General features: G+C 54.4%; 63 protein-coding genes and 2 tRNA genes (2 of these 65 running past the window's edge). 25 read left to right on the top strand and 40 right to left on the bottom strand.

The annotated features are described in order from the left end of the window. Together recN and B9Z42_RS06120 are read right to left on the bottom strand one after the other, a co-directional pair. Positions 1-1469: the 5' portion of a DNA repair protein RecN gene (gene recN / locus B9Z42_RS06115; protein WP_100132469.1), read on the bottom strand. It extends 208 nt beyond the left edge of the window; the window shows 1469 of its 1677 coding nt (coding positions 1-1469); it begins with the start codon at positions 1467-1469; the stop codon falls past the left edge of the window. Then, positions 1466-2362, bottom strand: coding sequence for an NAD kinase (locus tag B9Z42_RS06120; RefSeq protein ID WP_100132470.1), 897 nt, complete (start codon positions 2360-2362; stop codon positions 1466-1468). Before B9Z42_RS06120 ends, recN begins: the two co-directional genes overlap by 4 nt. A gap of 32 nt (positions 2363-2394) precedes the next feature. On the opposite strand from B9Z42_RS06120, the gene hrcA reads away from it, so the two are divergent. Together hrcA and B9Z42_RS06130 are read left to right on the top strand one after the other, a co-directional pair. After that, positions 2395-3402 (top strand): heat-inducible transcriptional repressor HrcA, encoded by a 1008-nt coding sequence (hrcA, locus tag B9Z42_RS06125; RefSeq protein WP_100132471.1) that lies wholly within the window; start codon positions 2395-2397, stop codon positions 3400-3402. Between the two features lie 163 nt (positions 3403-3565). Continuing rightward, the gene (locus B9Z42_RS06130) at positions 3566-4429 is read left to right on the top strand and encodes a metal-dependent hydrolase (protein ID WP_100132472.1); all 864 of its coding nucleotides are present in this window, start codon (positions 3566-3568) and stop codon (positions 4427-4429) included. An 8-nt stretch (positions 4430-4437) separates the two neighbouring features. On the opposite strand, the gene B9Z42_RS06135 is transcribed toward B9Z42_RS06130, so the two are convergent. Beyond that, the gene (locus B9Z42_RS06135; protein WP_199171994.1) at positions 4438-5373 is read right to left on the bottom strand and encodes a DMT family transporter; all 936 of its coding nucleotides are present in this window, start codon (positions 5371-5373) and stop codon (positions 4438-4440) included. A gap of 92 nt (positions 5374-5465) precedes the next feature. Here B9Z42_RS06135 and B9Z42_RS06140 point away from each other — a divergent pair, with 92 nt between their 5' ends. Then, positions 5466-5765 carry a DUF1330 domain-containing protein gene (locus B9Z42_RS06140; RefSeq protein WP_158235914.1) on the top strand — a complete coding sequence of 100 codons (300 nt, stop codon included), beginning with the start codon at positions 5466-5468 and terminating at the stop codon, positions 5763-5765. Positions 5766-5780: 15 nt separating this feature from the next. Here the strand turns inward: B9Z42_RS06140 and B9Z42_RS06145 are convergent, their stop codons facing one another. Continuing rightward, entirely contained in the window at positions 5781-5972 is a 192-nt protein-coding gene (locus B9Z42_RS06145) for a hypothetical protein (RefSeq protein ID WP_100132473.1), read from the bottom strand. Positions 5973-6744: 772 nt separating this feature from the next. Here B9Z42_RS06145 and B9Z42_RS06150 point away from each other — a divergent pair. Both B9Z42_RS06150 and B9Z42_RS06155 read left to right on the top strand, forming a co-directional pair. Beyond that, positions 6745-8163, top strand: a complete 1419-nt coding sequence (locus B9Z42_RS06150) for a tyrosine-type recombinase/integrase (RefSeq protein ID WP_100132474.1) — start codon at positions 6745-6747, stop codon at positions 8161-8163. Positions 8164-8255: 92 nt separating this feature from the next. Further along, a complete protein-coding gene (locus B9Z42_RS06155; protein WP_100132475.1) occupies positions 8256-8621 on the top strand; it encodes a DUF6876 family protein in 366 nt (121 codons plus the stop codon). A gap of 279 nt (positions 8622-8900) precedes the next feature. On the opposite strand, the gene B9Z42_RS06160 is transcribed toward B9Z42_RS06155, so the two are convergent. The 5 genes from B9Z42_RS06160 to B9Z42_RS06175 form a co-directional block, all read right to left on the bottom strand. After that, positions 8901-9341 carry a DUF6641 family protein gene (locus tag B9Z42_RS06160; protein ID WP_100132768.1) on the bottom strand — a complete coding sequence of 147 codons (441 nt, stop codon included), beginning with the start codon at positions 9339-9341 and terminating at the stop codon, positions 8901-8903. 144 nt (positions 9342-9485) lie between these two features. Next, entirely contained in the window at positions 9486-10049 is a 564-nt protein-coding gene (locus tag B9Z42_RS06165; RefSeq protein ID WP_100132476.1) for a hypothetical protein, read from the bottom strand. A 43-nt stretch (positions 10050-10092) separates the two neighbouring features. Further along, positions 10093-11295, bottom strand: coding sequence for a serine hydrolase (locus B9Z42_RS06170; protein ID WP_158235915.1), 1203 nt, complete (start codon positions 11293-11295; stop codon positions 10093-10095). Between the two features lie 97 nt (positions 11296-11392). Beyond that, on the bottom strand, positions 11393-11569 hold the full coding sequence (locus tag B9Z42_RS16335) for a hypothetical protein (RefSeq protein ID WP_199171995.1): 177 nt from the start codon (positions 11567-11569) through the stop codon (positions 11393-11395). Positions 11570-11579: 10 nt separating this feature from the next. Further along, positions 11580-11999 (bottom strand): hypothetical protein, encoded by a 420-nt coding sequence (locus B9Z42_RS06175; RefSeq protein WP_100132478.1) that lies wholly within the window; start codon positions 11997-11999, stop codon positions 11580-11582. A gap of 821 nt (positions 12000-12820) precedes the next feature. On the opposite strand from B9Z42_RS06175, the gene B9Z42_RS06180 reads away from it, so the two are divergent. Next, on the top strand, positions 12821-13405 hold the full coding sequence (locus tag B9Z42_RS06180; protein ID WP_143474045.1) for a hypothetical protein: 585 nt from the start codon (positions 12821-12823) through the stop codon (positions 13403-13405). 490 nt (positions 13406-13895) lie between these two features. Next, positions 13896-14468: a site-specific integrase gene (locus B9Z42_RS06185; RefSeq protein ID WP_100132480.1), complete on the top strand. Its 573-nt coding sequence runs from the start codon at positions 13896-13898 to the stop codon at positions 14466-14468. 98 nt (positions 14469-14566) lie between these two features. Here the strand turns inward: B9Z42_RS06185 and B9Z42_RS06190 are convergent, their stop codons facing one another. Next, positions 14567-14893, bottom strand: a complete 327-nt coding sequence (locus B9Z42_RS06190; RefSeq protein WP_100132481.1) for a hypothetical protein — start codon at positions 14891-14893, stop codon at positions 14567-14569. A 292-nt stretch (positions 14894-15185) separates the two neighbouring features. On the opposite strand from B9Z42_RS06190, the gene B9Z42_RS06195 reads away from it, so the two are divergent. Continuing rightward, positions 15186-15389, top strand: coding sequence for a helix-turn-helix domain-containing protein (locus B9Z42_RS06195; RefSeq protein ID WP_100132769.1), 204 nt, complete (start codon positions 15186-15188; stop codon positions 15387-15389). Beyond that, positions 15386-16135, top strand: a complete 750-nt coding sequence (locus tag B9Z42_RS06200) for a type IIL restriction-modification enzyme MmeI (protein ID WP_369806847.1) — start codon at positions 15386-15388, stop codon at positions 16133-16135. Before B9Z42_RS06195 ends, B9Z42_RS06200 begins: the two co-directional genes overlap by 4 nt. Before the next feature lie 296 nt (positions 16136-16431). Here B9Z42_RS06200 and B9Z42_RS06205 read toward each other — a convergent pair whose 3' ends face one another. From B9Z42_RS06205 to B9Z42_RS06250, 10 genes are read right to left on the bottom strand one after another with little or no spacing between them, the layout of a single operon-like run. Next, positions 16432-16626, bottom strand: coding sequence for a hypothetical protein (locus B9Z42_RS06205; RefSeq protein ID WP_100132482.1), 195 nt, complete (start codon positions 16624-16626; stop codon positions 16432-16434). 30 nt (positions 16627-16656) lie between these two features. After that, positions 16657-17604, bottom strand: coding sequence for a type II secretion system F family protein (locus B9Z42_RS06210; protein WP_100132483.1), 948 nt, complete (start codon positions 17602-17604; stop codon positions 16657-16659). A gap of 3 nt (positions 17605-17607) precedes the next feature. Continuing rightward, complete coding sequence (locus tag B9Z42_RS06215) at positions 17608-18579, bottom strand: type II secretion system F family protein (RefSeq protein WP_100132484.1); 972 nt, start codon at positions 18577-18579, stop codon at positions 17608-17610. A 3-nt stretch (positions 18580-18582) separates the two neighbouring features. Next, a complete protein-coding gene (locus B9Z42_RS06220; RefSeq protein WP_100132485.1) occupies positions 18583-19872 on the bottom strand; it encodes a CpaF family protein in 1290 nt (429 codons plus the stop codon). Then, positions 19872-21047, bottom strand: coding sequence for an AAA family ATPase (locus tag B9Z42_RS06225; protein ID WP_100132486.1), 1176 nt, complete (start codon positions 21045-21047; stop codon positions 19872-19874). The genes B9Z42_RS06220 and B9Z42_RS06225 overlap by 1 nt, the downstream gene beginning before the upstream one ends. A gap of 25 nt (positions 21048-21072) precedes the next feature. Beyond that, positions 21073-21369 (bottom strand): hypothetical protein, encoded by a 297-nt coding sequence (locus B9Z42_RS06230; RefSeq protein WP_143474046.1) that lies wholly within the window; start codon positions 21367-21369, stop codon positions 21073-21075. 11 nt (positions 21370-21380) lie between these two features. Beyond that, on the bottom strand, positions 21381-22703 hold the full coding sequence (locus tag B9Z42_RS06235) for a type II and III secretion system protein family protein (protein ID WP_100132488.1): 1323 nt from the start codon (positions 22701-22703) through the stop codon (positions 21381-21383). Positions 22704-22707: 4 nt separating this feature from the next. After that, positions 22708-23511 (bottom strand): Flp pilus assembly protein CpaB, encoded by an 804-nt coding sequence (gene cpaB / locus B9Z42_RS06240; protein ID WP_233203551.1) that lies wholly within the window; start codon positions 23509-23511, stop codon positions 22708-22710. Between the two features lie 43 nt (positions 23512-23554). Beyond that, on the bottom strand, positions 23555-24064 hold the full coding sequence (locus B9Z42_RS06245; RefSeq protein ID WP_100132490.1) for a prepilin peptidase: 510 nt from the start codon (positions 24062-24064) through the stop codon (positions 23555-23557). A gap of 11 nt (positions 24065-24075) precedes the next feature. After that, positions 24076-24264 carry a Flp family type IVb pilin gene (locus B9Z42_RS06250; RefSeq protein WP_100132491.1) on the bottom strand — a complete coding sequence of 63 codons (189 nt, stop codon included), beginning with the start codon at positions 24262-24264 and terminating at the stop codon, positions 24076-24078. 201 nt (positions 24265-24465) lie between these two features. Here B9Z42_RS06250 and B9Z42_RS06255 point away from each other — a divergent pair, with 201 nt between their 5' ends. Together B9Z42_RS06255 and B9Z42_RS06260 are read left to right on the top strand one after the other, a co-directional pair. Next, a complete protein-coding gene (locus tag B9Z42_RS06255) occupies positions 24466-25293 on the top strand; it encodes an AraC family transcriptional regulator (RefSeq protein ID WP_158235916.1) in 828 nt (275 codons plus the stop codon). Beyond that, positions 25283-25693: a TadE/TadG family type IV pilus assembly protein gene (locus B9Z42_RS06260; protein ID WP_100132493.1), complete on the top strand. Its 411-nt coding sequence runs from the start codon at positions 25283-25285 to the stop codon at positions 25691-25693. Before B9Z42_RS06255 ends, B9Z42_RS06260 begins: the two co-directional genes overlap by 11 nt. A 5-nt stretch (positions 25694-25698) precedes the next feature. On the opposite strand, the gene B9Z42_RS06265 is transcribed toward B9Z42_RS06260, so the two are convergent. Genes B9Z42_RS06265 through B9Z42_RS06280 form a run of 4 tightly spaced genes read right to left on the bottom strand, consistent with a single transcriptional unit; the run spans position 25699 to position 29261 of the window. Beyond that, positions 25699-26934 carry a pilus assembly protein TadG-related protein gene (locus B9Z42_RS06265; protein WP_100132494.1) on the bottom strand — a complete coding sequence of 412 codons (1236 nt, stop codon included), beginning with the start codon at positions 26932-26934 and terminating at the stop codon, positions 25699-25701. Beyond that, complete coding sequence (locus B9Z42_RS06270) at positions 26931-27374, bottom strand: TadE/TadG family type IV pilus assembly protein (RefSeq protein ID WP_100132495.1); 444 nt, start codon at positions 27372-27374, stop codon at positions 26931-26933. The genes B9Z42_RS06265 and B9Z42_RS06270 overlap by 4 nt, the downstream gene beginning before the upstream one ends. Next, positions 27346-28389: an HD-GYP domain-containing protein gene (locus tag B9Z42_RS06275; protein ID WP_100132496.1), complete on the bottom strand. Its 1044-nt coding sequence runs from the start codon at positions 28387-28389 to the stop codon at positions 27346-27348. Before B9Z42_RS06275 ends, B9Z42_RS06270 begins: the two co-directional genes overlap by 29 nt. Then, a complete protein-coding gene (locus B9Z42_RS06280) occupies positions 28386-29261 on the bottom strand; it encodes a diguanylate cyclase (RefSeq protein WP_100132497.1) in 876 nt (291 codons plus the stop codon). The genes B9Z42_RS06275 and B9Z42_RS06280 overlap by 4 nt, the downstream gene beginning before the upstream one ends. 105 nt (positions 29262-29366) lie before the next feature. On the opposite strand from B9Z42_RS06280, the gene B9Z42_RS06285 reads away from it, so the two are divergent. Further along, a complete protein-coding gene (locus B9Z42_RS06285) occupies positions 29367-29741 on the top strand; it encodes a BLUF domain-containing protein (RefSeq protein WP_100132498.1) in 375 nt (124 codons plus the stop codon). 27 nt (positions 29742-29768) lie between these two features. On the opposite strand, the gene B9Z42_RS06290 is transcribed toward B9Z42_RS06285, so the two are convergent. Continuing rightward, positions 29769-30488 (bottom strand): Crp/Fnr family transcriptional regulator, encoded by a 720-nt coding sequence (locus B9Z42_RS06290; protein ID WP_100132499.1) that lies wholly within the window; start codon positions 30486-30488, stop codon positions 29769-29771. 185 nt (positions 30489-30673) lie between these two features. On the opposite strand from B9Z42_RS06290, the gene B9Z42_RS06295 reads away from it, so the two are divergent. From B9Z42_RS06295 to greB, 7 genes are all read left to right on the top strand, one after another. Next, positions 30674-30750, top strand: a tRNA-Arg gene (locus B9Z42_RS06295). A 176-nt stretch (positions 30751-30926) separates the two neighbouring features. Beyond that, positions 30927-31892, top strand: coding sequence for a tripartite tricarboxylate transporter substrate binding protein (locus B9Z42_RS06300; protein WP_100132770.1), 966 nt, complete (start codon positions 30927-30929; stop codon positions 31890-31892). A gap of 5 nt (positions 31893-31897) precedes the next feature. Then, on the top strand, positions 31898-32368 hold the full coding sequence (locus B9Z42_RS06305) for a (2Fe-2S)-binding protein (RefSeq protein WP_100132771.1): 471 nt from the start codon (positions 31898-31900) through the stop codon (positions 32366-32368). After that, positions 32365-34575: a xanthine dehydrogenase family protein molybdopterin-binding subunit gene (locus B9Z42_RS06310; protein ID WP_100132500.1), complete on the top strand. Its 2211-nt coding sequence runs from the start codon at positions 32365-32367 to the stop codon at positions 34573-34575. The genes B9Z42_RS06305 and B9Z42_RS06310 overlap by 4 nt, the downstream gene beginning before the upstream one ends. A 14-nt stretch (positions 34576-34589) precedes the next feature. Beyond that, positions 34590-35291 carry a substrate-binding domain-containing protein gene (locus tag B9Z42_RS06315; protein ID WP_100132501.1) on the top strand — a complete coding sequence of 234 codons (702 nt, stop codon included), beginning with the start codon at positions 34590-34592 and terminating at the stop codon, positions 35289-35291. Positions 35292-35301: 10 nt separating this feature from the next. After that, the gene (locus tag B9Z42_RS06320) at positions 35302-35748 is read left to right on the top strand and encodes a glycine zipper family protein (protein WP_100132502.1); all 447 of its coding nucleotides are present in this window, start codon (positions 35302-35304) and stop codon (positions 35746-35748) included. Positions 35749-35762: 14 nt separating this feature from the next. Continuing rightward, the gene (greB, locus tag B9Z42_RS06325; protein WP_100132503.1) at positions 35763-36320 is read left to right on the top strand and encodes a transcription elongation factor GreB; all 558 of its coding nucleotides are present in this window, start codon (positions 35763-35765) and stop codon (positions 36318-36320) included. Between the two features lie 12 nt (positions 36321-36332). On the opposite strand, the gene B9Z42_RS06330 is transcribed toward greB, so the two are convergent. From B9Z42_RS06330 to B9Z42_RS06345, 4 genes are all read right to left on the bottom strand, one after another. After that, positions 36333-38609, bottom strand: coding sequence for a bifunctional (p)ppGpp synthetase/guanosine-3',5'-bis(diphosphate) 3'-pyrophosphohydrolase (locus B9Z42_RS06330; RefSeq protein ID WP_100132504.1), 2277 nt, complete (start codon positions 38607-38609; stop codon positions 36333-36335). 79 nt (positions 38610-38688) lie between these two features. After that, complete coding sequence (gene rpoZ, locus B9Z42_RS06335; protein ID WP_100132505.1) at positions 38689-38892, bottom strand: DNA-directed RNA polymerase subunit omega; 204 nt, start codon at positions 38890-38892, stop codon at positions 38689-38691. A gap of 16 nt (positions 38893-38908) precedes the next feature. Beyond that, a complete protein-coding gene (gene gmk / locus B9Z42_RS06340) occupies positions 38909-39532 on the bottom strand; it encodes a guanylate kinase (protein WP_100132506.1) in 624 nt (207 codons plus the stop codon). Further along, positions 39532-40455 carry a YicC/YloC family endoribonuclease gene (locus tag B9Z42_RS06345; protein WP_100132507.1) on the bottom strand — a complete coding sequence of 308 codons (924 nt, stop codon included), beginning with the start codon at positions 40453-40455 and terminating at the stop codon, positions 39532-39534. The genes gmk and B9Z42_RS06345 overlap by 1 nt, the downstream gene beginning before the upstream one ends. A gap of 128 nt (positions 40456-40583) precedes the next feature. Here B9Z42_RS06345 and rph point away from each other — a divergent pair, with 128 nt between their 5' ends. From rph to B9Z42_RS06365, 4 genes are all read left to right on the top strand, one after another. Beyond that, a complete protein-coding gene (gene rph / locus B9Z42_RS06350) occupies positions 40584-41318 on the top strand; it encodes a ribonuclease PH (RefSeq protein ID WP_100132772.1) in 735 nt (244 codons plus the stop codon). A gap of 34 nt (positions 41319-41352) precedes the next feature. After that, positions 41353-41958, top strand: a complete 606-nt coding sequence (gene rdgB / locus B9Z42_RS06355) for an RdgB/HAM1 family non-canonical purine NTP pyrophosphatase (RefSeq protein ID WP_255407984.1) — start codon at positions 41353-41355, stop codon at positions 41956-41958. Between the two features lie 10 nt (positions 41959-41968). Then, a complete protein-coding gene (gene hemW / locus B9Z42_RS06360; RefSeq protein ID WP_100132509.1) occupies positions 41969-43183 on the top strand; it encodes a radical SAM family heme chaperone HemW in 1215 nt (404 codons plus the stop codon). Between the two features lie 45 nt (positions 43184-43228). Next, positions 43229-43318: transfer RNA gene (locus B9Z42_RS06365), tRNA-Ser, on the top strand. Between the two features lie 151 nt (positions 43319-43469). On the opposite strand, the gene B9Z42_RS06370 is transcribed toward B9Z42_RS06365, so the two are convergent. The 3 genes from B9Z42_RS06370 to B9Z42_RS06380 are packed head-to-tail and all read right to left on the bottom strand — an operon-like array spanning position 43470 to position 46555. Further along, complete coding sequence (locus B9Z42_RS06370; protein ID WP_100132510.1) at positions 43470-44615, bottom strand: alpha-hydroxy acid oxidase; 1146 nt, start codon at positions 44613-44615, stop codon at positions 43470-43472. Further along, entirely contained in the window at positions 44612-45451 is an 840-nt protein-coding gene (locus tag B9Z42_RS06375; protein WP_100132511.1) for a Rossmann-like and DUF2520 domain-containing protein, read from the bottom strand. Before B9Z42_RS06375 ends, B9Z42_RS06370 begins: the two co-directional genes overlap by 4 nt. A 15-nt stretch (positions 45452-45466) precedes the next feature. Beyond that, on the bottom strand, positions 45467-46555 hold the full coding sequence (locus B9Z42_RS06380; RefSeq protein WP_100132512.1) for a TRAP transporter substrate-binding protein: 1089 nt from the start codon (positions 46553-46555) through the stop codon (positions 45467-45469). 218 nt (positions 46556-46773) lie between these two features. Between B9Z42_RS06380 and B9Z42_RS06385 the strand changes: the two genes are divergently transcribed. Both B9Z42_RS06385 and B9Z42_RS06390 read left to right on the top strand, forming a co-directional pair. Beyond that, positions 46774-47670 carry a recombination-associated protein RdgC gene (locus B9Z42_RS06385; protein WP_100132513.1) on the top strand — a complete coding sequence of 299 codons (897 nt, stop codon included), beginning with the start codon at positions 46774-46776 and terminating at the stop codon, positions 47668-47670. 13 nt (positions 47671-47683) lie between these two features. Continuing rightward, entirely contained in the window at positions 47684-48004 is a 321-nt protein-coding gene (locus B9Z42_RS06390) for a DUF5710 domain-containing protein (protein WP_100132514.1), read from the top strand. 3 nt (positions 48005-48007) lie between these two features. On the opposite strand, the gene B9Z42_RS06395 is transcribed toward B9Z42_RS06390, so the two are convergent. The 8 genes from B9Z42_RS06395 to B9Z42_RS06430 all read right to left on the bottom strand — a co-directional run. Next, positions 48008-48511: a hypothetical protein gene (locus B9Z42_RS06395; protein WP_233203552.1), complete on the bottom strand. Its 504-nt coding sequence runs from the start codon at positions 48509-48511 to the stop codon at positions 48008-48010. A gap of 13 nt (positions 48512-48524) precedes the next feature. Further along, positions 48525-49838, bottom strand: a complete 1314-nt coding sequence (locus B9Z42_RS06400) for a citrate synthase (RefSeq protein WP_100132515.1) — start codon at positions 49836-49838, stop codon at positions 48525-48527. 49 nt (positions 49839-49887) lie between these two features. Further along, positions 49888-50121, bottom strand: coding sequence for a succinate dehydrogenase assembly factor 2 (locus tag B9Z42_RS06405; RefSeq protein WP_233203566.1), 234 nt, complete (start codon positions 50119-50121; stop codon positions 49888-49890). A gap of 121 nt (positions 50122-50242) precedes the next feature. Further along, positions 50243-50947 carry a succinate dehydrogenase iron-sulfur subunit gene (locus B9Z42_RS06410; protein WP_100132517.1) on the bottom strand — a complete coding sequence of 235 codons (705 nt, stop codon included), beginning with the start codon at positions 50945-50947 and terminating at the stop codon, positions 50243-50245. Positions 50948-50960: 13 nt separating this feature from the next. Further along, on the bottom strand, positions 50961-52757 hold the full coding sequence (sdhA, locus tag B9Z42_RS06415) for a succinate dehydrogenase flavoprotein subunit (protein ID WP_100132518.1): 1797 nt from the start codon (positions 52755-52757) through the stop codon (positions 50961-50963). A gap of 3 nt (positions 52758-52760) precedes the next feature. Continuing rightward, a complete protein-coding gene (sdhD, locus tag B9Z42_RS06420; protein ID WP_100132519.1) occupies positions 52761-53126 on the bottom strand; it encodes a succinate dehydrogenase, hydrophobic membrane anchor protein in 366 nt (121 codons plus the stop codon). 17 nt (positions 53127-53143) lie between these two features. Beyond that, positions 53144-53575 carry a succinate dehydrogenase, cytochrome b556 subunit gene (sdhC, locus tag B9Z42_RS06425; protein ID WP_100132520.1) on the bottom strand — a complete coding sequence of 144 codons (432 nt, stop codon included), beginning with the start codon at positions 53573-53575 and terminating at the stop codon, positions 53144-53146. 96 nt (positions 53576-53671) lie between these two features. Next, positions 53672-54150, bottom strand: the 3' portion of a protein-coding gene (locus B9Z42_RS06430; RefSeq protein WP_100132774.1) for a GntR family transcriptional regulator. It continues 280 nt past the right edge of the window; the window shows 479 of its 759 coding nt (coding positions 281-759); the start codon falls outside the window, past its right edge; it ends in the stop codon at positions 53672-53674.

Below are 54150 nucleotides of genomic sequence, written 5' to 3' on the forward strand. Positions count from 1 at the left end.
GGCAGGTGGGTGACGGCCATGACTTGGCGATCACGCCCCAGTTGCTGCATCAAGCGGCCCACGGTTTCGGCCACGGCGCCGCCCACGCCGGAATCGACTTCGTCAAAGATCAAGGTTTGGGCGGTGCCGAGTTGGCTGGTAGTGACGGCGATCGCCAGGGCAATGCGCGACAGTTCACCGCCTGAAGCTACTTTGCCCACGGGGCGAGGTGTGCTACCGGGGTGGCCTGCCACCAAGAAGTTGACGCTCTCCAAACCACAGGCCGTGGCTTGCTCGGTGGGCTCAAGTTGCACCTCAAAGCGGCCGCCCTGCATGCCCAAACCTTGCATGGCTTGGCTGATGGCAGTGGCGAGTTTGGGGGCCGCTTGGGTGCGCGCTTTCGAAATCAGTCGCGCTTGCGATTGGTAGGCCGCAGCGGCTTTGGCCTCTGAGGCTTCGAGCGCGGCCAAGTCGGTGGCCGCGTCGAGGTGGGAGAGGCGCGCTTTCCATTCTTGGTACAGCGCGGGCAATTCTTGGGGTGTGCGCTTGAAGCGGCGGGCCAGCGACATCCACAGCGACATGCGATCGTCCAAGGCTTGCAAGCGTTCAGGGTCGAGTTCGGTGTGGCTGAGGTAGGCGTGCAGCGAGTGCGCCACATCACCGGCTTGCGCCAAGCTAGAGGCCAGCACGTCCACCCAATTGGCAAATTCGGGCGCGACGTCGGCTTGGTCTTGCAAGGCGTCTTGGGCTTTACTGAGCAAACGCAAGGCGCCTTGGTCGTCGTCTTCTAGGGCCGCAATGGCGCTTTGTGCCGCATCCATCAAGGCTTGCGCGTGTGACAGGCGGGTGTGTTGGCTGTTGATCTCTGGCCATTCGTCTGCGGCTGGCGCGAGTTTGTCGACCTCGGCCATTTGCCACACCAAACGCTCACGCTCATCTTGCAGTGTGGCCTGCGCGGTGCGCGCTTCTTGCAGGGTTTGGATGGCGCGTCGCCAGGTGGTCCATGCCGTGCTCAAGGCTTGCAGGTTCACGCTCGCGTAGGCGTCGAGCAAGCCGCGCACAGCGTCGGGGCGAGTCAAGCTTTGCCAAGCGTGTTGGCCATGAATGTCGAGCACGCGGTCGCTCAAGGCGCGAAGTTGGGTGGCAGTGGCGGGGCTGCCATTGATCCACGCGCGGCTTTTGCCTTGTGTGTCGATGGTGCGTTTGAGCAGCAAGCTGCCTTGCTCTGGCGCACCGGCAAAGCCTTCATCTTCCAGCCACGCGTGCAGGTCGGGGGTGGCGTCAAATTCCGCGCAAATTTCAGTCCGCGTTGCCCCTTCGCGCACCACACCGGCATCGGCGCGTGCGCCCATGACGAGCTGCAGTGCGTCAATCAAGATCGATTTGCCAGCACCGGTTTCGCCTGTCAGTGCGGTAAAGCCCTGAGACAAGTTCAGATCGAGCTCACGCACGATCACAAAATCACGCAAGACGATGTGTTGCAAACTCATGCCACGCCCTCGTTCCAGTGGAGTTTTTTACGCAAGGTGTCAAAGTAATTCCAGCCACGTGGGTGCAAAAACCGCGCATGGTGCTTGGATCGCGTCACCGTGATGCGGTCGCCCAGCAGCAACGAGGCCAGCGACTGCATGTCAAAGTTGGCGCTGGCGTCACGGCCCGCCACCAAATGGATCACCACCTCGCCTGTGTCGGGCAGCACGATGGGGCGGTTCGACAAGGTATGCGGCGCGATCGGCACCATCACCCACGCGGGCAAGGAAGGATGCAACAAGGGCCCGCCTGCGGACAAAGCGTAGGCGGTAGAGCCCGTGGGCGTGGCGATGATCAAGCCGTCTGCGCGCTGATTGGCCACGAAATGCCCATCGACTTCGACGCGCATCTCCACCATGCCCGAGGTGGCACCCCGGTTGACCACCACATCGTTCATGGCCAGTGCGTCAAACACGCAGTGGCCGTCGCGCCACACTTTGGCGTGCATCATGGCGCGCTTGTCTTCCTCGTAGTCGCCGTGGATCATGGCTTTGAGGGTGGTTTGAAAATCTTCCAGCGGAATGTCGGTGATGAAACCCAAGCGACCTTGGTTGATGCCAATCAAGGGCACGTTGTATTGCGCCAGTTGTCGGCCGTAGCCCAGCATGGTGCCGTCGCCGCCGACCACCAACGCCAGATCACAACTTTTGCCAATGCCCTTCACATCCATCACGGGGTAGCCGGCCAAGCCGGTGTTGGCGGCGGTGTCGTGCTCCAAAATGACTTCACAGCCTTGGGTGTGTAAAAACTGCGCCACCGTCTCCAGAATCAAGCGCGACGACGGCTTGGTGCCACCCGCGGTCGGGAGTTGGTATTTACCCAATAAGGCAATGTGACGAAACTTTGATTTCATGGGCAAATTACATCACTAAAATTTGACAACAGATGACCCATTTAGACGAACGCGCCAAGTTGTTGCTCAAAGCGCTGGTCGAGCGCTACATCGCCGACGGACAGCCCGTCGGCTCGCGCACGCTTTCTCGCGCCACAGGGATTGAGTTGTCGCCGGCCACCGTGCGCAATGTGATGTCTGATTTGGAGGCGCTAGGCCTGATCGTCAGCCCGCACACGTCGGCGGGGCGTATCCCGACGGCGCGTGGTTACCGCTTGTTTGTTGACACCATGCTCACCGCCGACCGCGGGCACTTGCATGCGCCTAGCTTGGCACCCGACCAGCCGCAAAAGGTGATCGCCAATGCGGCGCACTTGTTGTCCGATCTATCGCAATTTGTGGGCGTGGTGATTGCCCCGCGCCGCAGTTCGGTGTTCCGTCATATCGAGTTTTTGCGGCTTTCTGATCGGCGCTTGTTGGTGATCATCGTGTCGCCCGAAGGCGACGTGCAAAACCGCGTGATCTTCACCGAGGCGGACTACACGGCGTCCCAGCTCATCGAAGCGTCCAACTACTTGAACCATCATTTCGCAGGCATGGCGATTGAGCAGGTGCGCGAGAAATTGTTGGCCGAGGTCGAGTCTTTGCGCAGCGAAATTGCGACCTTGATGCAAGCGGCTGTGCAGGTCAGCACCGAGGCTTTGGCGCAAGAGCAAGACGACGTGGTGATCAGCGGTGAACGCAACTTGCTGTCGGTCAGTGACTTTTCTAGCGACATGGGCAATCTGCGCCGTGCCTTTGATTTGTTTGAGCAAAAAGCGCAGCTGGTGCGCTTGTTGGACATTTCAGCGCAAGCAGAGGGCGTTCGCATTTACATCGGTGGGGAAAGCAAAATCGTGCCGATGGAAGAGTTGTCGGTGGTCAGCGCCCCCTACGAGGTGGATGGTCAAGTGGTGGGCACTTTGGGCGTGATTGGCCCCACCCGTATGGCTTATGACCGCATGATTCACATCGTGGACATCACGTCCAAGCTGGTCAGCAACGCGTTGAGTCACAAATAATATTTTTTAGTTAACGCTCGCTTCATGCCTAAGTTGATCGTGCGTTTCTCGGGTGTCGCTCGTTTGACCTGCTTGGGCAGGTGATGTGGCAAACCCTCTTTTCACCGCCTGTTTTTTGCCTAACCATAGGCGGGTGTGATTTTTTAAACCTAAAGGAAATCTGATGAAATTAGTTGCTTGGCTCAAACTGAACTGCGCCGTGGCGCTCACGGCCGTGGCCCTGTGTGGCGGACACCTCCAGGCCCAGGCCCAAACGGCGCCTGTCGCCCCCGCCGCCAATGGCAAAACTGAAATGCTGTGGTTGGGTCAAGCCGGTTACCGCATCAAAACACCCGGTGGCAAGATCATCGTGATCGACCCTTGGCTCACTGGTGGCCCCAAAGCCCCCGCACCTTACAAAACAGATTTCGCTGCCCTCGGCAAGATCGACTTGCTGCTGGTGACGCACGCCCACGTTGACCACTTGGGCGACGCCCCAGCCTTGGCCAAGCTCAACAACACCGTGTTGTACGGCCCCGCTGACATGGTCACACCCTTAATCACCTTGGGCGTGTTGCCTGCTAACTTGGGCCACCGCTTCAACAAAACAGGCCATGTGAAGCCATTACCCGGCATCAAGGTCACAGCGGTTGCGGCAGAGCATTCATCGCTGATCGTATGGAACAACCCGGCCACTGGTAAAAACGAGTCGCACCCCGCCGGTGAAGCCGTGGGTTACATCATTGAGCTAGAAAACGGCTTCAAGATTTGGCACATGGGCGATACCGGTTTGTTTGGTGACATGAAGTTCATCAGCGAACGCTACAAGCCTGATTTGGTCTTGATGCCCATTGGCGGCAACTTCACCATGGACCCAGAAGATGCAGCCTACGCCGCTCGCAACTGGATTCAGCCCAAGATGGTCATGCCTATGCACTACAACTCTAACCCTTTGACCAAAGGCACCTTGGCTGAGTTCCAAGACGCCATGAAAGGCAGCCCCATCAAGGTGGTGCCCATGACTGAAGGTCAAACCATCGAGTTCTGAGCCGTGGTTTAAGACTTACGCACCCCGAACAAAATGCCGCAGGTCACCAGCGCGAGACCTGCGAGCAAGTTCAGGTGCATAGGCTCACCCAGCACCGCCACCGCGCCCAAGGCTGAGAGGCCGGGCACGAGGGCGGTGATCATGGTGGAGCGCACGGGGCCGTAATAGCGAATCATCACATTGAAGGTGATGCCTGAAATCACCACCGAGCCCACCCCTTGGTAAATCGCTTGGAACAACATCTCAGACACTGGCGCTGTGTCCAAGTGGCTGGCGATCAAGCCGCTTGAAACTGCCAACGCATAAATCGGCACAAAGGTGACGCACGAAAACGCCGTGATGGCGATGGTGGCGCGAACGGGGTCTAACGCGTAACGGCGCACCGTCACGCTGTAAAACGACCAGCAAAACCCAGCAGTCATGAACAGCAAGTCGCCCTTCCACACCTCGCCACCCTCAAACGCTTGGAGCAAACTGGCACCCCCCACCAGCAGGTCGCCCAAGACAATGCAGGTCAAGCCAATGGCGCGCGTGCGAGAAATGCGCTCATGCAGCAACACAATGGCCAACAGCGACGTCCACAAAGGCAAGCTACCGGGCATGAGCACGGAGGCGTGCGCGGCTGGCGCGAAAAAAAATCCTGAGTAAGCCAACATGCCGTAGAGCATGCTGCCAAAGAGGCCCGCTATCGCCGTAACGCGCAGGGGCAGGGGGGACAGTCCACCCAGTGACCCCACTTTTTCGCCCGCTGCACGCTGCTTGCGCAGTAACCACCACCCCCAAGGCAGCAGCACGCTGCCAGCGCCCAAGGTGCGCAAAAACGCGATGTCCAGCGGTAACAAGTTGTGAGAAGCGGAGGCGCGGGCGATGACGATGAAGGATGTCCAAATCAGCACCGTCACCACGGCGCAGAGTAGGCCGGCTGATCGTGGGGAAAGTTTCATGCGCGCGATGATACGACCGAGGTCGTTGCCGACACAGTCGCGTAAAGTTCGCCATGCGCACTGTGGACGCAACACACTTTCAAGGAGTCGATATGGTTAAAGCTTATTTGATCGGGCAAATTTCTGTCACCAACCCCGAGGGTTACGGGTTGTATGCCTCAAAAGTCCCGCAAACTATTGCAGACGCCGGTGGGCGTTATGTGGTCCGCGGAGGGCATGCCACTCAGGTTGAAGGCCAGAGTTTGGGCGACAGAAATGTGGTGATTGAGTTTCCCAGTCGCGATGCGGCGCAAGCTTGGTATGACGGCCCCGCCTATCAGGCCATCTTGCCGCACCGTCTTCAAAATTCAACAGGTGCCTTGGTCTTGGTTGATGGGTATGCGCCGAATTGACGCACACCTCAATCCTCAGCTGAGTAAGACGTAGCCTTTTTTGATCAAGCAGTGACGCACATCGATGATGGCGTTGTTGTTGGTGTACTTGTCGCCGTATTGCTGCAAGATTTGCTGCTGACAGACTGCCACATCGGCGTGATAGGCTTTCAGCGCTTCACCTGTCAGATTGACATGAGGCACATAGTTGCCGTGATTGATCGGCATGCTGGATGACCCTTGGCTAGCGCACCCTGAAAGCGTGATGACCAAACATGCGCTGAGTAAGTAGCTAGTTGTTGTAGAGATTTTCATAAGTCATAACTTTGTCTAATTAACAAAATTATAAGACTGACAATGAAGCCGCATCTGGCGCCGATTGATCTCAAGGCTTGAATCACAGGGCTGACACTACAATCGATAGCGTATTTGGGGCGTTAGCTCAGTTGGTTAGAGCAGAGGACTCATAATCTATTATTAAGGTTCTAACAATCGTAAATTGTCTATATAAATCAACAACTTACGTGATATTTTGGGGTGTATCAAACACTACACACCAACTACACACTTTTGACCGTTTTACACGCCTAAAAAACGAGCAAGTACAATCAGTTTTATGGGGCGTTAGCTCAGTTGGTTAGAGCAGAGGACTCATATTTTTCAAATGTGCCTTGCGCGTGGAAACTGCGTAAGGGATGGTGTCAAATTCGGTGAAACCTAAGTGTGGCAACACATACGGCAATGCCGAGCGAAGCTTAGTGCGAAAGCACTTTGAACGTGTAGAGACTTGACGGCACCCACCTAACGCGCAAGCTATGGTGAAGGCAAAGTCCAGGGAGTGGCGAAAGTCACACAAACCGGAATCCTTTGGTCGACAGTTCAAGTCTGTCACGCCCTACCAACTATGAAGAGGACTGTGTAAAAGCAGTCCTCTTTTTTTATTTCGGCACTACACACTTACTTGGTTGCTCTTTTTTTGGTTTGAAATTAAAGTCCATTGATGTCAGCCAAACTTGAAACAACGCACGTAGTCTCAGAAAACGAAATCGTCGTTTACCGGCGTGAGCGCAGTTCAATTTGGCAATGCCGCTACAAAGTTGATGGGGTTTGGCAACGAGCCTCAACTAAAGAGCGCAAGTTGAAGGATGCCAAAGAAGTAGCCAAGACTCTCAGGATTCGTGCAGAAATTCGCAAGCACGACAACCTGCCTGTCATCACACGCAAGTTTAGGGATGTTGCAAAACTTGCTATCCAGAGTATGGAGCAGAAGATTGTTAACGGTGATGGCAAAGTCTCGTTTAAAGATTACATACGCATCATCACTGAATACCTGATCCCAATTCTTGGTAACAGACTCATCACAAATATTGATAGCGCGGCCCTTGATCACTTGGATGCTGAACGCATCAAGATGATGGATAGGGCACCAAGTAAAAGCACGTTGCTCAGTCAAAACGCCGCGTTGAATTTGGTATTTGATGAAGCTGTGCTGCGTAACTTTTTAACTGAACTCAATCGGCCGAAGCTGGAAGCTAAAGGCAAGAAAAGCACCCGTCACCCAGCTTTTGAGTTGAATGAACTTCAAGCCGTGCTCAACAACTTTGAAGAATGGATTGAGCGGGCACGCAACGACCACAGCAAAGAGATGCGCCAAATAATGCGCGACTATGTAGAGATGCTGGTCGATACGGGCGCACGTCCCGGCAAAGAGCTGATGAACGTGAAATGGAAACAGATCAAATTTTCGATGGACCCCATTGAGATCGACACAGGAAAGAGCCTTGTCGTGAAGGATGGGCCAAAAGAAAAAATAGTGCTCACCGATCTCCGACGCATTGTTGAAATGACTGTTTCGGGGAAAACAGGAGCTCGTCAAATCATCGGTCGGTCACCTACGGTCAGAGTGCTGGAGAGAATTGCACGTCGCGTTTATGGCGTGAAGAATTCAGTCTCTGATCCCTTCAAAGATGTGATTACGCCGAACAATGATGACTATGTGTTGCGAACCAAGTCAAAGAAGCAAGATGTGAGTTCAGCTTTTCAACATATGTTGGAAAGGTACTTGGAAGAACATAACTTGCTTTATGACCCAATGACCGAAACGAACCGCGTGTTCTACAGTTTCAGGCATACATACGCAACGCTGGCATTGACGCACGACAAGGTGCCAATTCACACCCTTGCCAAACAGATGGGCACCAGTGTGCTGATGATCGAGCGTCATTACTCACACTTGAAAGTCATACAGGCCGTTGAGCAGTTAAGCGGTGCAGAGACTCGTAAAAGAATTGCCTCTGCGTCAACGGTTGAAGAAATATATCAATCTGCAAAAGTAAAAAATAATTCAGACTCAGAAACGAAGATGCCAGCCGCTAAAAAAGCTTTGCTCAAAAAATCTAAAAAACAAAATTTAAATTAGCCATCGGTACACCGCCAAAATGGCAGGACTTCGGTTGCTCATTTGATGTGATGAACTAATACTGTATTACACACAGTAAAGGAATACACACAATGATCACAGAAGATGAATTACTAAAGAATCTTAAACATTTCACAGGTTCAGATCATTTAGCCAGATTGACCCGAAGGGTATTGTTGACTGAGGGTACGCGATATCTAGCAGAAGCAGCAGAGTGCTTTTGGTTGCTTGATGTTTACGCATCGCATCTAGCAGCAATTGATAGCGACAAAGAAGGTTTTACTTGTTTGAAGCTTTCTAAAAAGAGTCGCTCAGCTTCGGTTTTAATTGAAGATGGAAATGGAAGGGTGCTGGCAAAGCAGAATATTGAATATACAGATTTCCCACTAAGTACCATTACTCTTTATGGGTGCTGGGCTGGTGATTTTTGGGTTTTGATGCTACCAAGCGAATACTGATCATTAAAGCCATTTATTGGCGTTCTAGAAACCTACAAAAGCGCTCCGTAGCGTAGGTTAAGAAAGTATTTAAACCGTGTCGCAAACGGAATAGAAAACGACAGCGTATAGGGGAATTTAGCTAATTTCTAAGTTTTCCTGAAATTTCCGTGGTTGTCAGTTTGGATTCGTGATCCGTTATTGCAGATGAAATAGGTAAGGTGCCAATTACCGCATAATTAATTTATACCCGTAAGAATGCTCCATCCATATTGGATGGAGCTTGGCGAAGAAATTTTGTTATTTCGTGAAGCCAGCCTTTAGCTTTTCGCTTGCTTGGCTGATGGCGTCATCCAGTTCCCCAGCCAGTACGGCAGTTTTAATAACGTCCAGTGTCGCAACGAGGTCTTTGTCGCTGGCGAGCTCTACTGCCCACTTGTTCTTTGCCAATTCCAAAACTTTAGTACCGTAGCGAACGCTGAGAGACAACTTGCCGTTTTCGCTTGTAAACCACCAACATTTGACACGCTTGGACGTTTCGACTTGCTTGCGTTCACCTGTCTCCCGGTCTGTCACTGTTCGAAATTTGATGGGAGCGAACTGGGTGCCTGCTTGATGTGCTTTTGCCAATTCCGCCTGTTCCCATAAACGCTTCACCAGTTTGTTACGGCGTTGCTGTACTTGAGAAATATTGAATGGTTTTTGAGCTGCTGTCAGCTTGAGAGTTGCTAAGGTTGTCATATGCATTGCCTTTCAGATGTTGTTAATGCATAGACAAGTATGTTGTCACCGAGTACGAAAGAGCAACCGAAGTCCGTTCAGTTTGTCGGGTCGTTCTTGAACCGTATCGAAACTACACCTGCACTAGGTAACGTAGATATGCTCTTATGCAGGCTTAGAGGGACTAGAACCTAATAATTGGATAACAGCCTGAAATAAACTGACGACGACAAAACATCCCACAAAGTCCCCAAATGCCATCGCAGCGCTTTTAGCCCATAGCTCTTGACTCGAAGTCATATTTTCGAGCATAAAAACCAAGTTATTGACTATGCCACTCAACAAACTTGCAGCAACAGAAATAACAACTATGTGCCAATACTTCAAATTACGAAGATCACTATGGACGCCTAAAAAATGCATCGCGGCAAGTATTGCTAAGGCATAAGTAATTAAATTTACAAACGCCAACAGCACCACCGAGAAAAAAGTGCTGTCAAAATAAAGCCCAGCGCCTAAATAAACGCCCGCAATCCACATTCCCATAAATGCAGGTGTACGGAGTACCAAGAGCAATAAAAGCTTAATCCCAGCCGGCAAAAAAAAGAGACTAATGTTCGAAGCGTAAGCTAACCAACTATCGAAAACTGAACTCAAGCGAAAAGCCAGAATAATGGCAATGCCGGACAGTAGTGCAGTGAAAATTTGTGTGCTGTGTATGTATTTCATAGAAGATTTAATATGGTAATTGTAAGGACTCTCATATTAAAAATTAAGGATTTGTGGATTTAATCAAACTTTGAAAGAGTCGCAACGTTCTTAAGCTTCGAATCTTATTTACTCGAATGGGGTCAGCCGTATGAATTACAAGTACTGATTTTGAATCTCGATCAACACCGACATATTGGCCGTAAGAGCCATTCATAAAATATCGTCCAGGCTGTTGTCTAAGCCAAAATTGATAGCCATAACCAGATTGAAATTCCGCCTGATTAAATTTGAACCCTTCAGGCTGACGTTCAACATTGGTAGCTTGATCTATATATTCTGAAGAAAGTACTCTGTTACCGTAAATTTCACCCATATTTGCCAACATAACACCTATCTTCGCATAATCCGTTTGCGTTGCATTGAATCCTATATACCCCAATTCATTTCCCTTGCTGTCAGTTTCCCAGCGTGCATCAAACTCTGCCCCCAGAGGCTCCCATAGTTTTTCCTGTGTGTATTGACAGATGCTCTTTCCAGTTGCACCTCGCAACATCTCGGCAAGTACAGCAGTTTCTATACTTGCATAATTGAACTTTTTACCTTCTCCAGAACTTTTACGCTGCCATTTTTTCAGCGATTCAGTAATGTCTGATCTTGAGTTATCTTCCAGCGATAATTCAAAGTCAGTTGCGTCACCTCTTGCAGTATCTGGTTCTGTATAAGGTATGCCAGACGACATACGAAGTAATGAACTAATTTTTATTTTGCTATAGCTGGAATCATTAATTCTGTTTGTATATTTCTCAACAGGGTCATCAAGGCTTTTAATAAGCCCTTCGTCAAGTGCAATTCCAATCAATATACTAATTATTGATTTGCCTGCTGAAAACGAAGTGAATAAATCATCGGCCCTTCTCTCAAAATTAAAGGTTTCATAGATAATTTTTCCGTCCCTAACAAAAGTTAGACCCATTACGGAATTTTTCTGGATATGTTCTTTTAATGTGTAATCAAAAATAGCTTCATATTTAACTGCGGATAAATCACGCGCAGCAATTGGTAAAGGCTTGGGTTTTGACGACTTAGCAATAACGCAAGTTGGTTTCACATCTTGCATATGGGTGAATAACCCCACTTGGTGGGTGGTACCCCAAACAAACGAACTCGGGATTGGGTAGCGCTTGTCTCGATCTTCGTGTTCGATGTAATGGGCGTTCGACAAATTCGCGATTAGCAGGAGCAACAAACCGAAAGATTTTTTCATACTCATTTTTTAGCTACAAGAGTTGAGTCAGTGTACGTTCTTGAGTCGACTCGCGCAACGAGTATTGATACACCCCTGTACCAAAAGTGCGAACACTTCAAGTCGCGCCAATATTGGCCAAGCTGATCTGAGCCTTCTTCAGCTTCTGCCGCTCTCGTTCCGCTTTAAGATTTTTGGCCGCCGTGTCCTTTTGTCGCTTGAGTCCGTCAATGCGTGATTGATCAGGTGTTGTCGGTGCGATAGGTTTGACACCCGTAATTTCGTTGATCTTCATACCGTCATCCTCAACCAATCAGCACGGGTAGTGCTGTGTAGTGATCGCCATCATTGCGCATCTGTACAGCAGCAACGGCTTTGATGATCATTCGTCGCACCGCTATGTTTCCTGAATTTATGTGTTGCATTCGATCAGCAATTTCTTCCGTAATTGTGATCAATGCCTGCTTTATCTCACGGCAAGGTGTGTGTGTCTGTTTGTATGTCAGCACCTCAGCTAGGTGTATGAGTGCATTTGTTGATAGGTCAAGGTTTTGCGCAATGATGCTTCCGTAATAGCCTTCACTTTTTCCGCAATACCTACTAAATCGACGTACTGTCATATCTGGAATGGCTTTTTGAGTTAGCTCATATATATCTTTTGTAGATTTCATATCTTCTCCTTTGTTTTTATAGTTAGAGTTTGCTTGCGCAAACTGCGATTTCATTTAGCTAGCGCTAAACTCATCGCATTCCTTTGTATTTAATTTATTTGAAATGTATAACAAGTTTATGTATTTATTAGATACTCATTTACTAGGAAGCGTTATGCCACGCCTAAAAAGCGTGGCCGTACATTTACTGAGGTTTTCATTTACTACATATACACAACCAGTTGTACTGGGAAGGCAGGTTTTGCGATCTCCTTTTATGTGCGTGTCTTACGCAAGCAACAGAACGCATATGTAGCGCCTTCTGTGCTTTGTGGGATTCTTGCTTAATACAAGTGTGGCTACCCACCACTTTTTGATTGAACTTCGATATATTCAATCACAACTATATAAGACATCGCAAACGGTACTGCCACAGAGGGGCGTCGTTTTATAGCATCCTGCATTAAAGCAGCAGGGTAGTGCAATGAATCGGCGTAACAAGCTACGCCTTCTTTGCCGTTACACATCAGAACGGATTTAGCAGCACAATTCAATCGGCGTGCAACCTTTTGAAATTACAGTAATGTAATTTGCATCTTGTTTTGTATAAGATATTTATGCTTATATCTATATTATGCCAATTTACAAGCTGAAAAGCAAGTTTTTCGGGGGCTGAGTAGTGCAGACTTGATGTAAGCGCTTGTAGGGCTTTTTAATGGGTTTTGCAATGCCAAATTTAATTCCTGATTTTAATATATTGAAAGATTTGGGCTTTAATATAGCATTTGCAGGCGTAATATATGATTATGCTTGATAATATGTCTGTATTTTGCTATAATATATATTGAAATCCTTGAAAAGAATTATTCTTTTTTATGGTGGTATTAAATAAATATATGAGTAAATTACAGGAGCTACAGGACATATGTCAACAAAAGGGCTATGACAAGCTATCAAGCAGGCAGGTACTTGCAGACTGGTTAGGTAAGGGCTGTACACAGCGCTTTGATATGGGTTTGACGCTGATGCCTAAAAAGGTGCATCACAAGCAGAAATCAGCTCGCTACGGGATGAAAAAAACGCAGGTACTGCGCCACTTAAACAGCAGTGAGCTTGTCAATGCAAGCAATAGGTTTGTTGAGTTGTTAAACAATATCATATATAAGCAAGCACATAAACGCTTCGGCAAGCGTTTAGAAATTGTTATGGTGACAGAGGGGGAACAGGAACTTATTGATTTGCACGTGCATTTTGCAATACTTAAGCCAGAGACGATGCCCATAAAGCAATTTGTTAGGTCTGTACATCAGGCACTTGAGCTAAGTGGTGACTTTGAAATACACAATCCAAAATATGATGCAGATGCTGAAGTTTTGGTTGATAAATACAGATATAAACTCGACTTGATTGACGAGGGTTGGATCACATACATTACAAAAAAACTTGACGGTAAAGATATGAAAAATCTTTACTTGCCGTAGTTAAGCATTCCTGTCCTAAGTGACGCTTGCGGTTGATGGTTAAAGCCATAGCAATATGCTTAATGGCGTAGCTATGTCTAAAACAATCATCAAGCAAGCAATTAAACACACAAACAGTGAAACTCTACTAAAGTAGTAGAGAAAACAGACAAACTGTGTGCAGTACACATCATATTTGAACAGCTAAAAAACTATTAAAAAGCACTAGTGCAGAACTGACACGCTAAAACAAGCTACAAGCGCTTAATCACACTCACCGAAGCATTGGATAGCTGACACAGTGAAAAACAGCGTGTAGGGCATTTAAAGCTTCTGCTCAAATACGCAAGGTTTACGTTCACAAAAAACCATATATAAGTGCAATTTCCTTTGGTTCTGCGCTAAGTCGTTGAAATTGAAGAGATGTCGGATTGAGAAAAATCGGTTGCTCAAACCGAACCAGTGAAAACATACTGTAGCTCTGTTTTTAATACATTTAGGAGTTACAGAAATGGCCAAAGCAAAAATTATTAGTTCCACAGAACTTCGCCGGGTTTTGGACTTCATCGCAACACGACCCCACGCAGTACGAAACAGAACGATGGTGCTGATGACGCATTGGGCTGGAATGCGAGTCGGCGAAGTTGCTGCACTGCGTTATTGCGATGTACTTAACAAAGACGGCACCGTAAAAGATGAAATCCATTTATCAGCGGAACAGACCAAGGGCCGCCATTCACGTACGGTTTATGTCAACACCAAGCTGCGCAAAGAACTCGCGATCTATGTTGCTGCGAAACCACCCAAGGAATCTGTGAGTGCATTGTTTTATACACAGAAGAATCCTAAGCGTGGGTTCACTGCCTCAACCTTGACCCAATATTTTGGAACTCTTTACGATCGTGTGGGCATAGAGGGTGCAAGCAGCCACAGTGGACGCCGGAGTTGCTTGACCACCCTCGCTAACAAAGGCACTGCTATTCACATTTTGAAAGTTTTGGCGGGTCACCGAAATATTTCTACAACTGCCGAGTATCTTTACGCCAGTGACACCCAACTTAAAGCCGCAGCAGAGTTAATGTAATTGCATCAATATTTTTGCGATATAGGCCTACGTTGACGTTAAATATCCAATGAAGTGCAGGGCGATTGAGTTGGTCTAGCCTATTGAAATTATGTGAATTAGTCCTTTATGTACTTATTAACGAACTTCACAAAATTGGTTTCACCATCTTTCAATGCATCCATCATAGCCATCATCTGTAGCGACTTACGAAAATATGGGTCTAACATTTTTTCAGAAGTCAATAATTTTACAATAGCTACAGTAGCCTTGGAAATGGCGTACTGCGATTGCTGAAGCTTTGCTACTGGATGATCTGAATCATCAAGCTCTTCATCTTCACTGACATATGCATCTGAGATGTCATTGAGTACATACTCAAGCGTGTCAATTTCAAGAATCAAATCCCGAATATGTTTCGCTAAGTAGTCTAGCTGATTTGACATAATAATTATGATGTTTGTTTCGTGGAATTTTTAAAGTCGCTGTCTTCTTCGCCTCGTTTGTTGCAAGCATACCCTTAAAGTCAGTGCACTTAAAGCCGTCAAGCTTCATCTTCGCCCACACGTAGAGCGCTTAACTTTCAGGGCAGATGCAGCTTCGATTCAAGCGATCTCCAGCTGCCAAGCTGGCACGTGCAAATTATTGTGCATTGTGGTGACGCCGTATATTGAAAGAACTTCAGCTTTGGCCAAATTTGCACTATGCTGACGCAACGTACAAAAATTGGCCAAAAATATGTCACTCAGTGCTGAAAGCGAAGGAATTCTGACCATCAAAGAGGTCGCTGACTACCTAAAGGTTACAGAGCGCACCATCTACAGACTCTCGCAGGCTAAGAAAATTCCTTCGTTTAAGGTCGGAGGAATGTGGCGCTACCCGCGCAAGGACATTGATGCCTGGATTGCCAGGCAGACCACGGTCACGGAGATCGCACAATGAACGCCATTGAAATTGAAGAAGCGGTCTCATCGCTTGCCTTGGCCCCTTTTGACCCTGCCGAGTTCCCTTGTGCCTTTCTAATGGCCTTTGGGAACAAAGAGACAACCATTAAGCGTCTGAAGTCCGGTACGTCAAACAAGTCTGACGTCGGCGGGGTACTCCAGACAAACAACCTGCATATTGCAGTCGCGCAGACAGGCGGCGTCACCCAATGCCTCAAGTCGCTGAAAGACAGCCCTGCGACGGCCAAGGGGAAGGTTCGTTTCATAGTCGCCACGGATGGCGCAGATTTCGAAGCTGAAGACATTGACACAGGCGAGACCATCGCCTGTGCGTTTCAAGACTTTCCTGACCACTTTGGCTTTTTCTTGCCACTTGCTGGCATCTCGACTGTTAAGCAAATTCGTGAAAGCTCCTTCGACATCAGAGCGACCAGCCGACTAAACCGGCTCTACATCGAACTGCTGAAGGACAACCCCGAATGGGGTACAGCTGAGCGCCGTCACGAGATGAACCATTTGATGGCAAGGCTGATCTTCTGCTTCTTCGCAGAAGACACGGACATTTTCAGCGGCACAAGACTGTTCACCGACACCGTGGAGAAGATGAGTGAGCGTGACTCTTCAAATACGCACCAAGTCATCAGCGAAATCTTCCGTGCAATGGACACCAAGATTGCAGAGCGTCCAAACGCTAAGTTGCCACGCTGGGCAGATGCGTTCCCTTATGTCAGTGGCAGTTATTGAGTATTGCCAGAGTGATGAATGAGAAGTTTTTTGTAGCGTAAAAGTGCTGTGAAACAAAAAAGTTTGAAGTTATTTTTAACTAAAAACGATACAGTTCACTACACACTTTGCTACACACTTTGCTACACACCTGATAAACGTCGTTGTAACGTGTTGTTTTTTAACGATATTTTTTTATTGAAACTTCTCATAATCCTTTGGTCCACAGTTCAAGTCTGTGACGCCCTACCAACGACAAAGAGGACTGTGTCAACACAGTCCTCTTTTTTTTCGCGTTGGTGAGCCCGAATGCTGACTTAGGGTTTGGTTTTGGCCGACAAGGCATCCAGCTCCTGGTGCAATTTTAAAATTTGTACTTGTGCAAGCATCGTTGAGGTGGAGGTTCGGTACAAATTCGTCAGCCCAATGACCAACGCGAGCAAAGCGATGATGAAGGTGACGGATGTCCATAAGGGCAGATTTTCGGGTTCGATGATGTGACGCTTGTCCATGGTGTTTCCTTGAGGTGCAGGGTTGAAAAATCAGGGGGGAGACAGGGTAGGCATTAACATTTGCGCGACGTTGATGACGGCAGGGCCCAATAAAACGGTCAGTAGCGCAGGGAAGACGCAAAAAATCAAAGGCATCAAAATCTTCACAGGCAATTTGGCGGCTGCTTCTTCTGCGATCAAGCGGCGTTTGGTTCGCAGTGACTCAGAATGCACCTTGAGCGACTCACCCACACTGGTCCCAAAGCGATCAGCTTGAATCAGCATAGACACCAACGCATCAATATCGTCCAAGCCAATACGCAGCGCCAAATTGCGCAGGGCGTCGGGCCTCGCCGCTCCCGCGCGCAGCTCCAGTCCCAACAGCGAAAACTCTTGGGCGAGGGCTTCGCTTTCAATTTGCATCTCGCGGCCCACCCTTTCCACCGCTGCGTCCAGCCCTAAGCCCGCCTCCACACAAACACGCAACAAATCAAGGGCATCAGGAAAAGCGCGAAACAACTCATGTTGTCGCCGCTTTACCCAATGCGATAGCAATACATTGGGCACGTAATAGCCCGAAGCCGAGGCCACCAGCATCAAGCTCAGCAACAGACTCACGTTGAAGTGCCACAACGTTGAAAAGCCAAAGAGCAAGACCAAGAGCGGCAATACAAACGTCAGCAAGGTTTTGCTGGCGAAATAAAGCGTGACGACATTGGGCGAGTTCAGCCCTGCATTGCTGAACCGAATCCGCAAGGGCGATGTCAGCCACGACTCCGCGTTCATGGCTGCACTGGCTAGGGGTTCTATCCATCGTTTAACGGGGCGTGACAGGGGCGAGGTGATGGCTTGCACCACGGGCGACAACTTGGGTGCAAACAAGGTCGCCATTCGCTTGTCCAGCGCCGTGGGCATCCAATGGTTCAACGCGACATAGGCGATGGTCACTGCCAAGGTGAAGATCACGGCTAAAAATAAGACGGTGTAAAAACTGCGCATGGTTTAAATCCGAATGTGCACCATGCGCCACATCCACCAAATGCCGATGGCCATCAGCCCCAAAGACACTTGCAGCATGCGAATGCCCATGGGTTCTGTCCACAATTTAGAAATGAATTCGGGGTTGATCAGGCTCAGCAGCAACGCAATGACAAACGGCAGCAAACCCAGAATCCAAGCCGACAAACGCCCCTCTGCCGTCAGCACCCGCACACTGCCCGTGATGCGCTGTCGGTCTCGAATTAAGGCGGCCAGTGACTTCAAGATTTCAGTCAAATTACCGCCCGTCTCCAACTGAATCAGCACGGCCACCACAAAGAACCGCAAGTCCCCGCTGGCCACACGCAGGGTGAGGTGCTTCAAAGCAACTTCGGTCGTGATGCCAAAGTTGATCTCGTCAAACGTGGCTTGAAACTCCTCTCGAATCGGGTGTGTCCCTTCGCTGCCAACAATCAGCAGCGCGCTTGAAAACGCGTGGCCGGCTTGCATCGCTCTGGCCATCAAGTCCAGCGTGTCGGGCAGTTGGGCCTCGATGTTGAACACGCGCTGGCGCCGTTGGTATTGCAGATACAGCGCCCAAAAAAGCGACGGTACGCCGCCCAACAACAGGGCAAGCCCCAAGCCGACGCCCGATATCAAACTGGCAAGCCATGTGAACAACCACAAAGCAGCGTTCACGATCAAAAAACGACCGACATTCCAGGACACACCTGCTTGGGTCAAAAATTTGTCGAGTCCTTCGATGTTGGGTACGCGCGACAGCCAGGCATTCAACACCGGCCACTCGCTGAGCAAGCGTGTCTTGACCAGCGACTGGCTGAGCACCCGAAAATCACCGCTCAAAGCGCGCAATCGGTGTCTGATGATCGACGCGTTCTCACCCCAGTGATTGCTCCAAAAGCGCAACGCGCCCAGCATGAACAAGCCCACGGCCAAAATGAGCAGGGTGACGAAGGTGATGAGATTCCAGTTCACGGATCAGCCCCTGTTGCGTGCTGGGTCGTACAAGTCTTCGCGCAAGTTCACACCCCGTGTGCGCAGGCGATGCTCAAATTTAGGCCGAATGCCTGTCGCCAGAAATCGGCCTTGCACAGCCCCCGTGGCATCCAAGCCGGTTTGGTCAAATTTGAAAATTTCTTGCATGCTCTCAATGTCGCCCTCGACACCTGTGATTTCTTGCAAGCTGGTGATTTTTCGTTTGCCGTCGGACAGCCGTGAAATTTGGATCACCACCGACAAGGCCGCGCTGATTTGCTGGCGCATTGCGCGTGGGCTGACCTGCATGCCGGCCATGCTCATCATGTGTTCAAGCCGCGTTAAGGCGTCGCGTGGGGTGTTGGCATGGATGGTGGTCATAGAGCCTTCGTGGCCCGTGTTCATGGCCTGCAACATGTCCAGCACTTCGGAGCCCCGAATTTCGCCCAAGATAATGCGGTCAGGTCGCATGCGCAAGCTGTTGCGCAGCAAGGCGCGTTGCGTCACTTCGCCTTTGCCTTCAATGTTTTGCGGGCGAGACTCAAGGCGTACCACATGGGGTTGCTGCAGTTGCAACTCGGCTGCATCTTCGATGGTGATGATGCGTTCGTTGGGCGGAATGGCCCCAGAAATCACGTTGAGCAAGGTGGTCTTGCCAGAGCCTGTGCCGCCAGACACCAACAGGTTCACTTTGGCTTTGACCAAACCAAAAATCAACTCCGCCATTTCCGGCGTCAGTGTGCCGAACTTCACCAAGTCGTCCATGCCGTAGGGCACCACCGAAAAGCGACGGATCGACAGCACGGGCCCATCGAGCGCGAGTGGCGCAATGATGGCGTTCACACGCGAGCCATCGGGCAAACGTGCATCCACCATGGGGCTGAGTTCGTCAACGCGACGCCCAATGCGCGACACAATTTTGTCGATGATGCGCAGCAAATGCGCATCGTTGTCAAACTTCACGTCGGTGGCCTCTAGGCGACCTTGGCGTTCTACATACACACGACTGGGGCCGTTCACCAAAATATCCGACACCGTGGTGTCGGCCAGCAAGGGCTCAATCGGACCCAAGCCCAGCATCTCGTTTTGAATGCTTTGCACAATCGTGCGCCGCTCTGACTCGTTGATGGCCACGCTGTCTTCGTCCAGCAAGCGTTCTGTCAACAGCTTCAGCTCCTTGCGCAGTTGCTCTGCCGACATACTTTCCATGGTCCTGAGGTCGACCAAGCTCAAGATTTTTTTATGAATCTTGGACTTGATCTTTTCGATGCGCGACAGCGCAGTGGTATCCATCAGCTGTTGCTTCCCATGAAGCGGTTGATCCAGCTCATGGTTCGCGGTGCATGGCTGGTGTCATAGCCGTGTGCCATATCGCGCAGCACTTGCACAATGCTGTTGTGAGGATTGACGGCCGTGATCGACACACCGGTGTTGATGGCTTGAGCTACATCTTGAAAACTGCTGCGTATCGTGTGAGTGACTTTGATGCCCAGTGCTTTTTCAATTTGGGCCACATCGATGGTGTCGTTCTTTTCATAGCGATTCACAACCACTCGAATTTTGCTGTCGTCGTAGCCCAAGCTGCGAAGTTTGGTCACCAAGCGTTTGGCACTGCGCACAAAGGGTAAGAGGTTTTCCATCACCAAATACACCACATCGCTGCGGTCCAAGGCTTGGATGGTCACGGGGCCCAACAGGCGTTCAAGGTCGAGAACGACCATGTCGTAATTCACCTCGATCACATCGAGCAAGCGGTCCAGTTGTGTGGCATTCATGGTGTAGCCGGACTCAGGATCTTCCGGCGCTGACAGCATGTCAAAGTTATTGTGAATGTGCAGAACGCTGGCACTCAAGAGCTTGGCGTCTAAGCGGTCAATTTGTCGGGCCAGCTCGGTGATGTCGGACCGGTTGGGTCCGGGGGAGACGTAATAAGCGGCATCCCCACATTGCAAATCGAGGTCAAGAAATGCGGTTTTTTTGCCCAAATCTTTGGCCAAAATATCAGCAAAGTTGGTGGCTAAAAACGTGGCGCCACTGCCACCCTTGCAAGACAAAAATGAAATGGTTTTAGCCCGAGTCGCTTTCAAGGGGGGCAATTTTTTTCGCAACACAACGCGCCGTAGCGCTGCTGTCAGTTCGGTGGCGATGGCGGGTGAGCTCAGCACCTCACGCACCCCCGCTTGCATGGCAGCGAGCAAGGTGGCCGCTTCGCGTTGTGTGCTCAGCAGCAGGACGACTACTTGGGTGTGAGTGGCCACAAATGCATCGATGGCGGCGATGTCTTGGGCTTGTTGAGCCTCTGTGCATTCCACGATCAGCACATCGGTGTCCAGCGGCTCGATCATCGTGCTCAAGGTGGTGTCGGCATGGTGTTGCAAGGCATTCGTGACTTCATGGCCTTCTGTTTCAACCAAGACACGAAGGCTGGCAAGCTGCGCCTCAGACCCAGAAATTAATACGGCTTTCATGGTGTTGTCTTTCTAGATGTCAAAGTCAACGTGACGCACCAGAGGCGCCCGCAGAGCCGCCGCCTACGCCAATGTTGAACACATTGGTAGGCAGGGGCGGAACTTCAAACGATTTTTGATACCGATCAACGGCTGCCCTGGCCGCTTGTCCATCGGTGGTTGCCGCTGACTCACTGCTGCGCGGCGCGCTAGGGTTGGCCGTTTGGGTCTGCACCATGTGGCGCACGGAGGCGCCGAAGTTGTCGTCGATGGGCGAGGGGTAGTTGCTGCAAGCAGACAACATCAAGGCCACGCCGACGCTGAAAAATGGGGTCATTCGCATGGCGTGGGCTTTCAGGGTTGTTGTGCAGGCACAGCGACAGGGGCGGTGGCTTTGGGGGCGCCTTCCATGCGGCCCTGCCAATGCAGTTCAGCGCGCGTGGGCTCGATGAAGGTGTCGGTGGGCAGGGGCAGGGTTTGCATGCGGGGCTTGGCCAAATGCGGCGTCACGACAAACACCAGCTCCGTGCGTTCGGCCTGAAATGCGCTGCTGCGAAACAGGGCGCCCAAAATCGGGATTTCTCCCAAAACGGGAAACGCCTTCACCGCCTCGGTCACGTTGTTTTTGATCAAGCCGCCAATTGCAAAGCTCTCGCCATCGCGCAGCTGCACCGTGGTGGAGGCTCGACGTGTCGAAATAGAAGGCAAGACGCTGACTTGTCCCGTGGAGGTGGTCACCGCGGTGCCCGCCTGTGACAGCTCGGACACTTCGGGCGTGACGCGCAAGTTGATCAAGCCATCTTCTAAAACTGTCGGGGTGAATTTGAGGCCCACACCAAACTCACGTTCTTCCAACACGATGGTGGTCGCTCCGCCGCTGCTCGACTGCGGGACGGGAATAAAGATCTTGCCACCCGCTAAAAACGAGCCTTCTTGGCCACTGATGGCGGTGATGGTGGGCTCGGCCAAAATTTTGACCAGCCCCTTTTTGATTTCTGCATCCAGCTTGATCGAGGTGCTGCCGTTGCGGGCCGATGCCGTGCCAGCGCCAGTGCCCAGCAACGAGGACAACAACCCATAGGTGGCGCCACCATTGGTTCGGTTAGCGCCCACCTCAAACCCCAGTTCATCCAGCAGGGTTTTGGACACCTCAGCCACCTTCACTTCGAGCATCACTTGCTGCGAGCCCTCAACGCGGAGCAGGTTGATGACCTTTTTGCCGCCACTGAACACTTCGGCCAGCAACATCAAACGTTGCAAGCGTACAGGGTCGGTTACCGTGCCAGTGAAGACAAGCGTGTCCCCCATGGCATCGATGCGAATGTTCTTCTCGCTGGGCACCAATTCGCGCACGTTGTCACGCAGCGTTTGCACATCGACACCCACCGACAAGTCCATCACGGTGGTGGTGCCGCCTTTGGTCCAAATCATCACATTGGTCGTGCCTAGTTTTTTGCCGAGCACATAGACCTCTCGAGGGCTAATCAGCATCACGTCGGCCACCTCTGGGTTGCCGACAGACAGTCGCACCGCGTCGGCGGGTAGCGCCATCACGGTGGACTTGCCCGTTGCCAATTGCATCTTGGGAGCCAATTGCAGCGACCAAGCAGGCCCGCTGCAACTCAGCAGCGTCGCCACGCACATCCAAGCCATGCGTTGTGTGAAAGAGGTTTGCATGGTTTTATTCCAAAGTTTTAACGCTGCCGCGGATGATTTCTGGCTTGTCTGGCGAGCGCTTGGTCTGTGTTGTTGCAGGCGCGCGAGGTTTTGGCGCGGGTGTTGTCGGCGCAGCCAATGAAAGCTCAATGGGTTTGTCGAGGACCTTTTCGGTGGACTTGAACAAATCCTCCATGCTGGCCCCTTGGGTGTTCACGCGGCCGGTGTCGACTTGGCTGCGCAGCACCAAGGACAGCGACCCGACGCTGCGTGCCAAATCAATCTGCTCGGCTTGTTGAGGCGTGACCTCTAGCGTCACGGCGTTGACCAAGCGCGGCTTGGTCTCGCTGGTGGAGGCATCTTGGGCTAACGCCAATACCAAGATGCGCTCCAGCACAATTTTGGAAACCACGCGGCCGCTTTTTTCAGTGGCATTGACCATCACATCTACGTAGTTGCCGGGCAGCGCAAAGCCAGCCACACCGACAATTTCATTGATCTTCACGGTGACAGCGCGTGTGCCCTCGTGCAGCAATGCCGACAGCCCCCCTTTTTCGCCGTGTGCCGCCAGTTTGCTGGGCAACACGGGTTCGCCACGCAAAATGGGTGTGTTGGTGACGCGTTGGTAAATGAGTTTCGGGTCGGCCACGGGTTCTTTCAACGCGTTGGCGGCTGGCCAATCGATCGTCTCCAACATGCCCTCGCGCAGTGGCGTGCCAAAAGGCAAATCGCGGGCGGCCACCACGACTTTGGTGCTGGCCACGTCGGTGCGTTCCAGCACCCAGTGCAAAGCAATGCCGACTGCGCCCGCACCGAGGGCGAGGGACAAAGCGACGAGTAAGAGGGGGCGGACATTTTTCACACGCTGACCTTTAGTTGTTCAAGAGCACATAGCCCAAGGTGCCCAAGCCAATGGCCAGTGCATAAGGCAGGCGATGCGGCCCCACCACCATGACCCATTGGCGTGGACGGCCTCCGCTGGCCATTTGCATGACAAAGCCTAGGACGCCTTGGTGCACGTTTTGCCACATGACCGTCAATTGCCCGTGCCGCAGCGCGATCAACAATGCCAACACACCGCCCGATACGCCGGTGAGCATGGCTACCGTCAAAATGCCCGGAAAGCCTACAAATGCACCCACAGCAGCGAGCAACTTGACGTCGCCCGCCCCCAAAATGCGCAGCAGATAGAACGGCAAAAACACAGCCAAACCAGCCAAGCTGCCCTCTGCCGCATCGATCCAGCCAATGCCATCGGGTTGCCAAGCGATGGCCATGCCCACCGCCCATCCCAGCAGCACCAATGGGTTGGGTATTCGGTGGGTTCTGACATCCCACCACATGGCGGCGATCAGCAGCAGGCTGCAGGCGAACGTCCACATGGCTGGGTGACTTAAACCGGCTTGGCTGCGAGCAACTTGGCCGAGATGGCCGTGAAGATGGCGTTCAAGTTCGTGCCAACAGCGGTGGCAGCGGTGATGATGACCACCGAAATCAAGGCGGCCAACAAACCATATTCAATGGCCGTTGCACCTTGTTCGTCGGCGAGAAAGTTTTGGGTGAGTTGTTTTAACGTGTTCATGTTTGACCTTTCAAAGTTCCGTGCGAAGTTGCACCACTGACGGCTTGAATTTAGGTCTTTACTTGCTTATTTGCTGATCAATAGGTCCTGGTTTCGTGCGTGTCGTCCTGTGCATGCATGGCGATCGATGTGTTTTTTGTGTGCGTCAACGTACAGATAGATCACCAGCGAGTAGGCACAGTCGATCCAAAGGAAAAAACAATGCTTGACCTATTTGCATCGACACAGGGGGACTTCGGTCACGTTGAGGTTGTGAAGTACAGCCATGATTTGGTGGTGCATGCCCATCCGCAGACCCATTTTTCATTTTGGTTGGGCGGCGGCCTGGCCTATGCCCATGTCGACAAAAGTTTGGCGCAACTCGGGCCCGACTTGGCGCTGGGCGTGAATAGCCATGCGTCGCACGATCTTTGCCTGCACGACGCGCAGCGCGGGGCTATTTTTTTAAATCTGTATTTGAACGACGCTTGGCTGGATGCACAGTGTGCTGACTTGGCGCATGCCATGGTGTTGGCACAACCGTGCATTGGCATCACGCCAGAGATGCGCGCGTTGTGCTCGCAGTTGCTGACGCATTTGGTCTCGCCCTTGCAAGAGAAAAACGGGTGTGTCGACGCCGATGTGCAGTTGTTGGTTGCGAAAACGATTGCTTCAGCCATGACGCCCGAGCAGCTGCAAGCCATGCCCTTGCGTCGCCGCCTGATTGACTTCCGCTTGCGCACGGCCATTGCCTACATGCAAGACAACTTGGGTAACCCGAAGGTGGCGGAAGAAGTGGCCGAGGTGGTGGGCTTGTCGCGCAGCCGGTTTTTTGAGTTGTTCCATGACCAGTTGGGTACATCGCCCCTGGTGTTCTGGAATGCCTTGCGCCTAGAAGCGGCCTTGACACAGCTGTATCAACGCGATGAAAACATGACGTCCATGGCGATGGGTTTGGGGTTTTCAACGCCAGGAAATTTTTCACGGTTCTTTCGTGACCAACGCGGCGTCACCCCTTCCGCTTACCGCCGCGGCTGTCATGCGGCTTAAACAGCGCGGTGCCACGCTGGTTGAGTTTGCGTTGGTGCTGCCGCTGCTGTTTCTGATCTTGGATGGCATGATCAGCTTCAGCATGGTGATGTATGACAAGGTCATTTTGACCAACGCCGTGCGCGAGGCAGTCCGCGCGGGATCCCTGATTCAAAACCCCAAACTGTCGTCCACGCAAATTGCCGATGTTGCGCGCAGCTATTGCGCCACGTACTTGCTGTCTTTTGGCGCGGCACCAGTGGTGTCGGTGGTGGTCACGCAAGCGGCAGATCCCGTGTTTCAAACGCCAGTCACGGTGACTGCGTCGTACACGTTTCAAAGCTTGTTGATGGGGCACTTTCTCACAGCGATGCGTACCCCTTTGGTGTTGACCTCCACCGCCACACGCTGGAACGAGTAGTTTTTTTACTGATACAGCCCGCTGCGAGCGCTTCCGCCGCCCCCGGGGCCATAGGTGTTGGTCATGGTGAACATGGTGTTGCCGCTGATGCTGATTTTTTGTGCCACTGCTGACCCCATCGGAATGTGGGTGCCACTGTTGCCCGTCATGGAGAGTGTGCTGTTTGGAAAATACAAATTCCCCGCCAAAATCGCACCAGAGTTGCCAACAATGCTGGCGCCCTGCGTGTTGAGCGGGTCTTGCATGAAGAGCATACCCGCATAGTTGCCCAGTGTTGGCGCACTCAAATTCAGCGTCAAGTTGCCTGACAAACTTAAGCTGCTGTAGGGGTAAGTGCTGCTGTTGCCTGAGTTGTAAAAGGTGACGTCGGTGCCTTTGATCGGTGAAATATTGCCTGATAAATTCAAACCACCCCCGTACAACACATACACCCCTGGGCTGAACGTCACGCCAAGGTTTCCCGACATCGTGATGCCACCACAGTAAGTGCCCGGCGTGAGCATCACATTGCCATCGCCTGATTTGGCATAGTTGGTGAACGTGCAACCGCTGAAGCCGGGCAGCGGCAGGTTGGCAAACGGGTCACTGGCCGCTGCGGAACCGGTGGTGACGGGGCTGATGGTGACATTGCCGTTTCTTGTGTAACCACCCACCACTTGAATCGGCGTGGCCGTGAGGGTGATGTTGCCCGTCACTTGCAAGGCGGAGGGGCTGTTCGAGTTCACAAAAATACCGCAGCTGGTGGTGGTGACAGTCGCATTGCCGGTCACACTCAACGCCCCCGATCCTGACGCCCCGAGTGTGAGCAAGCAGGGTTGCGCACTGCTGGCTGGGCCTGCCACGGCGGTGGCGGAGGTGGTGACGTTGAGTGCGCCAAAGACCCATGCCAAGAGTGTGCCGCTGGGCTGTGTGATGGTGACCCGTGCGTAGCCGGTGTCCGCCGCAAAGCTCTCGCTTCCGCCAGGAGGAATGGCCACTTGCACCGTGGTGTTGGCTTGAGCATCTTTGAAACCATTGGCGGTGCTGGCCGTTTGCGCTTGCAAGGTGGCGTTGCTGATGTCTTGGCCATGTTGTCGCGCATTGGCCGCAGACAAAGCGGCGGAATCTGCAGCGACTTGCATTTGGTTGCGCCGCAACAAGGCAATGCCCATGTCAATGGCCAAGGCCATCAGCCCCATCAGCGCAGGCAGCAACAGGGCGACCAGTACGGCGATTGCACCCGTTTGTGAGCGGTTTTTCATTCGTTGTACATCACGGTGGTGACGTTGAGTGTCGGGTTGATTTGGAAGACGCCGAGCAGCCCCCCGATCAGCAAGCCTTTGAAGGTGTAGCTGGCGCTAACTTGCAACGGCGTGAGGTAAGTGGGGTCTGAGGCTTGCACCACGGTGACGGAGGGTGCTTGCGTGGCGTGCAGCGATATCAAGGCGTCTTGGCTGGCATTGACGGCAATGGCCGTGATTTCTGCGTGGGTCAGTTTGGGCTTGCCTTGAGCCATGCCGGCACGCGCCGCCATGCTGGTGGCGCTGGTCAGCACAGACTGGTTGTGCAAGACCAGTCCAAACTCTAGAACACCGTCGAGCATGAGCAGCAACAGGGGCAGCAACATGGCAAGCTCAATAGCTGATGCACCGCTTTGTTGTTTGAGTTTTTTTTCAGAGATGTTTGCTGATAGTTGTGGCATTGTCGATGTCTCTTAAAGCTGGAAAGGTGTAGTGGTCTTCTCTGAAAATCTTGATGCAGGCGTTGACCATACGCGCGTCATACAAGGTGCCTATGCCTGCTTCTAAGGTTTGCAATGCTTGTTCAACGCTGAACGCTGCGCGGTAAGGGCGGGCGCCGGCCATCGCGTCCATGGTGTCGGCTACAGACAAGATGCGAGCATCCTCGCTGATGCTGTCGCCCTTGAGCCCGTTCGGGTAGCCGCTGCCGTCGAGTCGTTCGTGATGCTGCAACACAATTTGTGCGACCGGCCATGGAAAGTGGATGTGTTTAAGAACGTCGTAGCCCGCTTGCACATGGTTGCGCAACATCGCAATTTCAAAGCTGTTGAGTTTTGTGGGTTTCATCAGGACCTGGGCGGGAATCGAGAACTTACCGATGTCATGTACCAAGGCACTTAGGCGAATGCCCTCCACGTTGTGCGGCATCAGTTGCAGTTCGGTTGCGATAGCGACAGATAAGTTAGCCACGCGCGCTTGGTGACCAGCGGTGTACGGGTCGCGTTCTTCAATCATGGCGGAGAGTACATCCACAATTTCAGACATGCCCAAGCTCACCAAGTGTTGGTATTCCAGTAGTTGATGGTCGATTTTTTTTCGCTCCGTGATGTCACGGATGTTGCATTGAATGACGCGGTCCCCGTTCACGCCATAGGCGTTACTGACGAATTCAACGTTGATGATGACGCCGTTCTTGGTCATCAAAGGCAAGTCGTCGTAGCGGATGTAGCCCTTGTCTTGGAGCACAGCAAAAGCTTCTAGGGAAGACTTTTTGTCGATGATGGCGCCAATTTCCCACAATCGTTTGCCTACAAGTTCTTCGCGTGAATAGCCCAGAAGGTGAGTGAGAAATGGGTTGGCGTCTTCGATCTGCCCCGTTTTGAAATCTAAGATCAGGATGCCGTCTTGCGCGGTTTCAAATAAGCGGCGGTAACGCAGCTCGGAGTCGGTCTGATGGGGGGATAAAGGAAATGTCATGTCTTTTCTCGATCGCAGGTTATGAGGGTGTTGCGTGGATGTGTCGCTGTTTGTGCCATCACGCTTTGGTTACGCCCTCGGTGTTTGGCTTGCAGCATGGCTTGATCCGCAGCGCCGATCAGGTCTTCGTTGTGGGTGTGGGGCGAGATGGTCGTGGTGATGTGGCCAATGCTGATCGTGAGTTGCGGGGAGCTGTGGCCGGCGACATGCAATCGCAAATCACGAACGGATTGCAGCATGCGCTGGGCCAATTCCTCTGCGGCTTGCGAATCCGTTTGGGGCAAGACCGCCACAAACTCCTCGCCACCCCAGCGGCAAATAAAGTCACGCGGACGTTGGCAAACGCTGGCCAGCGCCTCAGCCACGGCTTGCAGCGCCACGTCACCGCTTTCGTGGCCGTAGCGTTCGTTGAACAGCCTGAAATGGTCAATGTCGATGAACAGCAACGTCAGCGGGGATTGCTCGCGTTGGGAGTGGCGCAGTAAAAGCGGCAGTTGTTCATCCAAAGCGCGTCGGTTGTGCAAACCGGTGAGTGTGTCGTGGCGTGAATCGGTTTGTGCGTTGATGAGTTGGTGTGACAGTCGGTAGAGATAAAAAAACATGGCGGAGACGACGCTCACGCCTGCGCAGGCGTAGGCCAGTAAAAATAGATTGCCTTTGAGTAACGATGGCCAAATCGCGGGCGTGATCGTTGTGGCGTTCAAATAAGCCAAGGTACAGGCGGTATGGTCCACCATCCGCACCAGCCAGTTTTGATACAGGGCAAACCCCGTGCCCACGGACCAGATCAGCAGGGTGATGGCATACAAAGTCACAATGGTGCGACTCAGCCGTGTGTGAACGCCGAGGGGTTGCTCAACAATGCCGGTCAATGTGGTGGCCCAATGAACACAAGAGAAGTGATTGTTCGGGGCTCGACTCGCACCGTCCGTACGCTACCGCACAGACCCATCTTTTTTTAAGGTCAAGATCGCACCATGCAACTTCATTCCATCACTTACACGTCCGTGGCTTCTTATGCGTTGAGCAAGGCCGATTTAGAGCATTTGCTCAGTACCGCACGCAAGCGCAATTTGGAGCAGCACATCACCGGCGTCTTGCTGTATGTGGAGGGGCGCTTTATGCAGTATTTGGAAGGCCCTAAAGCTGGCTTGGAGGTGGTCTTGCCGTACATCAAATCCTCGCCCATGCATCACCACCTAGACTTCCAGAGTATGAAAGCGATGGACGTTCGTGCGTATGAGGCGTGGTCGATGGCCTATGTCACGCCAGACGACCCTACCGCCGCGCCGACTTTGTCGAGCGACATGACGCAATTTTTGAATCAAACCAGTCGCCAGGTTTTGGACTGACTTTTTGACTGACGGGGTTGTATGCCTTTAAGTGGCCGTGAGCTGCGGCAACAGTCGGTCGTATTCGTGTTTGATCACGCCGTAGCATTCACAGGTATGGGCTTCAAGCCCTGCGCGGTCTTGCACGAACAAGTGGCCTCGTGTGTAACGGATCAGCCCCTCTTCTTGCAAACTGCCCGCCGCTTTGGTGATGCCTTCACGGCGCACGCCCAAGGCTTGGGCGATGGACTCATGCGTCACGATGAGTTCGGTTTCGCTCACGCGGTCTAGGTTCAACAGCAGCCAACGGCTCAGCTGCTGCAAGATGGTGTGATGCCGGTTGCACACGGCGATTTGCGACATTTGCGTGATGATCGCCTGTGTGTAGCGCAACATCAAATGCATCACAGCCGGCGAGCGGTGGAAGGCTTGTTTGATGAATGCGGTGCGGAGTTTGTAGCTGTGCCCAGCGCGCTGCACAACGCCACGACTCAAGGTGCTTTCGCCGCCCATGAACACAGAAATGCCCACCATGCCTTCATGACCCGTCATGGCTATTTCGGTACTGCCGCCGTCTTCCAAAATGTGCATCAGAGAAATGACGGCGGTCGTTGGGAAAAAGACGTGCGTCATGCAGGTCCCCGACTCGTACAACACCTGTCCCGCGACAAGCTGCACGTTTTGGAGTTCGGACTGCCACGCGTTGAGCTCGTCTTGCGGTAGCGCAGCCAACAAATGGTTGAGGCTTTGTTGTTCAGGCTCGAACATTTTTCACCTTTGATTTTTTTGTTGATTTAGGTAACCTTATCAGTTAACGCATGCAGGATGGCAGGTGAGTCGGCGATTTTTCTGATCTGACCGGATTCTGTGATCATTGCGTGGCGGTCAATTCCTTCGATCGGGCGAAGGGGCAGGTTAGTCTTAAATCCTGTGCTATACTTCAATCTATCCAAGCGGCTGTAGCTCAGCTGGATAGAGTACTTGGCTACGAACCAAGGGGTCGTGGGTTCGATTCCTGCCAGCCGCACCAAATTGAACAAGGGTTTACATCTTCGGATGTAAACCCTTTTTCTTTGTCCTTTCAACGTTTGCCATGGATGGGCGTCATCCACGCAGGGCGATTGCTTTAAGTGACCGTTTCTTTTTGTGTTTTCCTCTTTAATATGGACCTGCCTCATTGGCACCATGTTCAACGGAGACACCCCCATGAAGTTCACACGCCTTATTTCTGCATTCTTTGGTTTGGCCGCGGTCTTGACGGCTCAGGCGCAACAGGGTTACCCGAATCGGCCCGTCAAAATCATCGTGCCATTTGCGGCCAGCGGTCCAGCTGACAATTACGCACGCTTTATGGCGCAACGCTTGCAAGACGCGCTGGGCCAGGCCTTTGTGGTGGATAACCGCCCAGGCGCAGGCTCCATCATTGGGACTGATGCGGTGGCCAAGTCGCCTGCCGATGGCTACACCTTGCTGATGATGTCCAACACGCAAACGGTCAACGAGTCGCTGATTCCGAACAAGCCGTTCAATTTGCTCAAAGACTTTGCGCCCATCGCCCCCGTCAACTATTCCGACTTGGTGTTGGTGGTCCATCCCAAATTGCAAGTCAACACCTTGCCTGAATTGATCAAGCTCGCGCGTGCCAATCCGGGCAAGCTCAACTACGCGTCTTCTGGCAACGGCACGCCCTACCACATGGCGGGCGAGTTGTTCAAATACATGGCGAACGTTGACATGACGCACATCCCGTACAAAGGCAGTGCAGCCGCGCGCACCGACGTGTTGTCTGGCCAAGTGGACATGATGTTTGATGCGGTCACCACCATGTCTGAAAACATCAAGGCGGGCAAGGTGCGTGGCTTGGCCACGACGGGCAGAGCACGTTCCTCGGTGATGCCAGAGCTGCCAACCGCCAACGATGACGGATTGCCCAAATACGAAGCCGTCATTTGGTTGGGGCTGATGGCACCGGCGGGCACGCCTGAGGCCATCGTCACGCGCTTGAACACCGAGATCAACAAAATTGTGAACAACCCTGACGTCAAAGCCACCTGGGCCAAGCAGGGTGCGGTGCCCATGTCGATGTCGGTGCCTGCTTTCACCAAGTACGTGGCGGAAGACGTGGCCAAGTGGGCCAACATCGTTAAAGTTTCAGGTGCCAAAGCGGATTGAGCACCATGGCAGAGTTACGTTTTGAGCTGAACGGTCAGCCTCAATGGGTGCAGGCCAACGACAACGACGTGTTGCTCGATGTGTTGCGCCACACCTGTCAGCTCAAAGCCACGCGTTTTGGGTGTGGTTTGTCGCAATGCGGCGCGTGTCATGTGATGGTTGATGACCACGCCGTCCCCGCATGCAGCACCCCGATGTGGGCGGTGGCAGGCAAACGCGTGGTGACGGTCGAGGGCTTGGGCACACCTGAGCAACCGCATGCCTTGCAAACCGCATTTGCCAACGTTCAAGCGGCGCAATGCGGCTACTGCAGCAGCGGTATGTTGATGACTGCAGCAGCTTTGCTTCACACCACGCCTCAGCCCACACCTGAGCAAGTGCGTGCCGCCTTGCAGGGCAACTTATGCCGCTGCGGCGCCCACAACCGCATCGTGCGTGCGGTGTGCCAAGCGGCTGATGCGATGGGCGCTGTATGACCGCCCCCAATTCAACACCCTCTGTGCTGCCCGGCAGCTTGCAGACCAACCGCCGCTTGTCGCAGTGGCTGACTTTCTTGCCCGATGGGCGGGTGCAGGTGAAGTCTGGCAAGGTGGAGATTGGCCAAGGCATCTTGCACGCCTTGGTGCAAATTGCGGCGCAAGAGTTGGGCTTGCCCGTGCAAGCCGTGGAGGCTTTGCCGGCCAGCACCGCCTTCAGCCCCAACGAAGCCGTGACCTCGGGCAGCTTATCGGTTCAAGACTCTGGCACAGCGGTGCGGCACGCTTGCCGTCAAGCGCGGGCTTTGTTTGTGGCTCATGTGGCCGAGAAATTTGGACTGCTGGCATCTGACATTCAGGTGGTGGACGGCGTTTTCATGCACGGCTCGCGGTCCTTGTGTGGTTACGGCGATGTGTGCGGGGACGTCAGCCTAGACCGAGAGGCCTTGCCCGAAAGCGCTTTGAGTGTCAATTTGGGGGGGGTGACCGATACACCGCTGCGCCCCGATTTGTGGCGCAAGTTTTTAGGTCACACCGATTTCATCCAAGACCTTGAGTGGCCTGGCCTGTTGCACGGTCGCATGGTGCGACCGCCCAATCTACAGTCCGCCTTGAATGAGACGGCTTGGGCGCAAGCTGCCCAGCGCGCGCAAGCCATGCCCAACGTGCAAGGCGTTTACCGTGACGGTTTGCAAATTGGCGTGCTGGCACACACCGAAACTGCGGCAACCCAAGCCGCCGATCAGCTGATTGCCGATTTGGCCGAGGCAAAGGCGTGGACCACGCCCGCTGTGTTGCCCGACGCCGAGCACTTGCAAGATTGGTTGCGCCAAAGTCACTTACAAACCAGCACCGTGCATGCCGCCGACGATGGGTGGGCCAAGGCTCAAGCGCAAACCGTTCAAACCCTCCAAGCTGACTACAACCGAGGCTATGTGCAGCATGCGTCCATGTCGCCCTCTTGTGCATTGGCACATTGGCAAGGTGATGCCTTGCAGGTGTGGAGCCATTCGCAAGGTATTTTTAATCTACGTCGCGACTTGGCGCTGGCATTGGCCTGCACCCCCGAACAAGTGACGGTGCAGCATGTGCAAGGTGCGGGTTGCTACGGCCACAACGGCGCCGACGACGTGGCCTTTGATGCGGCGTGGTTGGCGCGCTTCGCCAACGGTCAGCCTGTGCGCGTGCTTTGGTCGCGTCATGACGAAATGGCTTGGTCGCCCTTGGGGCCGGCCATGAGCGTGCGTTTACAGGCGGGGCTGGACGCACAGAACGGCCTGAGTTTTTGGCAGCACACGGTGTGGAGTCAAGGCCACGGCACGCGCCCTGGCCGCCAACCCACGCCCGCGTTGCTGGGCAGCTGGCTAACGGCAAATCCCTTTCCTGTGTTGATGGCCGAGAACGCCGCCATGAGCGTGGGCGGTGGTTCGGAGCGCAACGCCGTGCCACCTTACACATTGCCAGCGCTGGAAGTGGTCAACCATCGTGTGATGGACATGCCCATGCGTGTGTCTGCTTTGCGTGCCTTGGGAGCGCATGTGAACGTGTTTGCGGCCGAGTCGTTCATGGACGAGGTCGCGTTTGCCGCAGGCCAAGACCCCCTTGCGCTGCGCTTGGCGTATTTGCAAGACCCACGCGCACGCGCTGTGCTGGAGCAAGCTGCGGCTGTGTCGAATTGGGCGCAACGTGATGCCGCCAAACACGCAGCCACGTCGACGGATGGCGAGTGGGGTCTCGGCTTGGCATTTGCCCGTTACAAAAATACAGGCGCTTACTGCGCCGTGGTGGCCGAAGTGGTGGTGGCCGAGCGCGTGCACCTTAAGCGGTTGTGGGTGGTTGCTGATGTGGGCCATGTGGTCGATGCGGACGGTGCCAGCAATCAACTCGAAGGCGGGGCCATTCAAGCCGCGAGTTGGACGCTGTTAGAAACCGCCAAATTTGACCGCCAACGCCTGCTCAGCGTCGACTGGGAGCAGTACCCCATTCTTCGTTTTGACGATGTGCCCGAGGTGTCGGTCTCTCTGATTGATACGGGTGAGCACGCGTCGTTGGGGGCGGGTGAAGCCTCGCTGGGCCCGTGTGCCGCTGCGATTGGCAATGCCGTTTTTCATGCCTTGGGCGTGCGGGTGCGCGATATGCCCATGACGCCCGAACAAATTGTCAAAGCCATCGATGCCGTCGATCGCGAGACACCCCCTGTTTTTTGAACCTAGGAATTGAGATGAAACTTTGTATTTTGAGCGGCGGTGCTGCCGCCGGTTTGGTCAACCCGTTGAAGGCAGACTTTGAAGCGGCCCATGCATGCCAGCTGCACAGCACCTTCAGTGCCGTGGGCGCGATGAAAGAAAAATTGCTGGCAGGTGAGCCATGTGATGTGCTGATCTTGACGCAGTCCTTGATCGAAGGTTTGATCGCCTCGGGTCATGTCCGTGCGGGCAGCTTGGCGGCGTTGGGTGTGGTGAAAACAGGCATTGCCGTCAAGGCAGGGGCCGCACGTCCAGCGATTCAAACCCGTGCCGATTTGCAAGCCGCATTTCGCGCAGCAGAAGGCATTTACTTTCCCGATCCCAAGCTGGCCACTGCCGGCATTCACTTCTTCAAAGTGCTGCAAACCTTGGGCTTGGATGTCGAGCTGGCCGAGCGCTTTCGCACCTTCCCCAATGGCGCAACAGCCATGGCGGCCATGGCCAAAGACACCGGTGCCAACTTGATCGGCTGCACCCAAGTGACCGAAATCAAATACACCGCGGGCATTGATTTGATTGGTTTGCTGCCGCAAGAGTTTGAATTGGCCACGGTATACGCCTTGGGTATTCCTACAACGGCGCAGCAACCGGCCTTGGCGCAGCAGTTGGCCGATTTGTTGGCGGGCTCCACAACGCGCCAGTTGCGCTTAGACGGCGGATTCGAGTTGCACGACTAAAATTCGCGTCATGAAACACCCTGCCTCTTCCTCATTCGCCGCCATTGCTTTGGGCTTCAGTGCCGCGTTGTTGTCGGGCTGTGCCACACCGGTGGCCAAACCTGCCTTTTACCCGAACGCGCATTACCAGCGCATGGGCCCTGCACAAGCGCAGGCCGATGCGCAAGGGTGTTCCGACATGGCGCGTCAATCTGAAGTGGGTGCTGTCAACAAGATCGACGCCGGTCGTGCGGCTGCAGCGGGTGCTGCGGGCGTGGGTACGGCGGGTGTCGTGGGTTCGTTACTCAGCGGCCAAAAACCGGATTTGAAAAGCATTGCCGCGGGTGCAGCTGCAATTGGTGCGGGTGGTGCGGCTGCCACTGCAGCAGGGCAGTCGGTGGGTGGCAGCGGGTTGTATCGCCAATTTGTGCAGCAATGTTTGGCTGAGCGCGGCTACCAAGTCATTGGCTGGCATTGAGCGGCTGACCCCGCATGAGCACGCAGTCCGCCCAAGGGCAAGACGCTGACGACGAAGACAGCACACTGCCCCCCATTCCGCCAGGCAGCAAAAACTACATCACACCCGAGGGCTACGCCGTGTTGCGTGCTGAGTTGTTTGAGTTGATGGACAACGAACGCCCACGCATGGTGGAGATCGTGCATTGGGCCGCCAGCAACGGCGACCGCTCAGAAAACGGCGACTACCACTACGGCAAAAAACGTTTGCGCGAGATCGATCGTCGCATTCGTTTTTTGACCAAACGCTTAGAGATTGCCGAGGTGACTGACCCGAGCGTGCACCACGGGCGTGACCAAGTCTTTTTTGGTGCCACCGTCACGTACGTCGACGAGGTGGACATCGAGCGCACGGTCACCATTTTGGGCATCGACGAAGCCGACAGCCTGAAAGGGCAGGTGACCTGGGTGTCCCCTATTGCCCGTGCCTTGCTCAAAGCGCGTGAAGGCGACGTGGTGAAGCTGGTCACCCCAATAGGGGTGCAAGAGGTGGAAGTTTTAGACGTCCGCTATCCAGAGCCCAAGGCGCTGTGATCAGCCGCTGACTTAATGTTCGCGCTCGACGCCAGACATCACGCGTTGGGCTTGCAGCACCGCAGGGACGCGACGTAAATTACGCAACACCAGGTCCAAGTGCTGCACATCGCGCACTGCAAACACAAAGCGCAAATCGGTGGCTTCTTGGCCGCTCACTTCATCGGCCATGTTGACCATGGTGATGTCGGCTTCGGCGTTGGTGATGGTGGAGGCCACGCGTGCCAGCACGCCTTTGCCGTTACTCACGGTCACCACCACGCCCACTTCAAAGGCGCGAGTGGGCTCTTCTGCCCACTCGACGGCGATGAAGCGTTCGCTGTCTTTGTGCTTCAGTCGTTGGGCTACGCCGCATTGTTCGGTGTGCACCACCAAGCCTTCGCCACGGCCTAGGTAACCCAAAATGGGGTCGCCCGGAATGGGGCGGCAACACGGTGCGTACTGCACCGAGGCGTTCTCGCTGCCGTCGACGATGACACTGCCCTGCGATAGGTTTTCGTGCGCAGTAAATCGTTCACGGCTCATCAACAACGCGTCGGGCTTGAGACCAATTTCCGTCAACAAGACCGCCAAACGCTTGGCCACAATGCTGGCCACGCGCTTGCCCAAGCCGATGTCGATCAGCAATTCGGCTTGCGTTTTGCTGCCGGTGAAGCGCAGCAGTTTGTCCCACAAGCCGGCGTGTGCTTCGTCCAGCGCCGGCATTTGTTCAATGCCTTCAGCGCGCAAGGATTGGGCCAAGAGCTTTTCACCCAAGTGTTGTGACTCCGCATGCGCCATGGTTTTCAAATGGTGGCGAATCTTTGAGCGCGCGCGACCCGTGCGCACAAAGCCCAACCACGCGGGGTTAGGTGCGGCTACGCTGGAAGTGACCACTTCGACCACATCGCCATTGCGTAGCTCGGTGCGCAGTGGCACCTGCTCGCCATTGACCTTGGCGGCCATGGTTCGGTCGCCCACATCGCTGTGGACGGCGTAGGCAAAGTCAACCACCGTGGCGCCGCGTGGCATGGCCATGATGCGGCTTTTGGGGGTGAACACATACACCGCATCGGGAAACAGGTCGACCTTGACATGGTCCCAAAACTCCGTGGCATCACGCGTTTCGTCTTGAATGTCCAGCAGCGACTGCAGCCACTTGTTGCCCAAGTTTTGACCGGGCTCGTTGTCTGAGCCTTTGTCTTTGTAAAGCCAGTGCGCCGCAACACCGGTCTCTGCGACCAAATGCATGGCCTCGGTGCGCATTTGAAATTCAACGTTCAAACCCGAGGGGCCCACCAGCGTGGTGTGCAGCGACTGATAGCCATTGAGTTTGGCAATTGCAATGTGGTCCTTGAACTTGCCTGGGACTGGCTTGTAAGTTTGGTGCAACACCCCCAATGCGGTGTAGCAGTCGACCACTTTGGGCAAGATGAGTCGAAAGCCGTAGATGTCGGTCACTTGCGCAAAGCTCAGGTGCTTGCTGTCCATTTTTTTGTAAATGGAATACAGGGTTTTTTCACGACCCGAAATACGTACATTCAAACCCGCTTTGGCAAATTCTGCGTCCACTTCTTGATGCACTTTTTGCATCAAGTCGCGGCGTCGATGGCGGGCTTTTTGCACCGCTTTGCTGAGCACTTGGTGGCGCCAAGGCCAGAGGTGTTCAAACGAAAGTTCTTGCAATTCGCGGTAAGTTTGATTTAACCCTAAGCGGTGTGCAATGGGCGCGTATATCTCTAGGGTTTCGTTGGAGATGCGTCCCCATTTGGCGCGCGGCATGTCGCCCATGGTGCGCATGTTGTGGCTGCGATCGGCTAACTTAATCAGGATGACGCGCACATCGCGCGCCATGGCCAGCAGCATTTTGCGAAATGACTCGGCTTGGTTTTCTTCTCGGGTGTTGAACTCCAGCTTGTCGAGCTTGGTCAAGCCATCGACCAGATCAGCCACTTGGATGCCAAATCGTTCTATCAAATCGGCCTTGGTGATGCCGCAGTCTTCCATTGCGTCGTGCAGCAGGGCGGCAGACAGGGCTTGCGCATCAAGTTTCCATTCGGCGCATTGCGCAGCGACGGCAATCGGATGGGTGATGTAGGGCTCACCGCTGTTGCGCATTTGCCCCAAATGGGCCTCGTCTGCGTAGCGGTAGGCGCGCCGCACCATGTCCAAGCCTTCAGCGTTCAAGTAGCTGAGTTTTTCTGTCAATGCAGCAAAGCTCGCCGCGGCTGCGTTGGCGGCGGCAGGGCTGACCACCGCTTTGGTGGAAGGCTTGGTCAATGGCTTAGAAGAGGGCTTGGCAGCAAACATGAACCACACTTTACCCGCAATGAAAAAAGCACCGAATCATCGGTGCTTTTTTGAGAAATCAAGTGATGGCTTGGATCAATTAACCTGGAACTTTTTTCAGCATTTCGATCCCGACTTGACCCGCTGCGATTTCACGCAGAGCAGTCACGCATGGCTTGTTTTTGCTTTCGACCTTAGCCGTGTGGCCTTGGCTGAGCATGCGAGCGCGGTACGTGGCGCAAAGCACCAACTGAAAGCGGTTAGGGATCTGCTCGAGACAGTCTTCAACAGTGATGCGGGCCATGTGTGTACTCCAGAATTCAGGTGATGTTCAGGGCTTGAAAGATATCAGCCCGAGCCCGGCGCTGAGCCAGGTATTTGAGTCGCTGTGCATGCACGATCGCTTTCAGGTCGAACAAGGCAGTCTCAAACAATTCATTGATTATAACGTAGTCAAATTCTTTGGCCTGTGCCATCTCATCGGCCGCGTTTTGCAGGCGCAAGTCGATGATCTCGGGGGCGTCTTCACCCCGGTTGTGCAGGCGGGACTTGAGCTCTTCCCAGCTGGGCGGCAAGATGAAAATCAGCACCGCATTCGCAAACAGCTTTTTAACCTGAATGGCACCTTGGAAGTCGATTTCCAAAATCACATCGGCGCCTTGGGCAATGCGGTCTTCAATGGCTTTGCGCGAGGTGCCGTAACGCTGGCCGTGCACATTGGCCCATTCCAAAAAGGAGTTGGCGGCCACCATTTGGTCAAACTCGGGGACCGACACGAAGAAATATTCGCGCCCGTGTTTTTCTTGTCCGCGTGGCTGGCGGGTGGTGTGAGACACCGAGGGCCGCACTTTGGCATCGAGCTCCATCAGTGCTTTTACGAGGCTTGATTTGCCAGCCCCACTGGGGGCTGCGACCACAAAGAGGTTGCCTGGAAAGTTGTCCATTATTCGAGGTTCTGTACTTGTTCGCGGAGTTGTTCGATCAACACTTTCATGTCCACCGAAATACGGGTCATTTCCATCGTGGCCGACTTGGAGCCCAAGGTGTTGGCCTCGCGGTGCAGCTCTTGAATCAAAAAGTCGAGGCGCTTGCCCACACCCTCGGCCTTGCCGCCTTTGGCCAGCAAGTCGTCCATTTCGTCAAAGTGCGACACCAAGCGCGTCAGCTCTTCGGCCACGTCAATGCGAATGGCAAACGCGGTGGCTTCGGTCAAGGCACGGTCTTGCGCGGCTTCGGGCAGTGTGTTTCCTTCTGCTAACGCCATAGCGTCGCGCCAACGTTCTAAGAATTTCAAGCGCTGTTGTTCGACCAACTGCGGCACCAGCGGTGCGGCTTGTTGGGCCAGCACGCGCAACTGGCTCAAGCGGTCACGCAGCGTTTGTGCCAGACGCTTGCCTTCGCGTTCACGGCCTTCGCTGAGTTGCTTCAAGGTGGTTTTTGTCAGTTTGAGCAGGCTGGGGCCAATGTCAGCAGGGGCGGATGGTTGGGCCGTGGTCAGTCGCAGCACATCGGCCACTGAAAGTGAGTTGGCTTTGGGCAACCACGCTTGTACGGTGTCTTGCAAGGATGAGAGTCGTTGCAGCAGCGCCGGTGTGGGGGCTGCAAATTCGTTACTGGCCGTGCTTTCGAGGTTGGCGCGCACTTCGACTTTGCCGCGCTTGAGGTGCTGGGTGATCAACTCGCGCACCGCTGCTTCGTGTGGGCGCAGCTCCTCGGGCATCTTGAAGGTCAGGTCTAGAAACCGGCTGTTGACTGAGCGTATTTCAAGTCCCAAGCGCAGGGCCGGCCCCGTGGGGGCGGTGTCGACCGATTCGCGAGGCAGCTCGGTTTGCGCGCTGGCATAACCTGTCATGCTGTAAATGGGCATGTGTGATGTTCTTTTGGCAAAGACAGCATTATCTCAGGGTGAATGTGACATACCGACACCGTCCACCGATTGGTCGACAATTGCCGTTTTACCGAACCCTACAACGCTTGATTCAAAGCCATCAAAAAATGTCCACCACCTTGCCCGCTTCTCGCCATACCCGTGCCGCCGACCAACTGCGCCCCGTGCGCATCACCCGCAACTTCACCATGCATGCCGAAGGCTCTGTACTCATTGAGTTTGGCCACACCAAAGTGCTGTGCACCGCATCGGTGGAAGAAAAAGTGCCGGGTCACAAAAAAGGCTCGGGCGAAGGCTGGGTCACCGCCGAATACGGCATGTTGCCCCGCGCTACCCACACCCGCAGCGACCGCGAAGCCGCGCGCGGCAAGCAGTCGGGCCGCACCCAAGAAATTCAGCGCCTCATTGGCCGCTCGATGCGCGCTGTGTTTGACCTGAAGAAGCTGGGCGAGCGCACCATCCATTTGGACTGCGACGTGTTGCAAGCCGACGGCGGTACACGCACCGCCAGCATCACCGGCGCGTTTGTGGCCGCACAAGACGCAGTGAGCAAGCTCATTGCTGCAGGCAAGCTCACCGAGAGTCCCATCACCCAAGGCATTGCCGCGATTTCGGTGGGCATGTTGGGCGATTTGCCTTTGCTCGATTTGGAATACACCGAAGACTCCAGCTGCGACACCGACATGAACGTGGTCATGACCAGCGCTGGCCACTATGTGGAAGTGCAGGGCACCGCCGAAGGCCTGCCCTTCACCCGCGACCAAATGAACGCCTTGTTGGCCTTGGCCGAAAAAGGCGTGCGCGAACTGATTGCCATGCAGCAAGAAGCCTTGCAGTCTTGATTCACAGCATTGCTTTAAACCTATGACACTGGCGTTGAAAAAAATCGTTCTGGCCTCCAACAACCAAGGCAAGCTTGGCGAGTTGCAAGCCATGTTTGCGCCCTTGGGCGTCGAGCTGGTGCGCCAAGGCGATTTGCAAATTGGTGAAGCCGACGAGCCGTTCCACACCTTTGTAGAAAACGCCTTGGCCAAAGCCCGCCATGCCGCGCGAGAAAGCGGCCTGCTCGCCTTGGCTGACGATGCCGGCCTGTGCGTCGACGCCTTTGGTGGCCTGCCCGGTGTGCAAACCGCCTTCTACGCCACCCAGTTTGGCTACGAGAAAAGCGACGACAACAACGTGCGCGCCTTGCTGGAGCAAATGACGAACATCGACAACCGCCGTGCCGCCTTGGTCAGCACCCTTGTTGCTGTGCGCCACCCTGACGACCCCGAGCCGCTCATTGCCGTTGGCCGCGCTGTGGGTGACATCACCCGCAAGCCCATCGGCACGAATGGCTTTGGCTTTGACCCCATCATGTTCATCCCGCGTTTTGGCAAAACCTTTGCCGAGTTGCCCATTGAGGTGAAAAACGCCAACAGCCACCGTGGCCAAGCCGCGCAGCAAATGCTTGCGCTGATGCGTGAACGTTGGTTTGCTTAAAGTTTCTTTGATGACCCAAGACATCCAACACCTCATGCGCCCCGGCACGCTGTCGTTCAGCAGCTTGCCGCCGCTCTCGCTGTACGTGCATTTGCCGTGGTGCCTGAAGAAGTGCCCATATTGCGACTTCAACTCGCACGAGCTCAACAGCAGCGTAGGTGGCGAGCTGCCCGAGCAACGCTACCTTGATGCCCTGTGCGCCGACCTTGAACACAGCTTGCCCCTCATTTGGGGCCGCAGTGTGCACAGCATCTTCATAGGGGGTGGCACACCCAGCTTGTTTTCGCCTGCCGCGATTGAGCGGCTCATCAGCGACATGCGTGCGCGTTTGCGCTTAGAGGCTGATTGCGAAATCACGCTAGAAGCCAACCCCGGCACGTTCGAGAAAGACAGCTTCCGCGCCTTTCGCGCCGCAGGCGTCACCCGCTTGTCGGTGGGCGTGCAAAGCTTCAACGACCAACATCTGCAAGCCCTAGGCCGCGTACACAACCGCGCCCAAGCCATTGCTGCGGTCGAAGAGGCGCGTGAAGCCTTTGACACCTTTAACCTCGACTTGATGTACGCCTTGCCCGGCCAAACGCTGGCGCAGTTGGACGAAGACTTGGACATGGCTTTGTCCTTGCAGCCCCCCCACTTGTCGGTGTACCACCTCACCATCGAGCCCAACACCGTGTTTGCCAAGTTCCCACCGCAAATACCGGAAGACGACGATGCCTACGCCATGCTCGACCGCATCACCGAGCGCACCGCCCTAGCAGGCCTGCACCGCTACGAAGTGTCGGCCTATGCCAAAGACAACCACCGCTGCTGGCACAACACCAACTACTGGCAGTTTGGTGACTACCTAGGCATTGGCGCTGGCGCACACAGCAAACTCAGCTTTGCCCACCGCGTGCTGCGTCAAGTGCGCAACCGCGACCCGCGCCTGTTTATGGACCACGCACTAGATACCAGCCGTGCAGACCGCGCTGTGGCCCAAAGCACCGAGGTGGCGCGTGCCGAGCTGCCGTTTGAATTCATGCTCAACGCTTTGCGCCTGCGCCACGGCTTTTCGCTGGCCGACTTCACCGACCGCACGGGCTTGCCCGTAACCGCCATTCAGGCTGCCTTGGCTGAAGCCGAAGCCAAAGGCCTGATCACACGCGACTTTCAGCGCGTGGTGCCCACGGAGCGTGGCTTTGATTTTTTGAGCGATTTGCAATCTTTGTTTTTGCAGGACGCCTGAAGCCGTAAATTGACGAAAAGGCACACTACAATATCGCCTGAATATGGAAGCTTGGCCGAGCGGTTTAAGGCACCGGTCTTGAAAACCGGCGAGGGTGTGAGCCCTCCGTGAGTTCGAATCTCACAGCTTCCGCCAAATTCAAAAAATGCGCCTCCAGAGGCGCATTTTTGTTTCTGCTGGTATTTCTCGACGTTGTGCCCGCTAAGTGGCACCCGCCGCTCCCGCCTCAATAAACGCCGCAATCTGGTCTGTTGACGTTGCCTCAGGTTGAAGCCCGTTCAATGGCCTACCTGCGAATCAATTCAACCTTCGCTATAGAAAAATCTGCCACCCCACTGAGTTGCATGGCGCGACGTAGCTCATCGATCAAAATTTCAATGGCACGATGAGCGCCTTTCTCCCCACCCACGCAGGCGCCCAGCAGGGCAGCGCGGCCAATGCCGACAGCATCGGCACCGAGGGCTTTGGCGGTGAGGGCATCGATGCCACGTCGCACACCAGAGTCCATGATCAAGGTGGCACGTCCTTGGATGGCCGCGTGAATGGCGGGCAAGGCGTCCGCCGAGGCAATGGCGCCGTCGAGTTGACGCCCGCCATGGTTCGACACCCAAATGCCGTCAATGCCCATGTCGACCATGCGGGCCGCATCAGCGGGGTGTTGCACGCCTTTGACCAGCAGCTTGCCCTGCCATTGATCGCGCAGGCGGGCCAAGTCCGACCATTGGTAGCTCGCGTTGAGGCTTTGGCCGACGCGCGCAGCAATGGTTAAACCAGCGCCTTCTTCGCCCATAAGGTCACGCACGTTTTCAAACTCAGGCAGTCCGGCGCGCAGCATTTGTAACGCCCAGGCTGGGTGGGTGATGCCCTCCCAAAGGTGCTTGCCTTTGAAGCGCAGTGGAATAGAAATGCCGTTGCGCAGGTCGCGTTCACGTTTACCGCCCACGGGCAAGTCCACCGTGACGACCAAGGCTTCATAGCCTGCAGCTTGCGCACGGGCGACGAGTTTGTCATTGACGCTTGGGTCTTTGAGCACATAGAGCTGAAACCACAAGCGCCCTTGCACAGCATCCGCCATGCGCTCGATGCTGGTGGTCGACATGGTGGACAAGGTGTACGCAATGCCGTGGGCCGCGGCCGCGCGCGCAATCGCAATGTCTGCCTCGGGCCACCCAAGCACGCAAGAGCCCATGGGGCTCACCACAAACGGGGCCGCCCACGTATGGCCAAACATAGGGGTGGCCAGTTGGGGGTTGGCCACATCGACCAGCACACGCTGCACGATGCGGTGGCGGTTGAGCGCGTGGCGGTTGTCTGCCAATGTACGTTCGTCTTCGGCACCGCCGTCGATGAATTCAAACACCGAGGCGGGCAGGCGTCGGCGCGCTAACTCACGCAGATCGGCGATGGAGAGGGCACGTGTTAGTCGGGTCATGGTGGCGGCAAGGTGGTGCCGGTTTGTTTGAGCGCGACGGCGAGTTCGCTCAAGGCGCGGTAGGCTTGCGCCGCGACAGGGCTCCATTGCTCGACCACCGCTGCTTGCGCATTCACCACGTCTGTGTCGCCGCGCGCAGCGGGGCCGGTTAAGGCGTGTGCAGGTCCTAAGGCGAGCAGGTTGTCGGTGGTGCTGGTGAGCAGGGCTCGGTTCAAGGTTTGCACCATCTCGGGGGACACGCCCGCGCTGCGCCAAGCGTCTTGTGCGATGCCTTGCAGCACGCCGGTGAAGTTGCTCGAAAACACGGCCGCTGCGTGGTACAGCGCTTTGTGGTCACTGTTGATGTCAAAGCAAAGACCGCCAATGGCTGACAAATGCGTGCGCAGCCAATCGACAGCCAAGGCCGAGCCTTCCAGCGCGCAGGGCGTGCCAGCAAATTGTCGAATGCCGGTTTCAGGCGCTGCAAAGTTCAACACAGGGTGCACGCTGGCAACATGCCAGCCTTTCGCATGCAAAGGGGCTAAGGCTTGGGCACTCAAAAATCCACTGCAATGAAAGGCGATGGCTTGCGGTGTATCGGGGGCCAAGGTGTCAGCCAATTGCTGGGCTACGTTGGTAATTTGTGAATCGGGCACAGAGAGCATCCACACCTCGGCTGTGCGCATGCTTGGCACATTTGGGGTGGGGTTGCCAGCGCCGAGAAAGCTGGCGGCTTTCTCGGCGTTGGTCAGGTTGCGGGAATGAAGGTCTTGAAGCGTGAGTTGCTTCTTTTCAAACAAAAGGTGCGCGATGGTTTGTCCCACGCGGCCACAGCCAATCACGTTCAAGCGCTTCATGTCTGCCTTCAGTGCTTAGGCTTTGCGCGAAGCCATGTAGTTGTCGAATGGCATTTCGCAGAATTGCGACCACATCACTTGCTCGTCGCGGAACTTAGACCAAGGGGTGTAAATCTTCTTGAACGCAGGGCTCTTGTCTGACAACTCGGCGTATAGCTCGTTGGCTGCTGTGCTGCATAGGTTCAACACGGGCGTTGGGAAACGACGCAATTGCGCCCCTCCTGCCACCAAGCGACGCAAAGCTTGTGGGTTGGTCACGTCGTACTTGGCCGTAGACCACTGGTTGGCCTCTGCGGCGGCCACGCGCAACGCTGCGGCGTAATCGGGCGGCAAGGCTGCCATGGCTTTGGGGTTGATGAACAATGACAGCGTCGCTGCGCCTTCCCACCAGCCGGGGTAATAGTAGTACTTGGCCACTTTGTGCAGCCCCAAATGCTCGTCGTCCGCTGGGCCCACAAATTCGGCGGCGTCAATCACACCTTTTTCCAAGGCCGGATACAAGTCGCCTGCCGCCAATTGCTGGGGTATCACGCCGAGCTTGGACAAGACCATGCCAGCCAAGCCACCCACGCGGAACTTCAAGCCCTTAAGGTCTTCTACCGTTTTGATTTCTTTGCGATACCAGCCCGCCATTTGCGCGCCAGTGTTGCCGACAGGCAGGTGTTGCACGCCGTAGTTAGAGAAAAACTCGTTCATCAACTCTTGGCCACCGCCCAAATACATCCAAGCGTTCTGGCCCCGTGCGTTCAAGCCAAAGGGCAGCGCGGTGGCAAAACCAAACGCGGGGTCTTTGCCGATGTAGAAGTAGCTGGCGGTGTGGCCGGCTTCAACCGAACCGCCTTGGACCGCATCAAACACTTGCAGCGCGGGCATCAACTCTCCCGCGGCGTGCATGCTGATTTTGAAGCGGTTGTCCGTCAACTCAGCCACACGTTTACACATGTTGTCGACAGCGCCGTAAATCGTGTCTAACGACTTAGGGTAGCTTGACGCTAAGCGCCAACGGATCTCAGGGCGGCTCGATTGTGCGATGGCCGGTGCGGCCAACGTTGAGGCAATGCCGCCGACAAGACCTGCTTGGGTGACAAAATTTCTGCGTTGCATGAGGTCGTCTCCTTAGGATGAGGGTTGCGATGTTGAGATGCGCCACGAAATACTAGCGGTATTGGTTTTTCGTGGGAGTCACCTAAAGCGCAAATGAACTTTGGAGTCAGATCAAACCTAAGCATCTATCGGGCTGGTTAAAATGAAACCAATTCCCAAAGCCAACTCTTGCGGTTGGCTTTTTTATTTCGGCAGCTGCCGAAAAGCAAAGGCGACCCGTGTTCAAAAATGTGATGGTGTATCGAATTGGTGAGGGCTGGAACCCCACCTTAGAGCAAATCGAGCTCGCCTTAGACGCCGAGCGTTTTGTGCCTTGTGGCGCGAGCCAAGAGAAGGCGATCGGCTGGATTGAGCCACGTGGGGAGGCACATGGGCCGCTGGTGGAGGCGGTGAGCGGTCAGCGCATTTTGAAGTTGAAAGTTGAAACCAAGAGCGTGCCAGGCTCGGTGGTGACGCGCAAGGCCAAAGAGCGCAGCGCCCAGATCGAGGCCACCACAGGCCGCAAGCCCGGTAAGAAAGAGATGAAGGAAATCAAGGACGATGTGAAGATGTCTTTGATGCCGATGGCATTCACCAAAGAATCGTCCGTGTTGGTGTGGATTGACCCCACCACTAATTTGCTGGTGATGGATGCAGGCAGTCAAGGCAAGGCCGACGAAGTGGTCACCATGTTGGTGAAGTCTTTGGCGGGCTTGAGCGTGACCCTGTTGAACACCGACATGTCGCCGCAGGCTGCGATGTCGCAATGGTTGATCACCCAAGAGCCGCCTGCTGGCTTCACGGTGGACCGCGAGTGCGAACTTAAGGCGGCCGACGAATCGAAGTCGGTGGTGCGGTACGTACGCCATCCACTCGACACCGAAGAGGTGAAGCAATATGTGGAAGGTGGCAAGTTGCCCACGCGCTTGGCGTTGACGTGGGACAGCCGCGTGTCCTTTGTGTTGACCGAAGCCTTACAACTCAAAAAGCTGGCCTTTTTGGATGTGGTGTTTGAAGCCACCTCCACCGAAAAAGACGAAGGCTTTGATGCCGATGTGGCCATTGCCACGGGCGAGTTGCGCAAGTTGCTACCCGAATTGTTGGACGCCTTAGGTGGTGAGGTGGCGTTGGGTTAAGGGGCAGGACGGTATGAGAATTAACTTAGTCACCCCTTTTGCCGAAAAAGACGCTGTCAAGGCGCTGGGCGCGCGTTGGGATGCTACGAAAAAAGTTTGGTACATCGTGAACGCGGAAGACCTATCGCCCTTCATGCGGTGGATTCCCGATTTGGCTGCCGCCCAAGACGTGCCTGGTGCAGCAACAGCGCAGCCCGCAGTGAAGCCACGCAGCGCGTCAACACAGAAGGCCAAGCCTGTGGCGACATCTTCACCTGCCGTTCAGATCCCACATTGCGGCTGTGATGTGCTGCCTTGGGAACACTGCGAGCATTCGCTGGCTAAGACGGCATAAGGCTTAATCGGTGATCAGTTCGGCGGCCAAGCGGCGTGCGCGTGGGTCCACGTAGTAGCCACCAAACTCGGTGTAGCGAAGCGCGTGTTGCTGACATTTGCCGCAGGCATACACATCGCAGCGGTTGTAGGGAAAAAACTTCAAAGCCACAGGCGCATCGGCGGAGTCGTAGCGGGTGCCGTTTGAGTGCTGCTCTTCAAATGTCGGTTCATACACATCGGGATCGCGCAGCGTGGCCACGTGTTGCATCTGTTGTGCAGGCCATGAGGCCTCGCTGACACTCTCCCAGCCCGCGCAGTGTTGCAGGCTGCATTGGCAGGGTGTGTGGGGTTGGTTGGCCAGTTGGCGCAGGGCTTCGGGGGTGTTTAGAAACGGTACAGAACTCATAGCGCGTGAGCCTACCACCGCGCAAGGCGCTTGGCGGCTCAGAAATGCCAAAGCCCCGACGTTCGGGCCGAACAGCGGGGCTTTGGGTGCCATCAACATGTCGCGAACGCGTCGCGGCATGTGTCTTTTGCCATTACTTGCGTGAGGCCAATGGCTCGACGTTGCGGTGATCTGCACCGGTGAACAACTGACGTGGGCGGCCGATTTTGTACTCGGGGTCGCTGATCATTTCGTTCAACTGAGCGATCCAGCCCACGGTACGTGCCAAGGCGAAGATGCCAGTGAACAAGTTCACAGGAATGCCGATGGCGCGTTGCACGATGCCAGAGTAGAAGTCGACGTTGGGGTAGAGCTTGCGGCTGACGAAGTACTCGTCTTCCAACGCGATTTTTTCCAAAGCCTTGGCCAACTTGAACAAGGGGTCGTTCTCGAGGCCAAGTTCTTTCAAGACTTCATCGCATGTCTCTTGCATCATCTTGGCGCGTGGGTCGTAGTTTTTGTAAACGCGGTGACCAAAGCCCATGAGCTTGACGCCAGAGTTCTTGTCTTTGACTTTCTCCATGAATTCGCCGACTTTGGAAATACCACCCATTTTTTGGATGTCTTCCAACATGTTCAAGCAAGCTTCGTTGGCGCCACCGTGTGCGGGGCCCCACAAGCAGGCCACGCCAGCAGCGATGGCAGCGAAAGGGTTGGTGCCGGATGAACCGCACAAGCGCACCGTAGAGGTTGAAGCGTTTTGCTCATGGTCGGCGTGCAAGGTGAAGATGCGGTCCATGGCGCGCTCGAGCACGGGGTTGACCACATACTCTTCGCAGGGCACACCGAACATCATGCGCAAGAAGTTACCTGCATAGCTCAGGTTGTTCTGTGGGTACATGAAAGGCTGACCCACGCCGTATTTGTAAGCCATGGCCACGAGGGTTGGCATTTTGGCGATCAAGCGAATCGCCGCAATTTCGCGGTGCTCAGGGTTTGTGATGTCGGTGCTGTCGTGGTAGAAGGCCGACAAAGCGCCCACCAAGCCTGTCAACACAGCCATGGGGTGTGCGTCACGGCGGAAGCCACGCAAGAAGAATTGCATTTGTTCGTTGACCATGGTGTGGTTGGTCACGGTGTGCTCAAACTCTGCTTTTTGTGCGGCGTTGGGCAGTTCGCCCTTCAACAACAAGTAGCAAGTTTCAAGGAAGTCGCAATTGGTGGCGAGTTGTTCGATGGGGTAGCCACGGTAAAGCAACTCACCTTTGTCACCGTCGATGTAAGTGATGGCCGATTGGCACGATGCGGTCGACAAGAAACCTGGGTCATACGTGAACATGCCGGTTTGGCCGTACAACTTACGGATGTCAATGACGTCAGGACCGACGCTGCCACTGTAGACGGGCATCTCGACGCTGGGGCTGCCGTTGCTGAACGACAGGGTGGCTTTGTTTTCTGAGAGTTTCATGGGTTTTCCTAAATTTCTTTTGAAAGCTTGATTTAGCTACAGGTATCGGTCAGCGACGCAACATCTGAAGTACGGTTACAGCGTCTTCGGACAGAGGGGTGTCGGGCAAGTCTTTGCGCTTCAACAAAATGTCGAGCAAGTCGTTGTCCGACAGGTCCATCAGTTCATACATGCCGCGTGCATGCCCCACCGTTAAGCGAGACTCATGCCGCTCGAAGAAGCGTTGGATGAACAAATCGTTTTCAAGCAAACCGCGTCGGCTGCGCCAATGCAGTTTGCTCATGGCACGTTCACCCAACGGCAGATGGCCGTCGAGGCCGTTGAGTAGTTCGTCACCCACGGACGTGTCACGGAATGGTGCGATGGCGTCCATTGTGGTGCTCGGTGTCAGGTGCTGCCTTGCCTTAAACGGCGCGGCGAACCATCATTTCTTTGATCTTGCCGATGGCCTTGGTAGGGTTCAAACCCTTGGGGCACACGTCGACGCAGTTCATGATGGTGTGGCAACGGAACAAACGGTAAGGATCTTCCAAGTTGTCCAAACGGCCCGCAGTGTCTTGGTCGCGGCTATCGGCAATGAAGCGATAGGCTTGCAACAAACCAGCTGGGCCCACGAACTTGTCAGGGTTCCACCAGAACGAAGGGCAGCTGGTGGAGCAGCTGGCGCACAAGATGCACTCGTACAAACCGTTCAACTCATCGCGCTCTTCAGGCGACTGCAGGCGCTCTTTTTCAGGCGCTTGTGTGTCGTTGACCAAGTACGGCTTGATGGAGTGGTATTGCTTGAAGAACTGGGTCATGTCGACGATCAAGTCGCGGATCACAGGCAGACCAGGCAACGGCTTCAACACAATCGTGCCAGGGAGCGTGCGCATGTTGGTCAAGCAAGCTAGACCGTTTTTTCCGTTGATGTTCATGGCGTCTGAGCCGCACACGCCTTCACGGCATGAGCGACGGAACGAAATGGTGGGGTCGACGGCTTTGAGTTTCATCAAAGCATCCAAGAGCATGCGCTCATTGCCATCCAATTCGACCTCGATGGTCTGCATGTAGGGCTTGGCGTCGGTGTCTGGGTCGTAGCGATAAATTTGGAACGTGCGTTTTGTCATGGTGTTTACCTGATCAGAAAGTACGGGTCTGCAGCGGGATGCTGTCGACGGTCAAGGGCTTCATTTGGACGGGCTTGTAGGTCAGCTTGTTGCCCTCTTTGTGCCACATCGTGTGCTTGTGCCAGTCTTGGTCGTTGCGACCGTTGGGATGCTCAGGCGTATCACCGTAATCGTTCACAGTGTGTGCGCCACGGCTTTCGCGACGAGCGGCGGCTGAAACGATGGTGGCTTCAGCGGCTTCGATCAAGTTTTCAACTTCCAAGGCTTCGATGCGAGCGGTGTTGAAGACTTTGGAGGTGTCTTTCAAGCCAATGTTGTTCACGCGCTCGCGCAGGGAAGCGATTTTTTTGACGCCTTCGTCCATCATGGCCTGCGTGCGGAACACGCTGGCATGAGTTTGCATGGCGTCACGGATGTCGTTGGCCACGTCTTGGGCGTATTCGCCGGTTTGATTGGCTTCCAAACGCGCCAAGCGCGCCAAGCTGATGTCTGCGGCATTGGCAGGCAAAGCTTTGTGCTCGGTGTGCTTTTGGTTGAACTCCACGACGTGGTTGCCCGCCGCGCGGCCAAACACCAACAAGTCGAGCAATGAGTTCGTGCCCAAGCGGTTGGCGCCGTGCACCGACACGCATGAGCATTCGCCTACCGCATACAAACCGTTCACCACCACGCTTTCGTTGTTGGCGTTTTGCGTCACAACTTGGCCGTTGATGTTGGTCGGGATGCCGCCCATTTGGTAATGGATGGTGGGGATCACGGGGATCGGCTCTTTGGTGATGTCGACGTTGGCAAAGTTGTGGCCAATTTCGAACACCGAAGGCAAACGCTTCATGATGGTCTCGGCACCCAAGTGGGTCATGTCGAGGTTGATGTAGTCCTTGTTAGGACCGCAGCCGCGACCTTCTTTGATCTCTTGGTCCATACAGCGTGACACGTAGTCGCGTGGGGCCAGGTCTTTGTAGGCGGGGGCATAACGCTCCATGAAGCGCTCGCCATTGCAGTTACGCAAAATAGCGCCTTCGCCACGGCAGCCTTCGGTCAACAACACGCCAGCACCGGCCACGCCAGTGGGGTGGAATTGCCAGAATTCCATGTCTTCAAGTGGGATGCCCGCGCGTGCGGCCATGCCCAAACCGTCGCCGGTGTTGATGAACGCGTTGGTCGAAGCAGCAAAGATGCGGCCTGCACCACCGGTAGCCAACATCGTGGTCTTGGCTTCCAAGATGTACAACTCGCCCGTTTCCATCTCTAACGCGGTCACGCCGACCACATCACCCGCGTCGTCGCGGATCAAGTCGAGCGCCATCCATTCCACGAAGAACGTTGTTTTGGCCGCGACGTTTTGTTGGTACAGGGTGTGCAACATGGCGTGACCGGTGCGGTCCGCGGCAGCGCAAGCACGTTCGACCGCTTTTTCACCGTAGTTGGCGGTGTGGCCGCCGAAGGGGCGCTGGTAAATGGTGCCGTCTGGGTTGCGGTCGAAAGGCATGCCCATGTGCTCCAAGTCGTACACGACTTTGGGGGCTTCACGGCACATGTATTCGATCGCGTCTTGGTCGCCGAGCCAGTCGGAGCCTTTGACGGTGTCGTAAAAGTGGTAGTGCCAGTTGTCTTCGTTCATGTTGCCCAAAGAGGCACCAATGCCGCCTTGCGCTGCCACCGTGTGCGAACGCGTAGGGAACACTTTAGAGAGAACAGCCACGTTGAGACCCGCACGGGCGAGTTGCAACGAAGCGCGCATGCCGGAGCCACCGGCCCCAACGATAACCACATCAAATTTACGACGTGGGATAGAACTTTTAACGGTCATGACTTAAAGCCTCCAGAGAACCTGAATGGCCCAGCCGAGACACGACACCAGCCAAACCATAGTGAAAACTTGCAGGAACAAACGCACAGCCACAGGCTTGACGTAGTCCATCCAAATATCGCGAACGCCGACCCACACATGCAGGGTCAACGCAATGAACACGGCGAAGGTCAATGCCTTCATCCATTGGGTGCTGAAAATACCAGCCCACTTGTCGTAACCAATGTTGCCGCTGGTGAGCAGCACTTGGGCCAGCACCACCGCAGTAAACAACACAATCAGCGCAGCGGTGATGCGTTGGGCCAACCAATCGCGTAGACCGTAATGCGCGCCCACGACGACGCGCTTTGAACCGTAATTGACGGACATCTTTTAGCTCCTAGAAATCAGTAAAGGCCGAACAGTTTGGCGCCCAGAGCAGCGGTCAGGCCCAAGCTCAACACCAAAGTGACGATGGCAGAAGATTTGCCGAACTCTTTGCTCACAGCGTGGCAAGCGTCCATGTACAAGTGGCGCACGCCAGCGATCAAGTGGTGCAAGTAAGCCCAAATGATGGCCAAAGCCACCAGCTTCACCAAGAAGCCGGGCACAAAGCCCAAGCCCACGTTGAAGGCGGCATTGAATTTGGCGAATGAGATTTCGGATGAGACAGAGCTGTCAAACATCCAAACGATGAAGGGCAACAACAGGAACATGATCAGGCCGCTGATGCGGTGCAAGATCGAGACAATTCCCGCTACAGGGAGGCGGTAAGTAGGCAGATCAGTGAACGCATTGATGTTGCGGAATTCAGGCCGCTTTTTGGCAAGCTCGGTCATGTTTGAGGGTCTTTCTTCGGGTTTATCAGAGTGCAAAAACAACGTTTCATTTTATTTCCATTTGAATGTCAAAAGCTGACGTGAGGGTTTCATGCGTTAGCTCAAAGCGTTTCGGTAGTGATGGGTGTCAGTGCGGTAGAGACCGCGTCTTAGCTCCATGGGGGTGTCGTTGTAGGTGTAGGCCACGCGCTCTACGCTCAACAAGGGCGAGGTGATGGACACGAGAAGCAGACGGGCTTGCTCTGCGTCAGGATTGACTGCGCGAATGGTTTCATCAGCACGCACCATGCGCACGCCAAATTCGGTTTCAAACAAGGCGTACATCGGACCATGGTAGCCGCTGAGGCGTTCGGCAGTCAGACCTTTGAAGGGTGAGCCGGGCAGCCAAAGGTCTTCCAAAATTGTGGGCACGCCAGAAAACGCGAGCACACGGCGCACTTGCAGCACGGGGTCCCCGCTGCGCAAGCTCAAGGCACGTGCCACCTCTGCACTGGCGCGCAGGCGTTTGCAGTCAATGATGGTGCGTTCTGCAGGCCCTTCGCTTTGCACGTTGCCGCTGTCGGGTTGCAGCTTTA

The sequence above is a fragment of the Limnohabitans sp. B9-3 genome (assembly GCF_002778325.1).
GTDB classification, from domain to species: Bacteria; Pseudomonadota; Gammaproteobacteria; order Burkholderiales; family Burkholderiaceae_C; genus Limnohabitans; species Limnohabitans kasalickyi.

Excerpts from the sequence above, each read along its gene's own strand:
- B9Z42_RS06120 (WP_100132470.1), bottom strand. The coding sequence starts at position 2,362 with ATGAAATCAAAGTTTCGTCACATTGCCTTATTGGGTAAATACCAACTC.
- hrcA (WP_100132471.1), top strand. The coding sequence starts at position 2,395 with ATGACCCATTTAGACGAACGCGCCAAGTTGTTGCTCAAAGCGCTGGTC.
- B9Z42_RS06130 (WP_100132472.1), top strand. The coding sequence starts at position 3,566 with ATGAAATTAGTTGCTTGGCTCAAACTGAACTGCGCCGTGGCGCTCACG.
- B9Z42_RS06135 (WP_199171994.1), bottom strand. The coding sequence starts at position 5,373 with ATGAAACTTTCCCCACGATCAGCCGGCCTACTCTGCGCCGTGGTGACG.
- B9Z42_RS06140 (WP_158235914.1), top strand. The coding sequence starts at position 5,466 with ATGGTTAAAGCTTATTTGATCGGGCAAATTTCTGTCACCAACCCCGAG.
- B9Z42_RS06145 (WP_100132473.1), bottom strand. The coding sequence starts at position 5,972 with ATGCCGATCAATCACGGCAACTATGTGCCTCATGTCAATCTGACAGGT.
- B9Z42_RS06150 (WP_100132474.1), top strand. The coding sequence starts at position 6,745 with ATGTCAGCCAAACTTGAAACAACGCACGTAGTCTCAGAAAACGAAATC.
- B9Z42_RS06155 (WP_100132475.1), top strand. The coding sequence starts at position 8,256 with ATGATCACAGAAGATGAATTACTAAAGAATCTTAAACATTTCACAGGT.
- B9Z42_RS06160 (WP_100132768.1), bottom strand. The coding sequence starts at position 9,341 with ATGACAACCTTAGCAACTCTCAAGCTGACAGCAGCTCAAAAACCATTC.
- B9Z42_RS06165 (WP_100132476.1), bottom strand. The coding sequence starts at position 10,049 with ATGAAATACATACACAGCACACAAATTTTCACTGCACTACTGTCCGGC.
- B9Z42_RS06170 (WP_158235915.1), bottom strand. The coding sequence starts at position 11,295 with ATGAAAAAATCTTTCGGTTTGTTGCTCCTGCTAATCGCGAATTTGTCG.
- B9Z42_RS16335 (WP_199171995.1), bottom strand. The coding sequence starts at position 11,569 with ATGAAGATCAACGAAATTACGGGTGTCAAACCTATCGCACCGACAACA.
- B9Z42_RS06175 (WP_100132478.1), bottom strand. The coding sequence starts at position 11,999 with ATGAAATCGCAGTTTGCGCAAGCAAACTCTAACTATAAAAACAAAGGA.
- B9Z42_RS06180 (WP_143474045.1), top strand. The coding sequence starts at position 12,821 with ATGAGTAAATTACAGGAGCTACAGGACATATGTCAACAAAAGGGCTAT.
- B9Z42_RS06185 (WP_100132480.1), top strand. The coding sequence starts at position 13,896 with ATGGCCAAAGCAAAAATTATTAGTTCCACAGAACTTCGCCGGGTTTTG.
- B9Z42_RS06190 (WP_100132481.1), bottom strand. The coding sequence starts at position 14,893 with ATGTCAAATCAGCTAGACTACTTAGCGAAACATATTCGGGATTTGATT.
- B9Z42_RS06195 (WP_100132769.1), top strand. The coding sequence starts at position 15,186 with ATGTCACTCAGTGCTGAAAGCGAAGGAATTCTGACCATCAAAGAGGTC.
- B9Z42_RS06200 (WP_369806847.1), top strand. The coding sequence starts at position 15,386 with ATGAACGCCATTGAAATTGAAGAAGCGGTCTCATCGCTTGCCTTGGCC.
- B9Z42_RS06205 (WP_100132482.1), bottom strand. The coding sequence starts at position 16,626 with ATGGACAAGCGTCACATCATCGAACCCGAAAATCTGCCCTTATGGACA.
- B9Z42_RS06210 (WP_100132483.1), bottom strand. The coding sequence starts at position 17,604 with ATGCGCAGTTTTTACACCGTCTTATTTTTAGCCGTGATCTTCACCTTG.
- B9Z42_RS06220 (WP_100132485.1), bottom strand. The coding sequence starts at position 19,872 with ATGGATACCACTGCGCTGTCGCGCATCGAAAAGATCAAGTCCAAGATT.
- B9Z42_RS06225 (WP_100132486.1), bottom strand. The coding sequence starts at position 21,047 with ATGAAAGCCGTATTAATTTCTGGGTCTGAGGCGCAGCTTGCCAGCCTT.
- B9Z42_RS06230 (WP_143474046.1), bottom strand. The coding sequence starts at position 21,369 with ATGCGAATGACCCCATTTTTCAGCGTCGGCGTGGCCTTGATGTTGTCT.
- B9Z42_RS06235 (WP_100132488.1), bottom strand. The coding sequence starts at position 22,703 with ATGCAAACCTCTTTCACACAACGCATGGCTTGGATGTGCGTGGCGACG.
- B9Z42_RS06245 (WP_100132490.1), bottom strand. The coding sequence starts at position 24,064 with ATGTGGACGTTCGCCTGCAGCCTGCTGCTGATCGCCGCCATGTGGTGG.
- B9Z42_RS06250 (WP_100132491.1), bottom strand. The coding sequence starts at position 24,264 with ATGAACACGTTAAAACAACTCACCCAAAACTTTCTCGCCGACGAACAA.
- B9Z42_RS06255 (WP_158235916.1), top strand. The coding sequence starts at position 24,466 with ATGCTTGACCTATTTGCATCGACACAGGGGGACTTCGGTCACGTTGAG.
- B9Z42_RS06260 (WP_100132493.1), top strand. The coding sequence starts at position 25,283 with ATGCGGCTTAAACAGCGCGGTGCCACGCTGGTTGAGTTTGCGTTGGTG.
- B9Z42_RS06265 (WP_100132494.1), bottom strand. The coding sequence starts at position 26,934 with ATGAAAAACCGCTCACAAACGGGTGCAATCGCCGTACTGGTCGCCCTG.
- B9Z42_RS06270 (WP_100132495.1), bottom strand. The coding sequence starts at position 27,374 with ATGCCACAACTATCAGCAAACATCTCTGAAAAAAAACTCAAACAACAA.
- B9Z42_RS06275 (WP_100132496.1), bottom strand. The coding sequence starts at position 28,389 with ATGACATTTCCTTTATCCCCCCATCAGACCGACTCCGAGCTGCGTTAC.
- B9Z42_RS06285 (WP_100132498.1), top strand. The coding sequence starts at position 29,367 with ATGCAACTTCATTCCATCACTTACACGTCCGTGGCTTCTTATGCGTTG.
- B9Z42_RS06290 (WP_100132499.1), bottom strand. The coding sequence starts at position 30,488 with ATGTTCGAGCCTGAACAACAAAGCCTCAACCATTTGTTGGCTGCGCTA.
- B9Z42_RS06300 (WP_100132770.1), top strand. The coding sequence starts at position 30,927 with ATGAAGTTCACACGCCTTATTTCTGCATTCTTTGGTTTGGCCGCGGTC.
- B9Z42_RS06305 (WP_100132771.1), top strand. The coding sequence starts at position 31,898 with ATGGCAGAGTTACGTTTTGAGCTGAACGGTCAGCCTCAATGGGTGCAG.
- B9Z42_RS06310 (WP_100132500.1), top strand. The coding sequence starts at position 32,365 with ATGACCGCCCCCAATTCAACACCCTCTGTGCTGCCCGGCAGCTTGCAG.
- B9Z42_RS06315 (WP_100132501.1), top strand. The coding sequence starts at position 34,590 with ATGAAACTTTGTATTTTGAGCGGCGGTGCTGCCGCCGGTTTGGTCAAC.
- B9Z42_RS06320 (WP_100132502.1), top strand. The coding sequence starts at position 35,302 with ATGAAACACCCTGCCTCTTCCTCATTCGCCGCCATTGCTTTGGGCTTC.
- greB (WP_100132503.1), top strand. The coding sequence starts at position 35,763 with ATGAGCACGCAGTCCGCCCAAGGGCAAGACGCTGACGACGAAGACAGC.
- B9Z42_RS06330 (WP_100132504.1), bottom strand. The coding sequence starts at position 38,609 with ATGTTTGCTGCCAAGCCCTCTTCTAAGCCATTGACCAAGCCTTCCACC.
- rpoZ (WP_100132505.1), bottom strand. The coding sequence starts at position 38,892 with ATGGCCCGCATCACTGTTGAAGACTGTCTCGAGCAGATCCCTAACCGC.
- gmk (WP_100132506.1), bottom strand. The coding sequence starts at position 39,532 with ATGGACAACTTTCCAGGCAACCTCTTTGTGGTCGCAGCCCCCAGTGGG.
- B9Z42_RS06345 (WP_100132507.1), bottom strand. The coding sequence starts at position 40,455 with ATGCCCATTTACAGCATGACAGGTTATGCCAGCGCGCAAACCGAGCTG.
- rph (WP_100132772.1), top strand. The coding sequence starts at position 40,584 with ATGTCCACCACCTTGCCCGCTTCTCGCCATACCCGTGCCGCCGACCAA.
- hemW (WP_100132509.1), top strand. The coding sequence starts at position 41,969 with ATGACCCAAGACATCCAACACCTCATGCGCCCCGGCACGCTGTCGTTC.
- B9Z42_RS06370 (WP_100132510.1), bottom strand. The coding sequence starts at position 44,615 with ATGACCCGACTAACACGTGCCCTCTCCATCGCCGATCTGCGTGAGTTA.
- B9Z42_RS06375 (WP_100132511.1), bottom strand. The coding sequence starts at position 45,451 with ATGAAGCGCTTGAACGTGATTGGCTGTGGCCGCGTGGGACAAACCATC.
- B9Z42_RS06380 (WP_100132512.1), bottom strand. The coding sequence starts at position 46,555 with ATGCAACGCAGAAATTTTGTCACCCAAGCAGGTCTTGTCGGCGGCATT.
- B9Z42_RS06390 (WP_100132514.1), top strand. The coding sequence starts at position 47,684 with ATGAGAATTAACTTAGTCACCCCTTTTGCCGAAAAAGACGCTGTCAAG.
- B9Z42_RS06395 (WP_233203552.1), bottom strand. The coding sequence starts at position 48,511 with ATGCCGCGACGCGTTCGCGACATGTTGATGGCACCCAAAGCCCCGCTG.
- B9Z42_RS06400 (WP_100132515.1), bottom strand. The coding sequence starts at position 49,838 with ATGAAACTCTCAGAAAACAAAGCCACCCTGTCGTTCAGCAACGGCAGC.
- B9Z42_RS06405 (WP_233203566.1), bottom strand. The coding sequence starts at position 50,121 with ATGAGCAAACTGCATTGGCGCAGCCGACGCGGTTTGCTTGAAAACGAT.
- B9Z42_RS06410 (WP_100132517.1), bottom strand. The coding sequence starts at position 50,947 with ATGACAAAACGCACGTTCCAAATTTATCGCTACGACCCAGACACCGAC.
- sdhA (WP_100132518.1), bottom strand. The coding sequence starts at position 52,757 with ATGACCGTTAAAAGTTCTATCCCACGTCGTAAATTTGATGTGGTTATC.
- sdhD (WP_100132519.1), bottom strand. The coding sequence starts at position 53,126 with ATGTCCGTCAATTACGGTTCAAAGCGCGTCGTCGTGGGCGCGCATTAC.
- sdhC (WP_100132520.1), bottom strand. The coding sequence starts at position 53,575 with ATGACCGAGCTTGCCAAAAAGCGGCCTGAATTCCGCAACATCAATGCG.